Source organism: Streptomyces sp. NPDC057010 (genome assembly GCF_042673805.1).
Lineage (GTDB): Bacteria > Actinomycetota > Actinomycetes > Streptomycetales > Streptomycetaceae > Streptomyces.
Genome location: NZ_JBHUSC010000014.1, coordinates 46,654 through 102,969 on the forward strand (window position 1 = coordinate 46,654; position 56,316 = coordinate 102,969).

General features: G+C 71.0%; 50 protein-coding genes, 5 tRNA genes and 1 pseudogene (1 of these 56 only partly in view). 36 read left to right on the plus strand and 20 right to left on the minus strand.

Features of this window, described 5'->3' with window-relative positions; translation table 11 throughout:
• The first annotated feature begins 336 nt into the window (after window positions 1–336).
• Window positions 337–1,926 carry a phosphoglycerate dehydrogenase gene (gene serA, locus ACFTXQ_RS15635; RefSeq protein WP_382640854.1) on the plus strand — a complete coding sequence of 530 codons (1,590 nt, stop codon included), beginning with the start codon at window positions 337–339 and terminating at the stop codon, window positions 1,924–1,926.
• Window positions 1,927–2,009: 83 nt separating this feature from the next.
• Here serA and ACFTXQ_RS15640 read toward each other — a convergent pair whose 3' ends face one another.
• Window positions 2,010–3,566, minus strand: coding sequence for an MFS transporter (locus tag ACFTXQ_RS15640; RefSeq protein ID WP_382640857.1), 1,557 nt, complete (start codon window positions 3,564–3,566; stop codon window positions 2,010–2,012).
• 90 nt (window positions 3,567–3,656) lie between these two features.
• Here ACFTXQ_RS15640 and ACFTXQ_RS15645 point away from each other — a divergent pair, with 90 nt between their 5' ends.
• Window positions 3,657–4,244: a TetR/AcrR family transcriptional regulator gene (locus ACFTXQ_RS15645; RefSeq protein ID WP_382640860.1), complete on the plus strand. Its 588-nt coding sequence runs from the start codon at window positions 3,657–3,659 to the stop codon at window positions 4,242–4,244.
• 3 nt (window positions 4,245–4,247) lie between these two features.
• Here the strand turns inward: ACFTXQ_RS15645 and ACFTXQ_RS15650 are convergent, their stop codons facing one another.
• Window positions 4,248–5,735 (minus strand): PucR family transcriptional regulator, encoded by a 1,488-nt coding sequence (locus ACFTXQ_RS15650; RefSeq protein ID WP_382640863.1) that lies wholly within the window; start codon window positions 5,733–5,735, stop codon window positions 4,248–4,250.
• Between the two features lie 169 nt (window positions 5,736–5,904).
• Here ACFTXQ_RS15650 and ACFTXQ_RS15655 point away from each other — a divergent pair, with 169 nt between their 5' ends.
• The gene (locus ACFTXQ_RS15655; protein WP_382640866.1) at window positions 5,905–6,831 is read left to right on the plus strand and encodes a proline dehydrogenase family protein; all 927 of its coding nucleotides are present in this window, start codon (window positions 5,905–5,907) and stop codon (window positions 6,829–6,831) included.
• Between the two features lie 52 nt (window positions 6,832–6,883).
• Window positions 6,884–8,515, plus strand: coding sequence for an L-glutamate gamma-semialdehyde dehydrogenase (pruA, locus tag ACFTXQ_RS15660; protein ID WP_382640868.1), 1,632 nt, complete (start codon window positions 6,884–6,886; stop codon window positions 8,513–8,515).
• An 80-nt stretch (window positions 8,516–8,595) separates the two neighbouring features.
• Here the strand turns inward: pruA and ACFTXQ_RS15665 are convergent, their stop codons facing one another.
• Complete coding sequence (locus ACFTXQ_RS15665) at window positions 8,596–9,297, minus strand: nitroreductase family protein (protein ID WP_382640871.1); 702 nt, start codon at window positions 9,295–9,297, stop codon at window positions 8,596–8,598.
• A gap of 77 nt (window positions 9,298–9,374) precedes the next feature.
• Between ACFTXQ_RS15665 and ACFTXQ_RS15670 the strand changes: the two genes are divergently transcribed.
• Window positions 9,375–9,920 carry a GNAT family N-acetyltransferase gene (locus tag ACFTXQ_RS15670; protein ID WP_382640874.1) on the plus strand — a complete coding sequence of 182 codons (546 nt, stop codon included), beginning with the start codon at window positions 9,375–9,377 and terminating at the stop codon, window positions 9,918–9,920.
• Here the strand turns inward: ACFTXQ_RS15670 and ACFTXQ_RS15675 are convergent.
• Entirely contained in the window at window positions 9,917–11,947 is a 2,031-nt protein-coding gene (locus ACFTXQ_RS15675; RefSeq protein ID WP_382640877.1) for a phosphocholine-specific phospholipase C, read from the minus strand. The genes ACFTXQ_RS15670 and ACFTXQ_RS15675 overlap by 4 nt on opposite strands.
• A 119-nt stretch (window positions 11,948–12,066) precedes the next feature.
• Window positions 12,067–13,077, minus strand: a complete 1,011-nt coding sequence (locus ACFTXQ_RS15680; RefSeq protein ID WP_382640879.1) for an NADP-dependent oxidoreductase — start codon at window positions 13,075–13,077, stop codon at window positions 12,067–12,069.
• Window positions 13,078–13,177: 100 nt separating this feature from the next.
• Between ACFTXQ_RS15680 and ACFTXQ_RS15685 the strand changes: the two genes are divergently transcribed.
• The 5 genes from ACFTXQ_RS15685 (at window position 13,178) to ACFTXQ_RS15705 (ending at window position 17,354) form a co-directional block, all read left to right on the plus strand.
• Window positions 13,178–14,125 (plus strand): LysR family transcriptional regulator, encoded by a 948-nt coding sequence (locus tag ACFTXQ_RS15685; RefSeq protein WP_382640882.1) that lies wholly within the window; start codon window positions 13,178–13,180, stop codon window positions 14,123–14,125.
• Window positions 14,126–14,385: 260 nt separating this feature from the next.
• A complete protein-coding gene (locus tag ACFTXQ_RS15690) occupies window positions 14,386–14,523 on the plus strand; it encodes a hypothetical protein (RefSeq protein ID WP_382640884.1) in 138 nt (45 codons plus the stop codon).
• A 91-nt stretch (window positions 14,524–14,614) separates the two neighbouring features.
• Window positions 14,615–15,655: a 3-isopropylmalate dehydrogenase gene (locus tag ACFTXQ_RS15695; RefSeq protein ID WP_382640887.1), complete on the plus strand. Its 1,041-nt coding sequence runs from the start codon at window positions 14,615–14,617 to the stop codon at window positions 15,653–15,655.
• 233 nt (window positions 15,656–15,888) lie between these two features.
• Window positions 15,889–16,974: a branched-chain amino acid aminotransferase gene (locus ACFTXQ_RS15700; protein WP_382640890.1), complete on the plus strand. Its 1,086-nt coding sequence runs from the start codon at window positions 15,889–15,891 to the stop codon at window positions 16,972–16,974.
• Window positions 16,975–17,039: 65 nt separating this feature from the next.
• Window positions 17,040–17,354: an antibiotic biosynthesis monooxygenase family protein gene (locus tag ACFTXQ_RS15705; RefSeq protein WP_382640893.1), complete on the plus strand. Its 315-nt coding sequence runs from the start codon at window positions 17,040–17,042 to the stop codon at window positions 17,352–17,354.
• Window positions 17,355–17,426: 72 nt separating this feature from the next.
• Here ACFTXQ_RS15705 and ACFTXQ_RS15710 read toward each other — a convergent pair whose 3' ends face one another.
• Window positions 17,427–18,869, minus strand: coding sequence for a cytosine permease (locus tag ACFTXQ_RS15710; protein WP_382640896.1), 1,443 nt, complete (start codon window positions 18,867–18,869; stop codon window positions 17,427–17,429).
• 156 nt (window positions 18,870–19,025) lie between these two features.
• On the opposite strand from ACFTXQ_RS15710, the gene ureA reads away from it, so the two are divergent.
• The 6 genes from ureA (at window position 19,026) to ACFTXQ_RS15740 (ending at window position 26,726) form a co-directional block, all read left to right on the plus strand.
• Window positions 19,026–19,784 carry an urease subunit gamma gene (ureA, locus tag ACFTXQ_RS15715; RefSeq protein WP_382640899.1) on the plus strand — a complete coding sequence of 253 codons (759 nt, stop codon included), beginning with the start codon at window positions 19,026–19,028 and terminating at the stop codon, window positions 19,782–19,784.
• On the plus strand, window positions 19,781–21,514 hold the full coding sequence (locus tag ACFTXQ_RS15720; RefSeq protein WP_382640901.1) for an urease subunit alpha: 1,734 nt from the start codon (window positions 19,781–19,783) through the stop codon (window positions 21,512–21,514). The genes ureA and ACFTXQ_RS15720 overlap by 4 nt, the downstream gene beginning before the upstream one ends.
• A 19-nt stretch (window positions 21,515–21,533) precedes the next feature.
• On the plus strand, window positions 21,534–22,574 hold the full coding sequence (locus tag ACFTXQ_RS15725; protein ID WP_382640904.1) for an agmatine/peptidylarginine deiminase: 1,041 nt from the start codon (window positions 21,534–21,536) through the stop codon (window positions 22,572–22,574).
• 28 nt (window positions 22,575–22,602) lie between these two features.
• A complete protein-coding gene (locus ACFTXQ_RS15730; protein WP_382640906.1) occupies window positions 22,603–23,223 on the plus strand; it encodes a TetR/AcrR family transcriptional regulator in 621 nt (206 codons plus the stop codon).
• A gap of 397 nt (window positions 23,224–23,620) precedes the next feature.
• Window positions 23,621–25,240, plus strand: a complete 1,620-nt coding sequence (cimA, locus tag ACFTXQ_RS15735; RefSeq protein WP_382640909.1) for a citramalate synthase — start codon at window positions 23,621–23,623, stop codon at window positions 25,238–25,240.
• A gap of 121 nt (window positions 25,241–25,361) precedes the next feature.
• Window positions 25,362–26,726 (plus strand): hypothetical protein, encoded by a 1,365-nt coding sequence (locus ACFTXQ_RS15740; RefSeq protein ID WP_382640911.1) that lies wholly within the window; start codon window positions 25,362–25,364, stop codon window positions 26,724–26,726.
• A 34-nt stretch (window positions 26,727–26,760) separates the two neighbouring features.
• On the opposite strand, the gene ACFTXQ_RS15745 is transcribed toward ACFTXQ_RS15740, so the two are convergent.
• Complete coding sequence (locus ACFTXQ_RS15745) at window positions 26,761–27,399, minus strand: YceI family protein (protein ID WP_382640913.1); 639 nt, start codon at window positions 27,397–27,399, stop codon at window positions 26,761–26,763.
• 254 nt (window positions 27,400–27,653) lie between these two features.
• On the opposite strand from ACFTXQ_RS15745, the gene ACFTXQ_RS15750 reads away from it, so the two are divergent.
• Window positions 27,654–29,237 (plus strand): acyl-CoA carboxylase subunit beta, encoded by a 1,584-nt coding sequence (locus ACFTXQ_RS15750; protein ID WP_382640916.1) that lies wholly within the window; start codon window positions 27,654–27,656, stop codon window positions 29,235–29,237.
• 15 nt (window positions 29,238–29,252) lie between these two features.
• Window positions 29,253–29,444, plus strand: a complete 192-nt coding sequence (locus ACFTXQ_RS15755; protein ID WP_382636020.1) for an acyl-CoA carboxylase subunit epsilon — start codon at window positions 29,253–29,255, stop codon at window positions 29,442–29,444.
• 128 nt (window positions 29,445–29,572) lie between these two features.
• On the opposite strand, the gene ACFTXQ_RS15760 is transcribed toward ACFTXQ_RS15755, so the two are convergent.
• The 9 genes from ACFTXQ_RS15760 to ACFTXQ_RS15800 form a co-directional block, all read right to left on the minus strand.
• The gene (locus tag ACFTXQ_RS15760; protein WP_382640918.1) at window positions 29,573–29,857 is read right to left on the minus strand and encodes a hypothetical protein; all 285 of its coding nucleotides are present in this window, start codon (window positions 29,855–29,857) and stop codon (window positions 29,573–29,575) included.
• A gap of 1,038 nt (window positions 29,858–30,895) precedes the next feature.
• Window positions 30,896–31,477, minus strand: a complete 582-nt coding sequence (locus tag ACFTXQ_RS15765) for an ATP/GTP-binding protein (RefSeq protein ID WP_037792108.1) — start codon at window positions 31,475–31,477, stop codon at window positions 30,896–30,898.
• Entirely contained in the window at window positions 31,458–32,018 is a 561-nt protein-coding gene (locus ACFTXQ_RS15770; RefSeq protein ID WP_382640921.1) for a DUF742 domain-containing protein, read from the minus strand. Before ACFTXQ_RS15770 ends, ACFTXQ_RS15765 begins: the two co-directional genes overlap by 20 nt.
• 93 nt (window positions 32,019–32,111) lie before the next feature.
• Window positions 32,112–32,525 (minus strand): roadblock/LC7 domain-containing protein, encoded by a 414-nt coding sequence (locus tag ACFTXQ_RS15775; protein WP_030037347.1) that lies wholly within the window; start codon window positions 32,523–32,525, stop codon window positions 32,112–32,114.
• Between the two features lie 10 nt (window positions 32,526–32,535).
• Window positions 32,536–35,739 (minus strand): nitrate- and nitrite sensing domain-containing protein, encoded by a 3,204-nt coding sequence (locus ACFTXQ_RS15780; RefSeq protein ID WP_382640923.1) that lies wholly within the window; start codon window positions 35,737–35,739, stop codon window positions 32,536–32,538.
• Window positions 35,740–36,073: 334 nt separating this feature from the next.
• Window positions 36,074–36,655 (minus strand): ATP/GTP-binding protein, encoded by a 582-nt coding sequence (locus tag ACFTXQ_RS15785; RefSeq protein ID WP_382640926.1) that lies wholly within the window; start codon window positions 36,653–36,655, stop codon window positions 36,074–36,076.
• The gene (locus ACFTXQ_RS15790) at window positions 36,636–37,028 is read right to left on the minus strand and encodes a DUF742 domain-containing protein (RefSeq protein ID WP_007266775.1); all 393 of its coding nucleotides are present in this window, start codon (window positions 37,026–37,028) and stop codon (window positions 36,636–36,638) included. The genes ACFTXQ_RS15785 and ACFTXQ_RS15790 overlap by 20 nt, the downstream gene beginning before the upstream one ends.
• 150 nt (window positions 37,029–37,178) lie before the next feature.
• On the minus strand, window positions 37,179–37,592 hold the full coding sequence (locus ACFTXQ_RS15795; protein WP_008739864.1) for a roadblock/LC7 domain-containing protein: 414 nt from the start codon (window positions 37,590–37,592) through the stop codon (window positions 37,179–37,181).
• Window positions 37,593–37,601: 9 nt separating this feature from the next.
• Window positions 37,602–41,231, minus strand: coding sequence for a nitrate- and nitrite sensing domain-containing protein (locus ACFTXQ_RS15800; RefSeq protein ID WP_382640929.1), 3,630 nt, complete (start codon window positions 41,229–41,231; stop codon window positions 37,602–37,604).
• Window positions 41,232–41,798: 567 nt separating this feature from the next.
• Between ACFTXQ_RS15800 and ACFTXQ_RS15805 the strand changes: the two genes are divergently transcribed.
• From ACFTXQ_RS15805 to ACFTXQ_RS15845, 9 genes are all read left to right on the plus strand, one after another.
• On the plus strand, window positions 41,799–41,990 hold the full coding sequence (locus ACFTXQ_RS15805; RefSeq protein ID WP_382640932.1) for a hypothetical protein: 192 nt from the start codon (window positions 41,799–41,801) through the stop codon (window positions 41,988–41,990).
• Between the two features lie 96 nt (window positions 41,991–42,086).
• Entirely contained in the window at window positions 42,087–42,875 is a 789-nt protein-coding gene (locus tag ACFTXQ_RS15810) for a fumarylacetoacetate hydrolase family protein (protein WP_382640935.1), read from the plus strand.
• Window positions 42,868–44,343 carry a glutamate--tRNA ligase gene (gltX, locus tag ACFTXQ_RS15815; protein ID WP_382640938.1) on the plus strand — a complete coding sequence of 492 codons (1,476 nt, stop codon included), beginning with the start codon at window positions 42,868–42,870 and terminating at the stop codon, window positions 44,341–44,343. The genes ACFTXQ_RS15810 and gltX overlap by 8 nt, the downstream gene beginning before the upstream one ends.
• 128 nt (window positions 44,344–44,471) lie before the next feature.
• Complete coding sequence (locus ACFTXQ_RS15820) at window positions 44,472–45,200, plus strand: HAD family hydrolase (protein WP_382640941.1); 729 nt, start codon at window positions 44,472–44,474, stop codon at window positions 45,198–45,200.
• Between the two features lie 86 nt (window positions 45,201–45,286).
• Window positions 45,287–45,358 (plus strand) — tRNA-Gln (locus ACFTXQ_RS15825).
• Between the two features lie 27 nt (window positions 45,359–45,385).
• Window positions 45,386–45,458, plus strand: a tRNA-Glu gene (locus ACFTXQ_RS15830).
• A gap of 61 nt (window positions 45,459–45,519) precedes the next feature.
• A tRNA-Glu gene (locus tag ACFTXQ_RS15835) sits at window positions 45,520–45,592 on the plus strand.
• Between the two features lie 22 nt (window positions 45,593–45,614).
• Window positions 45,615–45,686 (plus strand) — tRNA-Gln (locus ACFTXQ_RS15840).
• 27 nt (window positions 45,687–45,713) lie between these two features.
• Window positions 45,714–45,786 (plus strand) — tRNA-Glu (locus ACFTXQ_RS15845).
• Between the two features lie 178 nt (window positions 45,787–45,964).
• Here ACFTXQ_RS15845 and ndgR read toward each other — a convergent pair.
• On the minus strand, window positions 45,965–46,681 hold the full coding sequence (gene ndgR, locus ACFTXQ_RS15850) for an IclR family transcriptional regulator NdgR (RefSeq protein WP_007266782.1): 717 nt from the start codon (window positions 46,679–46,681) through the stop codon (window positions 45,965–45,967).
• A gap of 119 nt (window positions 46,682–46,800) precedes the next feature.
• Between ndgR and leuC the strand changes: the two genes are divergently transcribed.
• The 4 genes from leuC (at window position 46,801) to ACFTXQ_RS15870 (ending at window position 50,009) form a co-directional block, all read left to right on the plus strand.
• Window positions 46,801–48,225, plus strand: coding sequence for a 3-isopropylmalate dehydratase large subunit (gene leuC, locus ACFTXQ_RS15855; RefSeq protein WP_382640943.1), 1,425 nt, complete (start codon window positions 46,801–46,803; stop codon window positions 48,223–48,225).
• Window positions 48,226–48,230: 5 nt separating this feature from the next.
• Entirely contained in the window at window positions 48,231–48,824 is a 594-nt protein-coding gene (gene leuD, locus ACFTXQ_RS15860) for a 3-isopropylmalate dehydratase small subunit (protein ID WP_382640946.1), read from the plus strand.
• A 137-nt stretch (window positions 48,825–48,961) separates the two neighbouring features.
• Window positions 48,962–49,189: a hypothetical protein gene (locus ACFTXQ_RS15865; protein WP_030009267.1), complete on the plus strand. Its 228-nt coding sequence runs from the start codon at window positions 48,962–48,964 to the stop codon at window positions 49,187–49,189.
• Between the two features lie 145 nt (window positions 49,190–49,334).
• Window positions 49,335–50,009 (plus strand): HU family DNA-binding protein, encoded by a 675-nt coding sequence (locus ACFTXQ_RS15870; RefSeq protein WP_382640949.1) that lies wholly within the window; start codon window positions 49,335–49,337, stop codon window positions 50,007–50,009.
• Window positions 50,010–50,327: 318 nt separating this feature from the next.
• On the opposite strand, the pseudogene cofC reads toward ACFTXQ_RS15870, so the two are convergent.
• Window positions 50,328–50,981, minus strand: a pseudogene (cofC, locus tag ACFTXQ_RS15875) (2-phospho-L-lactate guanylyltransferase); the annotation flags it as partial.
• Window positions 50,982–51,171: 190 nt separating this feature from the next.
• On the opposite strand from cofC, the gene ACFTXQ_RS15880 reads away from it, so the two are divergent.
• Genes ACFTXQ_RS15880 through ACFTXQ_RS15890 form a run of 3 tightly spaced genes read left to right on the plus strand, consistent with a single transcriptional unit; the run spans window position 51,172 to window position 54,128 of the window.
• Entirely contained in the window at window positions 51,172–51,924 is a 753-nt protein-coding gene (locus ACFTXQ_RS15880) for a lysophospholipid acyltransferase family protein (protein ID WP_382640952.1), read from the plus strand.
• On the plus strand, window positions 51,921–52,931 hold the full coding sequence (locus tag ACFTXQ_RS15885; protein ID WP_382640955.1) for an NAD(P)H-dependent glycerol-3-phosphate dehydrogenase: 1,011 nt from the start codon (window positions 51,921–51,923) through the stop codon (window positions 52,929–52,931). The genes ACFTXQ_RS15880 and ACFTXQ_RS15885 overlap by 4 nt, the downstream gene beginning before the upstream one ends.
• Before the next feature lie 39 nt (window positions 52,932–52,970).
• Window positions 52,971–54,128 (plus strand): D-alanine--D-alanine ligase family protein, encoded by a 1,158-nt coding sequence (locus tag ACFTXQ_RS15890; protein WP_382640957.1) that lies wholly within the window; start codon window positions 52,971–52,973, stop codon window positions 54,126–54,128.
• An 89-nt stretch (window positions 54,129–54,217) separates the two neighbouring features.
• Here ACFTXQ_RS15890 and ACFTXQ_RS15895 read toward each other — a convergent pair whose 3' ends face one another.
• Together ACFTXQ_RS15895 and ACFTXQ_RS15900 are read right to left on the minus strand one after the other, a co-directional pair.
• Window positions 54,218–54,718 carry a DUF3515 family protein gene (locus ACFTXQ_RS15895; RefSeq protein WP_382640959.1) on the minus strand — a complete coding sequence of 167 codons (501 nt, stop codon included), beginning with the start codon at window positions 54,716–54,718 and terminating at the stop codon, window positions 54,218–54,220.
• 23 nt (window positions 54,719–54,741) lie between these two features.
• A complete protein-coding gene (locus tag ACFTXQ_RS15900) occupies window positions 54,742–54,975 on the minus strand; it encodes an Lrp/AsnC family transcriptional regulator (RefSeq protein ID WP_030028650.1) in 234 nt (77 codons plus the stop codon).
• A 245-nt stretch (window positions 54,976–55,220) separates the two neighbouring features.
• Here ACFTXQ_RS15900 and ACFTXQ_RS15905 point away from each other — a divergent pair, with 245 nt between their 5' ends.
• Window positions 55,221–56,204, plus strand: coding sequence for a thiamine-phosphate kinase (locus tag ACFTXQ_RS15905; protein ID WP_382640962.1), 984 nt, complete (start codon window positions 55,221–55,223; stop codon window positions 56,202–56,204).
• A protein-coding gene (thiD, locus tag ACFTXQ_RS15910) for a bifunctional hydroxymethylpyrimidine kinase/phosphomethylpyrimidine kinase (RefSeq protein ID WP_382640965.1) crosses the window boundary here: on the plus strand, window positions 56,201–56,316 show its 5' portion. The gene runs 685 nt beyond the window's last position; the window shows 116 of its 801 coding nt (coding positions 1–116); the start codon lies at window positions 56,201–56,203; its stop codon lies off the right edge, out of view. The genes ACFTXQ_RS15905 and thiD overlap by 4 nt, the downstream gene beginning before the upstream one ends.

Genomic DNA, 56,316 nt, shown 5'->3' on the forward strand with positions numbered 1-56,316 from the left:
GCGGCACACCCCGGCCAAGAGGCGGCCCACGCACCTGCGGGGGGGCCACCCCCCCGATACCCCACCCCGCGGGGGGGGGGCGGGGCGGGTGCGTCCCGCCCCCGCCGCACAGCCAGGACGGGCCGAAAAGCGCTCCGCGCGCGCCCGGCTTGTCCAACCCGGCCAACCACGGAAGGGTGATCCTTCCGTACAGGCGGAAATCCGGTCCGTCAGCGCTTATACACTGCTCAACACAACGCGTCAGGCCCACAGTGTCGTGCGTCTTCCACGCGGCTACCCCCTCCACCGCCTGCGGCCGTCGGGACGGCCGTCCGCACTGGACTTGTGAGGACCCACGTGAGCTCGAAACCTGTCGTACTCATCGCCGAAGAGCTGTCGCCCGCCACCGTCGAGGCGCTCGGCCCGGACTTCGAGATCCGGCACTGCAACGGCGCCGACCGCGCCGAACTGCTGCCCGCCATCGCCGACGTCGACGCGATCCTCGTCCGCTCGGCCACCAAGGTCGACGCCGAGGCCATCGCCGCCGCCAGGAAGCTGCGGGTCGTCGCCCGCGCCGGCGTCGGTCTGGACAACGTGGACGTCTCCGCCGCCACCAAGGCCGGCGTGATGGTCGTCAACGCCCCGACCTCGAACATCGTGACCGCCGCCGAGCTCGCCTGCGGCCTGCTCGTCGCCACCGCCCGCAACATCCCGCAGGCCAACACCGCCCTCAAGAACGGTGAGTGGAAGCGGAACAAGTACACGGGTGTCGAGCTCAGCGAGAAGACCCTCGGCGTCGTCGGCCTCGGCCGCATCGGCGTCCTGGTCGCGCAGCGCATGTCGGCCTTCGGCATGAAGATCGTCGCCTACGACCCCTACGTACAGCCCGCGCGCGCCGCCCAGATGGGCGTCAAGATGCTGACGCTGGACGAGCTCCTCGAGGTCGCCGACTTCATCACCGTGCACCTGCCCAAGACCCCCGAGACCCTCGGTCTCATCGGGGACGAGGCCCTGCACAAGGTGAAGCCCTCCGTCCGCATCGTCAACGCCGCGCGCGGCGGGATCGTGGACGAGGCCGCGCTGTACTCGGCCATCAAGGAGGGCCGGGTCGCCGGCGCCGGCCTCGACGTGTACGCGAAGGAGCCCTGCACGGACTCCCCGCTCTTCGAGCTGGACCAGGTCGTCTGTACCCCGCACCTCGGCGCGTCCACGGACGAGGCCCAGGAGAAGGCCGGCATCGCCGTCGCCAAGTCGGTGCGCCTCGCGCTCGCCGGTGAGCTCGTACCGGACGCGGTCAACGTCCAGGGCGGCGTCATCGCCGAGGACGTCCGTCCCGGCCTGCCCCTCGCCGAGAAGCTCGGCCGCATCTTCACCGCCCTCGCGGGCGAGGTCGCGGTCCGCCTCGACGTCGAGGTCTGCGGCGAGATCACCCAGCACGACGTCAAGGTGCTCGAACTCTCCGCGCTCAAGGGCGTCTTCGAGGACGTCGTCGACGAGACGGTCTCCTACGTCAACGCGCCGCTGTTCGCGCAGGAGCGCGGCGTCGAAGTGCGCCTGACCACCAGCTCGGAGTCCCCGGACCACCGCAACGTGGTGACCGTGCGCGGCACCCTGTCGGACGGTCAGGAAGTCTCGGTCTCCGGCACCCTCGCGGGCCCGAAGCACCTTCAGAAGATCGTGGGCATCGGCGAGTACGACGTGGACCTGGCGCTGGCCGACTTCATGGTCGTGCTGCGCTACGCCGACCGCCCGGGCGTGGTCGGCGCGGTCGGCCGCATCCTCGGCGAGGCCGGCCTGAACATCGCGGGCATGCAGGTCGCCCGCGCCGAGGCGCACGGCGAGGCCCTCGCGGTCCTCACCGTCGACGCGGAGGTCCCGGCGAACGTCCTCGCGGAGATCTCGGCCGAGATCGGCGCCGTCTCGGCGCGCACGGTCAGCCTCGGCTGATCCGTACCCGTACGACACGGCGAAGGGCCCGGGGGAGACCCCGGGCCCTTTCGCGTTCCGCCTCACGGCCGCACCCGCACCGATCAGTTGTACGTCGGCACCTGCACGCCGGCTCCGGGAGCGTCGGCCTGCGCGGCCGCGGGCGGAGCCGCGGCTTCGACACCCCGCAGCAGCGTCGCGGCGAGCAGCGCCGCCCCGAGCAGCAGCGCCGTACCGCCCCAGGCCGCGTACTGCATTCCGTGGACGAAGGCCTCGCGGGCCATGCCCAGTACCTGCTCACCGGCGGTGCCGCCCAGCTGCCGGGCGGTGGCGACCGCGCCGCCCAGGGTCTCCCGGACGGCGGGCTCGGAGCCCGTCAGGTCGCTGCGGTAGACCGCGGTGCCCAGGCTGCCCAGGACCGCCATGCCGAGCGCGCCGCCGAACTCCTGGCCCGTCTCCAGCAGGGAGGCGGCGGAACCGGCCTTCTCGGCGGGGGCCGAGGCCAGCGCCATGTCCGAGACCAGGGACATCACGGTGACGATGCCCGAGGCCAGCACCCCGGCGCCGGTCAGCAGCAGCCACAGCGAGTCGGTGTCCACGAGGCTGACCAGGGCGAATCCGGCGGCGGCGAGGAGGAACCCGCCGGCGATGACGTAGGCCCGCTCCACCTTCTGGGCGAGGGCGGCGGACACGGGGGCCGCGGCGCCGATGACGACCGAGGGGGCCAGGCTCCACAGGGCGGCTTCCAGGGTGCCCATGCCGAGCACGGACTGGAGGTACTGGGTGGTGAAGTAGGCCGAGCCCATCATGGCGAAGGCGGCGATGGTGTTCAGCCCGATGCCCGCCCCGAATCCGCGCCGGCCGAAGAGGGCGCGGGGGACCATCGCGTCGTCACGGCCGCGCTGGCGGCGGACGAAGACGAAGCCGAAGACCAGGCCGAGGGCGAGCGAGCCGAGGTAGAGGGGCCCGAACCCCTCGGCGGCGATCTCCTTGAGCCCGTAGACGACCGGCAGCACGGCGGCCATGGACAGGGGGACGCTCAGCAGGTCGAAGCGGCCGGGGGCCGGGTCCTTGAACTCGGGGACCAGGACGGGGACGAGGACCAGCAGGAGCAGCATCGCGGGCACGTTGACGAGGAAGACCGAGCCCCACCAGAAGTGGTTCAGCATCAGACCGCTCATCACGGAGCCGAGGGCGATGCCGCCGGTCATGGCGCCCGACCAGATGGCGATGGCCTTGCCGCGCTGCTTGTCGTCCTGGAAGAGGTTCCGTACGAGGGCCAGCGTGGAGGGCATCAGGGTCGCGCCGCCGATGCCGAGCAGGACGCGGGTCGCGATGAGCATCTCGGCGCTGGTGGCGTAGCCGGCGCCGACCGAGGCGATGCCGAAGGCGGTCGCGCCGATCAGCAGCAGCTTGCGGCGGCCGATCCGGTCGCCGAGCGAGCCCATCGTGATCAGCAGGCCGGAGAGGGCGAAGGCGTAGCTGTCGAAGATCCAGAGCTGCTGGGTGGCGCTGGGGTCCAGCTCCCGGGTGATGGCCGGGATGGCGAAGTAGAGGACGGAGACGTCCATCGAGACCAGGAGCAGGGGCAGCACGAGAACGGTGAAAGCGATCCATTCGCGGCGGCCGGCGAGGCGCGCTGTGGCGGCGGGGTTCGTCATGAGAAGCAATGTACAGACGTCATAAACGCTTGTCTAGGACGGATGTGTAGAACTTCCGTCTAGGACAGTCGTCTTGCTACGGTGTGGGGCATGGGACATCGCGAAGATCTGCTCGAAGGCGCCAAGAAGTGCCTGGTCGAGAAGGGGTTCGTGCGCACCACCGCGCGCGACATCGTCAGCGCCTCGGGCACGAACCTGGCGTCCATCGGCTACCACTACGGCTCGAAGGACGCTCTGCTCACCCAGGCCTTCATCGCCCTGATGGAGGAGTGGGGGGAGGTCTTCCAGGACGGCCTGGAGGGTGAGGGCGGCTCGCTGGAACGCTTCCGCGCGCTGTGGGAAGGGGTGTTGGCGCAGCACGAGAAGGCGGGCCCGGTGTGGGCGGCCAGCATGGAGGTGGCCCTGAGCGGGGAGCAGCGGCCGGAGCTGCGGGCCATGCTCGCCGCCTCGCAGGGCGAGGGGCGCCGGGGGCTGATCTCGATGCTGACCGGCACCCCGGAGGACCGGCTCGACGAGCGGGACGTGCGTACGCTCGGCGCGTTTTACCAGGCGCTGCTGAACGGCCTGATGCTCCAGTGGCTGTTCGATCCGGAATCGGCGGCCACCGCCGAGGAGTTCACGGAGGGCATGCGGAGGGCCGCCGCGATGCTGAACCCGGCCGGCGGGGACCCGTCGTAGCCGTCAGCCGTGCAGGCGGGAGGCCTTGAGGGCCATGTGGAGCAGCAGGCGGTCCTCGCCCTCGTCCAGGTCAAGACCGGTCAGCTGCTCCACCCGGGCGAGCCGGTAGTACAGCGTCTGGCGGTGGATGCCCAGGGCCGCCGCCGCGCGGCCGGCCTGGCCGGCGCAGTCCAGGAACACCTCGGCCGTGCGGGCGAGTTCGCGGTGGGCCGGGCCCAGCAGGGCGCGGGCCGCCGGATCGTCCACCGGGTCCGCGGCGAGCGCGGCCAGCAGCCGGTAGGGGCCGATCGCCGACCACTGGGCGACCGGGCCGAGCCGCGGCTGCGCGGCGGCCGCCCGGGCCGCTGCCACGGCCTGCTCCCAGGCACCGGGCAACTCCGCGAGGCCCCGCACGGGATCGGCGACCCCGACGGTCATGGCGCGAACACCCCCCGCGACGCCTGCGCCTCCCGGGGCTCCCGCCGTACCCGCCGTACTCGCGGCGCCCCGGGCTCCTGCCGGCCCGCCAGCTCCCGCGGGACCCTCCGTACTCGCGGCGCCCCGGGCTCCTACCGCTCCCGCGGTGCCCCGGGCTCCTGCCGGCCCCCCGGCTCCCGCCGCTCCCGCGGTGCCCCGGGCTCCTGCCGGCCCCCCGGCTCCCGCCGCTCCCGCGGTGCCCCGGGCTCCCGCCGGCCCGCCGGCTCCCGTCGTACCCGCCGCTCCCGCGGGGTCCCGGGATCCCGGCGGGCCGCCGGTTTCGGCGGTGGACGCAGCGCCCGCCGCGGCGCGTGGGAGGAGGCGGGTCACCGCCGTCAGGGCCGGGGCCAGGGCGTCCGTCGAGCGCAGCCGGAGCAGCACCGCCAGGGCCGAGCCACCGCCCTTGCCGCCCGGCTCCCCGCAGGGGACCACGCACACCGCCGCCGCCCCCGGCACCGAAGCCGGCGGCTCCCCGGACCACGGCGCCACGCACACCGCCGCGTGCAGCCCGTCCCCGCCCGCGCCCAGAGCGACCCGCAGCGCCGCCACCGCCATGTCCTGCTGCCAGCCCCGCGCAGCGGTGAGCACCGCCAGGAACTCCCGCGACAGGTCCGCGCCGGCCTTCGCCTCCTCGGCGAGCAGGATCCCGATCCGTGTCGCCACCTCCATGGCCGCCGCCAGCTCCGCCGCGCCAGGGCCGGGCTCCTGGTCGAGGAGCCATACGTAGCCCTGCACGATGCCCCGGTACCGCACCGGCAGACAGATCCGCCCCCGGAAGACCCCGGCCTCGGGCGCCGCCGGGATGCGGACCGGGCCCGTCGCGCGGGCGATGCCGAAGCCCTCGAACCACGAGCGGACGGCCGCCGTCGACTGGCGGGTCAGGATCGAGCGGGTCCGTACCGGATCCATCGCGGCGTCGTCGTCGCTGTCGTGCGCGCCGAAGGCGATGAGGCGGAAGTCCCGGTTCTCCAGGGTCGCAGGGGCGCCGAGCAGCGCCGAGATCTCGTCCACCAGGTCCTGGTAATCGCCCTTCACCCGGACATTCTCCCACCCCGGGACAGGCTCTTCAGACAGATGTATGAGATCCGGGACACGGATGCGTGACAGCTGTCGATGGCAGAGGATCAAAGCGATCCTTAGGTTTCACGGTGGTTTTACTTGCGGTTTCTACCGCGCTTTCTTCTGCCACCCGTTGGAGGTGCCCGTGCTGGGTCCCGTGATCCTCGCCGCTTCGCGCAGCGACAGGATGCGCCGAATCGTCTCTGCCGCCCCGGTGACCAAGCCCGTGGTGAACCGCTTCATCCCCGGGGAGACGGTCGACCAGGTCATCCCGATCGTCGAGCGGCTCACGCGCTCCGGCCTGGAGGTCACCCTCGACGTCGTCGGCGAGGACATCACCGAGGTGGCGCAGTCGCACGCCGCCCGGGACGCCTACCTCCAGCTCATCGAGCGCCTCGCGGAGCTCGGCCTCGGCGAGACCGTCGAGATGTCCGTGAAGCTGTCGATGTTCGGCCAGGCACTGGAGGGCGGCCACGAGCTGGCCCTCGCCAACGTCCGCCCGGTCGTCGAGGCCGCCGCGGCCATCGGCACCACCGTGACCCTCGACGCCGAGGACCACACCACCCTCGACTCGATGTTCGCCATCCACGAGGAACTGCGCCGCGACTTCCCGCAGACCGGCTGCGTCATCCAGGCCTACCTCTTCCGCACCGAGGTCGACGCCCGCCGGCTGGCCGCCGCCGGCAGCCGCGTCCGCATCGTGAAGGGCGCCTACAAGGAGCCCGCCGAGGTCGCCTACCAGGACAAGTCCGAGATCGACCGGGCGTACGTCCGCATCATGAAGATCCTCATGGAGGGCGAGGGCTACCCGATGATCGGGTCCCACGACCCGCGCCTCATCGCGATCGCACAGGAGCTCGCCCGGACGGCCGGGCGCAAACTGGACGAGTACGAGTTCCAGATGCTGTACGGCATCCGCAGCGAGGAGCACCTGCGACTGGCGGCGGAAGGCCACCGGATGCGTGTGTACACGGCCTACGGGACGGACTGGTACGGCTACTTCATGCGCCGTCTCGCGGAGAAGCCGGCCAACCTGCTCTTCTTCGTCCGCTCGATGATCACCAAGAACTAGCCAAGAGCCAAGAGCCAAGAGCCAAGAACCAGGTCAAGGAGTTACCAGCCCCATGGATGCTGTGACCCAGGTCCCCGCGCCGGTCAACGAGCCGGTCCACTCGTACGCCCCCGGCACCCCGGAGCGCGCACGTCTCGAAACGCAGCTCAAGCAGCTGTCCGAGAACCCGATCGACCTCCCGATGACGATCAACGGCGTCAAGCGGATGGGTGGCGGCGAGCGCTTCGACGTCGTCCAGCCGCACGACCACAAGTCGGTGCTCGGCACCTACGCCAACGCCACCCAGGCCGACGCGCAGGAGGCCATCGACGCCGCCCTCGCCGCCGCCCCGGCCTGGCGCTCGATGTCCTTCGACGACCGCGCCGCGATCATCCTGCGCGCCGCCGAGCTGCTGTCCGGCCCGTGGCGCGAGAAGCTCGCCGCCTCCACCATGCTGGGCCAGTCGAAGACCGCGCAGCAGGCGGAGATCGACACCCCGTGCGAGCTCGTCGACTTCTGGCGCTTCAACGTCCACTTCGCCCGCCAGATCCTGGCCGAGCAGCCCGGCGCGAACTCCGCCGGCGTGTGGAACCGCAGCGACCACCGCCCGCTCGAGGGCTTCGTCTACGCGATCACCCCCTTCAACTTCACGGCCATCGCGGGCAACCTGCCGACCGCCCCCGCCCTGATGGGCAACGTGGTGCTGTGGAAGCCTTCCCCGACGCAGACCCACTCCGCGGTCCTCCTCATGGAGCTCCTGGAGGAGGCCGGCCTGCCCAAGGGCGTGATCAACCTCGTCACCGGCGACGGCATCGCGGTGTCGGAGGTGGCCCTGAACCACCCCGAGCTGGCGGGCATCCACTTCACCGGCTCGACCAAGACCTTCCAGTACCTGTGGAAGACGGTCGGCAACAACATCGAGAAGTACCGCTCCTACCCGCGCCTCGTCGGGGAGACCGGCGGCAAGGACTTCGTCGTCGCGCACCCGTCCGCGGACCGCGCCGTCCTGAAGACCGCGCTGACCCGCGGCTCCTTCGAGTTCCAGGGCCAGAAGTGCTCGGCGTCCTCGCGCGCCTACATCCCGGCCTCCATCTGGAACGACGGCTTCAAGGAGGCCTTCGCGGCCGAGGTCGACGGCATCTCCATGGGTGACGTCCGCGACCTGACCAACTTCATCGGCGCCGTCATCGACGAGCGTTCCTTCGCGAAGAACAAGGCCGCGATCGACCGCGCCAAGTCCGACCCGACCTGCGAGATCGTCGCGGGCGGCACGTACGACGACTCGGAGGGCTACTTCGTCCGCCCGACCGTCATCGTGTGCACCGACCCGGAGAACGAGGTCTTCACGACCGAGTACTTCGGCCCGATCCTGGCGGTCCACGTCTACGAGGACGAGGCCTACGACGCCATGCTGGCCCAGATGGAGTCCGTCTCGGCCTACGCCCTGACCGGCTCGATCATCGCCGGCGACCGCTACGCGGCGGCGGACGCGATGGAGAAGCTCCGCTTCGCGGCGGGCAACTTCTACATCAACGACAAGTCCACCGGCGCCGTGGTCGGCCAGCAGCCCTTCGGCGGCGGCCGCGCCTCGGGCACCAACGACAAGGCCGGCGCGGCGACGAACCTCCAGCGCTGGACCTCGACCCGCTCCATCAAGGAAACCCTGGTCGCCCCGACCGACTACGGCTACCCGCACATGGGCTGACCCCGGCCCGTCCCTGAACCCCGCCCCCGCTCCGGTACCCCCAATTCCGGAGCGGGGGCGGTTCCAGTTCCCGGGGCCGGTCAGACCTCGACGAGGACCTGGTCCAGGGACTTGCGGATCAGGTCGGGGACCTCGCAGTCGTCGGCGGGGTAGCCGATCGGGATCACCGCGAAGGCCTTCTCGTTCTCGGGGCGGTTCAGGGCGTGGGAGAGGAAGCGCATCGGGCTCGGGGTGTGGACCAGGGCCGCCAGACCGGACAGGTGGAGGGCGGACAGGAGCATGCCGACCGCGATGCCGACCGACTCGTCCACGTAGTAGTGCTTGCGCTTCGTGCCGTCCGGGCCGAGCCAGTAGCGCTGCTGGAAGACCACGACGAGGGCCGGCGCGTCCGTGAGGTGCGTCTTCACGGCATCCGTGCCGAGGGGACGCAGGGCCGCGAGCCACTCGTCGCCGAGCCGGCCGTCGTAGGAGAGCGCCTCCTCCCGCTCGGCGGCGGCGCGGATCCGCTGCCGGACCGCCGGGTCCTTGACCAGGACGAAGGTCCACGGCTGCTGGTGCGCCCCGGAGGGGGCGGTCGCGGCGCACGCGACGGCGTCCCGGACCACCTGCTCGGGGACCGGGTCGGAGGAGAAGTGGCGTACGGTCCTCCGCTCGTCCATCCGCGCCCGCAACTCGGCGGAGCGGGCGAGGGATTCCGCGCTCGGCATCCGCTCGGGCCGGTAGGCGGCGGGGCGGTACGGCTGGCCGTGGATCGGCGTCCACTGCTGGGTATCGGGCGACATGCCGTGAGTGTGCTGAGCCGGGCCCGCGGATCGCCAGGAACGTGCCGGTCGATTCGTGGCGGGGAGACACTGGTTCCATGACCGATACGCGGACACGCCTCGCGCACACCTCGCAGTTGGGCCCCGGAACGCTCCAGGAGGTCCGGTCGCTGCTCGATGCCGCGTTCGAGGGGGACTTCTCCGACGACGACTTCGAGCACGGGCTCGGCGGGATGCACGCCCTGGTGTACGGCGGCGGGGAGCTCCTCGCGCACGGGAGCGTGGTCCAGCGGCGGGTGGTCCACCGGGGGCGGGCCCTGCGGACCGGGTACGTCGAGGCCGTGGCGGTACGGGCGGACCGGCGCCGCCGCGGGCTCGGCGGGCTCGTCATGGCGGAGCTGGAGGGGGTCATCGCGCGGGCGTACGTGCTCGGGGCGCTCTCCTCCTCCGACGCCGGGGTCGCGCTCTACGCCGGCCGGGGCTGGTCCGTGTGGCCCGGCCGGATCGGGGCGCTGTCGCCGGACGGGCCCGTGCGTCTCCCCGAGGAGGAGGGGTCGACCTACGTCTGGGCGCCGCCCGGAGGGATCCGGCTGGACCCCGCCGGGCGGCTCGATTTCGACTGGCGCGACGGGGACGTGCTCTAGCTGCCGCTGATGCCGGCCGCGCCCGTCTCGATGTGGCCGGTGTAGCGGCGCGACCAGGTGCCGTCGGAGTCGGCCAGGATCGTGAAGTCGTACCAGCCGGCCGAGTACGCCACCGCGTTGAAGTAGTCCTCGCGCGAGGAGTTCGCCGGGACCGTGTACGTCCACGGGCCGTCCGTGCGGTAGGCGTTGGAGCGGATCGTGAAGGTGACCGGCGCGGCGGAGGTGTTCGTCATCCTGAAGTAGACCGCCGTCTTGCCGGTGCCCGGCTCGACCGCGAAGCGGGCCGCGACCTCGATCGCCTTGCCCGCCTTCGTCGCGTCCCCGATGAAGCGCCGCAGGAAGCGGTTCGGGCCGTACATCGAGATGTCGTACTTGCCGGAGCCGCTGCCCAGCCCGATGTTGAAGTAGTCCGTCGACGTGGCGCCCGGGTCCACCGTGTACTGCCAGGCCGCCGTGTCCCGGTACTGGTGCGGGTGGATCGAGAAGTGCGCCGCCCGCTTCGCCTCCGCGCCCTGGTTGGTCATCGAGAACCAGGCCAGGATCTTGCCGGACGCCCCGAACTCGAAGCGGTCCAGGTTGCCGTTCACCTGGTACGGAAGGGCCCGCGCCGGGCGGGTGCCCGGCTCCTGCGCCGGGAGGGCGTTGTCCTGCGGCACCGGGTTGGGCAGCGGGCCGCAGGTCGACTGCCCGATCACCTTGGCGGTGGGCGGGAGGCCGGCCGGAACCCCGTAGACCGGGTGCGCGAAGTCGAAGACCCCGGTCAGGTCGCCGACGACCTTGCGGCGCCACGCGCTGATGTTCGGGCAGGTGGCCGGGGTGCCCAGGGCGGCGGTCCAGGTTTCCATGAAGCGCAGCACCGAGGTGTGGTCGAAGACCTCGGAGCTCACCCAGCCGCCGCGCGTCCAGGGGGACATGACCAGCATCGGCACGCGGAAGCCGAGGCCGATCGGGGTGCCGTCGATGTACTCGCCGGGGGTGCCGGGCGGGGCGACCGGCGGCGGGACGTGGTCGAAGAAGCCGTCGTTCTCGTCGTAGTTGAGGAAGAGGACGGTCGAGTCGAAGACCTCCGGGTTCGCGGCGAGCGCGCGGTAGACCAGGTCCACGAAGTGCGCGCCGTCGCCCGGCGGGGCGTACGGGTGCTCGGAGAAGGCCTCGTTCGCGACGACCCAGGAGACCTGCGGGAGGGTGCCGGCGACCACGTCGGCGCGGATGGCGGCGGCGATGTCGTCCGGGGTGGAGCCGGTGACCTTCGGGACGGAGGCCATGCCGCGGTCCCACAGCGGGTTGCCGGGCGCCGCGTCCGTGAACTTCTTGAAGTAGGCGAGCCCGTTGTCCCCGTAGTTGTCCTGGGCGTTCTGGTACACCTTCCAGGTCATGCCGGCGCGCTGGAGGGCCTCCGCGTAGGTCTCCCAGGTGAGCCCGGACTCGTCGCCGCCGTCCTTGCTGGAGGCGTCGACCTTGCCGCTCCACAGGAAGGTGCGGTTCGGGCCGGTCGCGCTGAGCGTGGAGCAGAAGTAGGCGTCGCAGATCGTGTAGTTGTCGGCGAGCCCGTAGTGGAAGGGGATGTCGCCGCGGTCGAGGTAGCCGAGGGTGTGGGTCTTGCCGACGGCGGTGACCCAGTTGTCCATCCGGCCCTTGTTCCAGGCGCCGTGCTGGGAGCTCCAGCTGTGCGGGAGGTCGCCGGTGCACTGGGCGAGGGTCTCGCTGTCGGCCCCGCCGGCCGGCGGGGTGGAGGACAGCTTGAACGGGTACTGGCGGGCGCCCCAGTTGTACTGGTTGAAGGTGCCCCAGCCGCCCGGGATGTTGCCGGCGGCGCGGTCGCCGAAGCCGCGGACACCCTTCAGCCTGCCGAAGTAGTGGTCGAAGCTGCGGTTCTCCTGCATCAGGATCACCACGTGCTTCACGTCGGTGATCGTGCCCGTCGCGGCGGCCGCGGCCGCCGTCGTCGGCGCGATCGCGGGCAGGGCGGCGCCTGCCATCAGCCCGGCGCCGATTCCCACGAACCCTCTGCGGCTGATCGGTGTCACTGCCTGCTCGCCTCCAACTCCAGTGCCCCGCTGGCACATCGACGGCAAGAGTGACGGCAGTGGCCGCAAAGGTCTACATCCGTGCGGTAAGAACTCGGTGAACATCCGGCCCGCCGGATTCAGCTGTCGAGACGAACGAGCATCTTGCCCAGATTGTCTCCGCGGAGCATGCCCAGGAAGGCCTCCACCGTGTGATCGATTCCCTGGACAACGGTGGTGTCGGTGCCGATCCGGCCACTGCGCAGATGGGGGACGAGGAAATCCTCCAGCTCGTTCTGAAGATTGGTGTGATTGCGAACCAATACCCCTTCCAGTCGAAGCGACTTGTGCACGACCTCGAAGAGGTTGCGGGGCGCGGCGGGGGAGCGGTCGCCGTGGTACATCGAGATCCCGCCGACCCAGGCGATCCGCCCGTACTCGCGCAGCACGTCGATCGCGCCCTCCAGGTGGTCCCCGCCCACGTTGTCCACGTACACGTCGATGCCGTCGGGGGCGGCTTTCGCGAGCTGCTCGCCGACCGGGCCGTCGTGGTAGTCGAAGGCCGCGTCGAAGCCGAGCACTTCGGTGAGGTGACGGACCTTGGCGGCCGAGCCGGCGCTGCCGATGATCCGGCGGGCGCCGAGCAGCCGGGCGATGTGGCCGGTCGCCGTGCCCACCCCGCCCGCCGCGGCGGAGACGAAGAGGTCCTCGCCCTCGCGCAGGGCCGCGGTCCGGGTCAGGGCGGCGTACGCGGTCAGGCCGGTGCCGCCGAGGATGGAGAGGTACGCCTCCAGCGGGACGTCCAGGTGGTTCCGCAGCGTGCGCGTGCCGTCGACGCCGCGCGTGACCAGGGCGTGCGTACGCCACCCCTGCCGGTGGAAGACGAGGTCGCCCTCGCGCAGCCCCGGATCGCGGGAGGCGAGCACACGGCCCACCGACCGGCCCTCCAGCGGGGCGTGGAGCTCGAAACCGTCCTCGCCGCCGTCCATCATCCCGCGGTGGTACGGGTCCACCGAGAGCAGCAGGTTCTGCACGAGGGCGGTGCCCGGCTCCGGCTCCGGAACGGGGGACTGCGCGATGGTGAACCGGTCGGCGGTGGGGAAGCCGGTGGGGCGGGCGATCTGGTGCACGGCGTAAGCGGTGTTCGTCATGGGGCCGACGCTAGGAGGGAATCACCGGGCCGGGCAGGGGGTTTGGCTCATGGAAGCCGCCGTTGCATGAGCGGCGCTCATGGAACGAGGTGAGAGGCCCATGGCAGCCGGCATCGGCGGCACCGGAACCGGCACCGGAAGCGCCCGCGCGAGCGGCCCGGCCGAGCTCGGTCCGCACGAACTGCGCATCCTGGTCGCCGTATCCGAGACCGGCGGGTTCTCCGCCGCCGCGGTACGGCTGGGCCTGACCCAGTCGGCCGTCTCGCACTCCGTGCGGGGCAGCGAGGCGAAGCTCGGCGCGGTGCTCTTCGAGCGCGGCCGCGGCGGCGCCTCGCCCACCCCGGCGGGGGAGCGGGCCGTCGCCCTCGGCCGCCGGATCCTGCGGCTGTACGAGGTCCTTGGCGCGGAGGTGCGCGGCGCGGGCCGGGGCGGGGCGGCCGCGGGCGGGGACGCGGTGGAGGGCGTGCTCCGGATCGCCGCCTTCCGCAGCGCGGCCCTGCACCTGCTGCCGCCCGCCCTGGAACGGCTCACCGCCCGGCACCCCGGGATCCGCCCCGAGGTCAGGGTGGTGCGCGAACTCGGCGCCGGCACGGCCGGGGAGGTGGCGGCGGGCCGCGCCGACCTCGGCATCGCCACGCTGGGCGGGCAGGACGACGTACCGGCGGGCCTGCTGACCGGACTGCTCAGGGAGGAGGCGTACGCGCTGGTCCACCCGGCCGGACACCCCGACCCGAAGTCGCTGCCGCTGCTGGACTGGGACGAGAACTGCGGCTCCTACACCCGCGCGTGGTGGCAGGCCCAGGACTGGATCCCCCGCGCCACCGTCAAGGCCGAGGACGACGGCATGGTGCTGACCATGGTCGGACGCGGGCTCGGGATGGCGATCCTGCCCGAGCTGTCGCTGTGCGAGGCGACCGCGGCCGTCGACATCACCGATTTGGGCCATCAGAGGCCGGTGAGGCGGGTGGGATACGTCACCACGCCGGAATCAGCCGCAACCCTCGCCGTGAGGGCTCTGATCAGGGAACTTCGCTCCGGTAAGGGCTGAAAGCGGAACCGAGAGAGCAGGCCGTCCGGGGGGTTCGGCGTCTCAGATAGTAGGAAGTCCGAGTAATTGCGGAGACATACAGCGGGAGCTGCCCTAGCTTTGTAGAAGCCGAACGTCTCGCCGATCCGGCGAATGGCGGTCGAGAGCGCGCGCCCCGGCAGGCAACCCCTGCGGCGCACTGCTCCCCGCCTCTTCCGGCGCCTTGAAGGAACCCCTCATCCGTGGCTCCGCCACGCCGTGATCTCAAGGAGTCGATCACCATGCACACCACCTCCTCCGCCCCCGCCGGCCGCCGCGTCCGCCGCTCCTCCACGGCCGACGCCGACCGCAAGAACGCCGCAGCCGCCCTGCAGCGCGCCCTGGACCGCCGGGACAACGGCGGGTCGACCGGCCACTGACCTGCGCCGGCCCGCTCCATCCCGAGACATGTTGCGTCCAGATGATGGACGCAATGTGTCTGAGGGCTGGGACACGGAGTACGGTTCCGACATGTCGACCAGCATCAATCTCGCAGTGATCCCCGGTGATGGCATCGGCCAGGAAGTCGTGGCTCAGGGACTCAAGGTCCTTACCGCGGTCCTGCCCCAGGATGTGAAGCTGGAGACCAAGGAATACGACCTCGGCGCCCAGCGCTGGCACCGCACCGGTGAGACCCTCCCGGACGCGGAGCTCGAAGCGCTGAAGCACCACGACGCGATCCTGCTGGGCGCCATCGGCGACCCGTCGGTCCCGTCCGGCGTCCTGGAGCGCGGTCTGCTGCTGAAGCTCCGCTTCGCCTTCGACCACTACATCAACCTGCGCCCCTCGAAGCTCTTCCCCAACACGGCCACCCCGCTCGCCGGCCGCCCGGAGATCGACTTCGTCGTGGTGCGCGAGGGCACCGAGGGCCCGTACACCGGCAACGGCGGCTCGCTGCGCACCGGCACGCCGGCCGAGGTGGCCACCGAGGTCAGCCTCAACACCGCCTACGGTGTCGAGCGCGTGGTCCGTGACGCCTACGAGCGGGCCAACGCCCGCCCCCGCAAGAAGCTGACGCTCGTCCACAAGAACAACGTCCTCGTGTACGCGGGCCACATGTGGAAGAACATCTTCGACAAGGTCGGCCAGGAGTACCCCGAGGTCACCACCGACTACCTGCACGTCGACGCCGCGACGATCTTCTTCGTCACCCAGCCCGAGCGCTTCGACGTCATCGTCACGGACAACCTCTTCGGTGACATCCTCACCGACCTGGCCGCCGCCGTGACCGGCGGAATCGGCCTCGCCGCCTCCGGGAACATCAACCCGACCGGCGCGTTCCCGTCCATGTTCGAGCCCGTCCACGGCTCGGCCCCGGACATCGCGGGCACCGGCAAGGCCGACCCGACCGCGACGATCCTCTCCGTCGCCCTCCTGCTGCGCCACCTCGGCTACGAGGCCCAGGCCGTCCGCATCGAGGACGCCGTCTCCGCCGACCTGGCCGAGCGCGACGGCACCTTCCGCTCCACCGACGCGATCGGCGACGCCCTCGCCGCCCGCGTAGCCGGCTGACCCGGCAGCTCCACCTCAGGAAGCCGCCGGGTCGCATTCCAGGACCCGGCGGCTTCTCCTGTGCGGCCCCGGGTGCCACCATCTCCCCTGGGCCGCAACACCCCGTTTTTCCGAACCCCCCTCGCGCGCGATAATCGAACGCGAGGCCGCGGACTACGGGGAAGCTCGGACGTCCTAGTAACTAGTACGCATGAGCGCGGTCCGCCATACACAACGGTGAAGGACAAGCACTCATGACGACGCCCACGATCGAGCTCAAGCCCTCCTCGAACCCGCTGTCCGACGCGGAGCGCGAGGCGATCCTGGCCAGCCCCGGCTTCGGCCGCCACTTCACCGACCACATGGTGACGATCAAGTGGACCGAGGGCCGCGGCTGGCACGATGCCGAGCTGGTCCCGTACGCGCCCCTGGCGATCGACCCGGCGAACATGACGCTGCACTACGCGCAGACGATCTTCGAGGGCCTGAAGGCCTACCGCCAGCCCGACGGCACCGTCGCCACCTTCCGCCCCCAGGCCAACGCGGAGCGCTTCCAGGCCTCCGCCCGCCGCATGGCGATGCCGGAGCTGCCGGTCGAGCTGTTCATCGACGCCTGCGACGCGCTCATCAAGCAGGACCGCGCCTGGGTGCCGGACTCCGGTGAAGCCTCCCTGTACCTGCGGCCGTTCATGTTCGCCACCGAGGTCGGTCTCGGTGTCCGCCCGGCCAACGAGTTCCTCTTCATCGTGATCGCCTCGCCCGCCGGTGCCTACTTCCCCGGTGGCGTCAAGCCCGTCTCCGTCTGGCTCTCCGAGGAGTACGTCCGCGCGGCCAAGGGCGGCACCGGCGCGGCCAAGACCGGCGGCAACTACGCGGCCTCCCTCGTCGCCCAGGCCCAGGCCGCCTCGCACGGCTGCGACCAGGTGGTCTGGCTCGACGCCGTCGAGCACCGCTGGATCGAGGAGATGGGCGGCATGAACCTGTACTTCGTGTACGGCGACCGCATCGTCACCCCCGAGCTCACCGGCTCGCTCCTCCCGGGCATCACCCGCGACTCCCTCCTCACCATCGCCCGCGACCTCGGCTACACCGCCGAGGAGGGCCGCATCACCACCGAGGACTGGCAGCGCGACAACGAGAACGGCACCCTCACCGAGGTCTTCGCCTGCGGCACCGCCGCCGTCATCACCCCCGTCGGCTCGGTCAAGTCCGAGCGCGCCAACTGGATCCAGGGCGACGGCGAGCCCGGCCAGGTCACCATGCGCCTGCGCAAGGCCCTCCTGGAGCTCCAGACCGGCCACGCCGCCGACCACCACGGCTGGATGCACCCGCTGGGCTGAGCCCGGAGGCGACCGATCGGTACGGGCCTAGTCTGGAGTGGGGGCCCGTACCGAGGTGGTGTGCGATGTCCGAGGCAAGCAGCTACTGGGCTTCCGGGAACTGGAAGGTCTCCGAGGGCAAGGAAGAGGAGTTCGTTGACCGTTGGACGACCTTCCTGACCTGGACCAAGGAGGCGAACGAGGGCTTCCTCTTCGCCCGCCTGATCCGCGACCTGGGCAACCCGGGCCACTACGTGTCCTTCGCCTCCTGGCAGGACGTCGACGCGATGAAGGCCTGGCAGGACAAGCCCGAGTTCGCCGAGCACTTCGGCGGCTGCCGCGCACTGTGCGAGGACATGCAGGGCGGCGGTTTCTCGCTGGCGCGAGCGGTTGACGCCTGAGGCTCGCCCGTACGTACGAAGGCCCGCACCCCGGAACCCCGGGGTGCGGGCCTTCGTACGTGGAGGCGCGGCTCAGACGGCCACGGGCTCCTCGGCGGCAGCGCCGGAGCCGGCGTCGGCGGCGCCGGCCGCGGCGGGGGAGCGGCGGGCGGTCAGGGCGAGGTAGACCAGCCCGCCGGACAGGCCGGAGAGGATGAAGGAGCAGTCCACGCCGCCGGTCAGGGCGAGCAGCGGGCCCTCGTAGAACGGGGTGGTCACGGCCAGCACGCCGACTCCGGCGCCGACGGCCCAGGAGACGGTGGCGGCCGGGTTCCAGCCGCGGCGGTACCAGTAGATCCCGCCCACCGAGCGGCGGTTGAAGACCTGGAGGGCGTCGGCGTCGTACTGCCCGCGGCAGCGCACGTAGCCGATGAGGGTGATCACGGCCCAGGGAGTGCCGATCGCGGTCAGGAGCAGCACGAACGAGGTCATCGCGGACTGTACGTCCCACTCGAAGGAGCCGAAGAAGACGAACGCGGTGGCGACGGCCGCGGCGATCACGGTGGCCTTGGTGCGCGTGGCCTTGGGGACGATCGCGTCGAGGTCCAGGCCCATCGAGTAGAGCATCAGCCCGGCGTTGCCGACGGAGCCGGCCGCGGCGGCGGCGAGCAGCGGGACCAGGTACCAGAACGGCGCGGCCTCGACGAGGGGCCCGGCGTAGTCGGCGCCGGCCTTGGCGGCGAGGGCGGTGTAGGTGCCGAACAGCTGCGGTATCAGCAGGCCGATGAGCAGGCCCAGGCAGGTGGCCCAGAACACCTTGCGGGAGCTGTGCTTCCGGGGGGAGATGTAGCGGGTGTAGTCGCCGAGCAGGGTGATGAAGGCGACGGGGCCGCTGAGGCCGGCGGCGACGGCCGCGAGCAGCCAGGTCGGCCAGAAGGAGCCGAGGAGGAGGGTGGTCTCCGGCGGCGCGGCGGTGGTGAAGTCCGGGGCGTAGGCGAAGAAGCCGACGGCCAGCAGGACCACCATGCCGATGGAGAGCACCTTGCTCATGCGCAGCAGCAGTCGGTAGCCGAAGACGGCCCCGACGACGGTACACGCGGCCAGTACGCCGTACATCGCGGCGCGCGAGACGCCGGTGTCCGGGAGGCCCGTCAGCCGGGAGAGGGTGCCGACCATCACGTCGCCGCCGATCCACAGCGTGAGCGCGGTGTAGCCGAGCGCGAGCAGCAGGCCCACGATCGAACCGACCAGCCGTCCCCGGACGCCGAACTGGGCGCCGCTGGAGGTGGACAGGTTGGTGGCCGTCCTCAGGGAGACCAGCGCCAGCGGCGCGGTGAAGGCGATGCCGACGACGGTGCCCGTCACGATGGCGGTGACCGAGGGCCACAGGCCCAGCCCGAAGGACGGGGGCAGCCAGCCGAAGACGATCACGCCGAGGCAGAGATTGGAGCCGAGCAGGATCGAGATCAGGTCACGGGGACCGCTCGTTCGCTCCTCTTCCGGGATGGTGTCGACTCCGCGCTGTTCGATGGGCATGGGGGGACTCCCTTGGCAGGGCGGGGATGCGTGAGCAATTGTTTGAGCGACACTCAATGTGACTCATGCCCTGCTCGTAGGTCAATGATTCCCAGCTAGGAAATGAAGAGTTAGAGTGATGCTCTAACCCATCGAGTCAAAAGGTGGTGGATCGCCGTGCGGCTGACCCCTACGGAGCGCGACCGGCTGCTGCTCCGCAGCGCAGCGGAACTGGCCAGGGCCCGGCGGGCCCGGGGCCTCAAGCTCAACGTCCCGGAGGCCACCGCGCTGATCGCGGACACGGTCTGCGAGGCCGCGCGCGACGGCAAGCGGCTCGCGGAGGCCATCGAGGAAGCCCGCGGCGTGCTGGGCCCCGACGACGTCCTGCCGGGCGTGGCCGACGTGGTCACCGAGGTGCACGTGGAGGCCGTCTTCGACGACGGATCCCGTCTCGCGGTGGTCTCCTCGCCCATCCAGGGCGCGGCCTCCCTCGGCGACGACGCCCCCGGCGCGGTCGTCCCCGGCCCCGGCGCCCCCCAGCCGGAGCCGGTGCTCCACCTGCGCGTGCGCAACACCGCCGCCGTGCCGGTGAGCGTCACCTCGCACTTCCACTTCTTCGAGGCCAACCCCCGCCTCGACTTCGACCGGGCCGCGGCCTACGGAATGCGGTTGTGCGTGCCCGCCGGCTCGTCCGTACGGTTCGACCCCCACGGCGAGGGCGAGGTCGGGCTGGTCCCGATCGGCGGCGACCGCATCGCCGTCGGCTTCGCCGGGCTGGTGGACGGCCCGCTGGACGCCCCCGGAGCCAAGGAGCTGGCGCTGAGCCGCGCGGCCGCCTGCGGGTACCTGGGCGCGCCGGCGCAGCAGGAGCCCGGGGACAGCCCGGCCGGCCACGGTGCCGGCACCACCGACCACGCGGACGGAGAGCAGGCATGAGCCGCCAGACGCCCCACAGCGACCACTGTGCGCCGGGCAGCCGGCACATTGACCCGCACGAGTACGCCTCCGTCTTCGGCCCCCGCGCCGGGGACCGGGTCCGGCTCGGCGACTCCGGGCTGACCGTCCGGGTGGAGTCCGACGCGCAGAAGCCGGGCGACGAGTTCCTGGCGGGCTTCGGCAAGACCGCCCGTGACGGCCTGCACCTGAAGGCCGCGGCCGTCCGTGAGACCTGCGACGTCGTCATCAGCAACGTGCTGGTCATCGACGCCGTCCTCGGCATCCGCAAGGTGTCCATCGGCATCCGCGAGGGCCGTATCCACGCGATCGGCCGGGCCGGCAACCCCGACACCCTCGACGGGGTCGACGTGGTCGTCGGCACGGGCACCTCGATCGTCTCCGGCGAGGGGCTGATCGCCACCGCCGGAGCCGTGGACACCCACGTCCACCTGCTGTCCCCGCGCATCATGGAGGCCTCGCTCGCCGCGGGCGTCACCACGATCATCGGCCAGGAGTTCGGCCCGGTCTGGGGCGTCGGCGTCAACTCCCCGTGGGCCCTCAAGCACGCCTTCAACGCCTTCGACGCCTGGCCGGTCAACATCGGCTTCCTGGCCCGAGGCTCCTCCTCGGACCCGGCCCCGCTGGTCGAGGCGCTGGCCGAGGGCGGCGCCTCCGGCTTCAAGGTCCACGAGGACATGGGCGCCCACACCCGCGCCCTGGACACGGCGCTGCGCGTGGCCGAGGAGCACGACGTGCAGGTCGCCCTGCACTCCGACGGCCTGAACGAGTGCCTCTCCGTCGAGGACACCCTGCGCGTCCTGGACGGGCGGACCATCCACGCCTTCCACATCGAGGGCTGCGGCGGCGGGCACGTCCCCAACGTGCTGAAGATGGCGGGCGTGCCGAACGTCATCGGCTCCTCCACCAACCCCACCCTGCCCTTCGGCCGGGACGCGGTCGCCGAGCACTACGGCATGATCGTCTCCGTCCACGACCTCAAGCCGGACCTCCCGGGCGACGCCGCCATGGCCCGCGACCGGATCCGCGCGGGCACCATGGGTGCCGAGGACGTCCTGCACGACCTGGGCGCCATCGGCATCACCTCCTCCGACGCCCAGGGCATGGGCCGCGCGGGCGAGACCATCCGCCGCACCTTCGCCATGGCGGCGAAGATGAAGGGCGAGCTGGGCCCCCTCGCCGGCGACGGCGAGGGCGACGACAACGCCCGCGTCCTGCGCTACATGGCCAAGCTGACGATCAACCCGGCCATCGCCCACGGCCTGGCTCACGAGATCGGCTCGATCGAGGTCGGCAAGCTCGCCGACATCGTGCTCTGGCGCCCCCAGTTCTTCGGCGCCAAGCCGCAGCTCGTCCTCAAGTCCGGCTTCCCGGCCTACGGGGTCACCGGCGACCCCAACGCCGCCACCGACACCTGTGAACCGCTGGTCCTCGGCCCGCAGTTCGGCTCGTACGGTGCCACCGCCGCCGACATCTCCGTCGCCTTCGTCTCGGCCGCCGCGGCGGCCCTCGGCAGCGACGAGATGCCGACCCGCAGGCGCCGGGTGGCCGTCCGCGGCACCCGCGGCATCGGCCCCAAGGACCTGCTCCTCAACTCCCGGGTGGGCGCGGTCGATGTCGACGCGCGCAGCGGCCTCGTCTCCCTCGACGGGGAACCGCTGCGCTCCGAAGCGGCCGACTCGGTCTCCCTCAACCGTCTCTACTTCCTGTAAGCCCTTAAGGACCTCCCTCATGACCACGAACAAGCCCGTGAACGCCGGATTCCGGATGCCCGCCGAGTGGACCCCCCACGAGCGCACCTGGATGGCCTGGCCCAGCCCGAACCCGACCTTCACCAACGAGCAGGAGCTCGCCGAGGCCCGCCAGGCCTGGGGCGCCGTGGCCCGCGCCGTGCGCACGTACGAGCCCGTGACCCTCGTCGTCTCGCCCGGTGACGCCGAGAGCGCCCGCGCGATCGTCGGCGAGGACGTCGAGCTGGTGGAGCGCGAGCTCGACGACGCCTGGATGCGCGACATCGGCCCGACCTTCGTCACCAACGACGCCGGCGAGCTGGCGGCCGTCGACTGGACCTTCAACGGCTGGGGCGCCCAGGAGTGGGCCCGCTGGGACCACGACTCGAAGATCGCCCGGCACATCTCCGACGCGGTAGGCACCCGTACGTACAGCACCCCGCTGGTCAACGAGGGCGGCGCCATCCACGTCGACGGCGAGGGCACCGTGCTCCTGACCGACACCGTGCAGCTGGGCAAGGGCCGCAACCCCGACTGGACCCGCGAGCAGGTCGAGGCCGAGATCCACGCCCACCTGGGCACGACCAAGGCGATCTGGCTCCCCTACGGTCTGGCCGGCGACTACGGCACCTACGGCACCCAGGGCCACGTCGACATCGTCGCCGCCTTCGCCCGCCCGGGCGTGGTCATGGTCCACACGCAGCCCGACCCGGCCCACCCGGATCACGAGCGCTGCAAGACCATCGCGGCCATCCTGCGCGCGTCCACCGACGCACAGGGCCGGCAGCTGCAGGTCGTGGAGATCCCCGCGCCGACGGTGCTGGAGGAGGACGGCGAGTGGGTGGACTACTCGTACATCAATCACTACCTGTGCAACGGCGGCGTCGTGCTGTGCTCCTTCGACGACCCGCGCGACGAGGAGGCCGCCGAGATCTTCCGCGGACTGTTCCCCGAGCGGACCGTGACACTCGTTGACGCACGTACGATTTTCGCCGGGGGTGGCGGTATCCACTGCATCACCCAGCAGCAGCCGAAGGTCTGACCTTCCGGAACGGACGAGGAGTGGGCCCATGGCGGCGGGTGGAGTACCGGTACGGGCGGCGCGAAAGAACGCGCCCCCGCGCGAGGACGTACTCGCCGCCGCCATGGCCACGATCGCCGAGCGCGGCCTGGAAGGCCTGACCATGGCCGGTCTGGGCCGCGAGGTCGGCATGAGCAGCGGCCACCTCCTCTACTACTTCCGCAGCAAGGACGAGCTCCTGCTGCAGACCCTGGAGTGGAGCGAGGCGGCGCTGGGCGACCAGCGCCGGGCCCTGCTGTCCCGGCGCGCCCCGGCGGCCGAGCGGCTGCGGGCCTACGTCGACCTGTACGTGCCGGAGTACGCCCGGGACCCGCACTGGACCCTGTGGCTCGAGGTCTGGAACCGCTCCCAGAACGCCGGCCCGGAGGAACGCGACCGGCAGGCGGCGATCGAGGGCGCCTGGCACCGGGACCTGGTGGCCCTGCTCGCCGAGGGCATCTCCCGCGGCGAGTTCCGCCCGGTGGACGCCGACCGCTTCGCGGCCCGCACCAGGGCCCTGCTCGACGGCTTCAGCATCCAGCTGGCCGTGGGTCTGCCGACGCTGGACCGCGAGGAAATCCTGAACCACGTCCGCGAATACCTCACGGAAGCCCTCACTCCCCGGGGGTAGCCCCGGCGGCGTTGTCGGCTGACCGGCCGGGTGCGGCGCCGTTGCCGGGGCGCTGCCCCGGACCCCGCGCCTCAAACGCCGGCGAGGCTGAGATTGCGGCGGTGCCCGCATGCTGAGATCCCGGTCCATCCGCGGCAAGCGGTATGGCACACTGCGAGCGTGCCTGCTCAGCTCATGATTATCGCCAGCAGCGCGCCGGTCCTCAGTGACCGCTGAACCGTGGAAGACCTTCGCGGGAGGCGGCCACCGTGCCCCAGACCCGCGCGCAAACCTCTCGCACCCGCGAGGGGTTTTTTCGTTTCCCGGCCTCATCCAGCCGAGACGTGAACGCGCGCGATGATGGGGGCAGTGGATCCCGGGATTCCGGAACCACTCATCCGACAGGAGTCAGATCAGCATGACGACGACACCAGAGGCGGCAGCAGCGGTCCTCGACGACAGCTTCCACGTCTTCGACACGACCCTGCGCGACGGCGCCCAGCGCGAGGGCATCAACCTCACGGTCGCCGACAAGCTGACGATCGCCCGCCACCTGGACGACTTCGGGGTGGGCTTCATCGAGGGCGGCTGGCCCGGCGCCAACCCCCGCGACACCGAGTTCTTCGCCCGGGCCCGTGCCGAGATCGACTTCAAGCACGCCCAGCTGGTCGCCTTCGGCGCGACCCGGCGGGCAGGCGGTTCGGCCGCCGAGGACCCCCAGGTGCGGGCCCTGCTGGAGTCCGGCGCCCCCGTGATCACGCTCGTGGCCAAGTCCCACGACCGGCACGTCGAGCTCGCCCTGCGCACCACCCTCGACGAGAACCTGGAGATGGTCCGGGACACCGTCTCCTACCTGGTCGCCGAGGGGCGCCGCGTCTTCGTCGACTGCGAGCACTTCTTCGACGGCTACCGCGCCAACGCCGAGTACGCGAAGTCCGTCGTACGCACCGCGCACGAGGCCGGCGCCGACGTCGTCATCCTCTGCGACACGAACGGCGGCATGCTGCCCGCGCAGATCACGGCGACCGTCGCCACCGTCCTCGCCGACACCGGCGCCCGCCTGGGCATCCACGCCCAGGACGACACCGGCTGCGCCGTCGCCAACACCCTGGCCGCCGTCGACGCGGGCGCCACCCACGTCCAGTGCACCGCGAACGGCTACGGCGAGCGGGTCGGCAACGCCAACCTCTTCCCCGTCGTCGCCGCACTGGAGATCAAGTACGGCCGCAAGGTGCTCCCCGAGGGCGCCCTCGCCGAGATGACCCGGATCTCGCACGCCATCGCCGAGGTCGTCAACCTGACCCCCTCCACGCACCAGCCGTACGTGGGAGTCTCCGCCTTCGCGCACAAGGCCGGCCTGCACGCCTCCGCGATCAAGGTCGACCCGGACCTCTACCAGCACATCGACCCCGAGCGGGTCGGCAACACCATGCGCATGCTGGTCTCCGACATGGCCGGCCGCGCCTCCATCGAGCTCAAGGGCAAGGAGCTCGGCGTCGACCTCGGCGGGGACCGCGCGCTGATCTCCCGGGTCGTGGAGCGGGTCAAGGAGCGTGAGCTCCAGGGGTACACCTACGAGGCGGCCGACGCCTCCTTCGAGCTGCTCCTGCGCGGCGAGGCCGAGGGCCGGGCCCGCAAGTACTTCCGCATCGAGTCCTGGCGCGCGATCGTCGAGGACCGCCCGGACGGCACCCACGCCAACGAGGCCACGGTGAAGCTGTGGGCCAAGGGCGAGCGGATCGTCGCGACGGCGGAGGGCAACGGCCCGGTCAACGCCCTCGACCGGGCCCTGCGGGTCGCCCTCGAACGCTTCTACCCCCAGCTGGCCAAGTTCGAGCTGGTCGACTACAAGGTCCGCATCCTGGAGGGCAAGCACGGCACCGAGTCCACGACCCGTGTGCTGGTCGCCACGACGGACGGCGTCCGCGAGTGGTCCACGGTCGGCGTCGCCCCGAACGTCATCGCCGCGTCCTGGCAGGCCCTGGAGGACGCGTTCACGTACGGCCTCCTCCACGCGGGCGTCGAACCGGCCGAGTAGCGGCCCTGCGCCGCACCGGACCTCGCCGGGCCTCCCGGCCCCGGGGAGGTCCGGCGCAGGGCGGAGACGGCCTTATGTCCTGCTCACACAGGAAAATGCCGGTTCGGGTAGCGTCGTGACTATGAGGACCAGGCTTATATCCGTACGTTTTGGATCAGTGCTGGCCGGTCTGCTGCTGGCCCTGTCGACGACCGCCCTGGTGGCCGCCCCGCAGGCCTCGGCCGCGACCGGCGTCGCCGCCGTGGGGGAGGCCCTCAAGAAGGGCCCGGTGTACGTCGACCCCCGCGCCGAGGCGCAGCTGCCCAAGGCGGAGGCGGACGCTCTCGCGCAGAAGATCAAGGACGCCGGGAAGCCGGTCTTCGTGGCCGTGCTGCCGGCGACGGCCGAGTTCCCCCAGGACAAGGTGCTCGGCGCCGTCCGGGCCGAGACCGGCATCACCGGGCTCTACGCGATCCGGCTCGGCGACGGCTTCAACGCCGGCGCCGACAAGGCCGTCATGCCGCAGAACGCCGTACGCAACCTCACCGAGGCCGTCAAGACCGGCACCCCGGTGGACGCGAGCACCCAGCTCAACAACTTCGTGGACCAGGCCCTGACCCAGGCAAAGGGCAGCGCCCCGGCCTCCTGGGGCAGCGCGGGCGCCGACGGCGGCGTCCCGGTGGGCGGTCTGATCACCCTCGGTGCGGTGGCCGCGATCGGCGGCGGTGGCGCCTACGCGCTGGTCCGCCGCAGCCGGAAGAAGAAGGAAGAGGCCCGGCGCGAGGCCATCGAACGCCTCAGCGTGGTCGTCGACGAGGACATCACGGCCTTCGGCGAGGAACTGGACCGGCTGGACTTCCACCCCGGCGAGCCCGGCGCCGACGACGCGATGCGCAAGGACTACGAGCAGGGCCTCGACTCGTACGAGAAGGCCAAGCAGATCATGGCCTCGGTGCAGCGCCCCGAAGAGGTCCAGGGCGTCACCCAGGCACTGGAGGACGGCCGCTACGCCCTGGCCTGCCTCGACGCGCGCCGGCAGGGCCGCCCTGTGCCCGAGCGCCGGCTGCCCTGCTTCTTCGACCCGCGCCACGGACCGAGCACCGAGGACACGGCCTGGGCCCCGGCGGGCGGCGCGCCCCGCACCGTTCCCGTCTGCGCGGCGGACGCCGTACGGCTGCGCGACGGTCAGGACCCGGCGGTCCGCACGGTCGACACCGAGCACGGACCGCGCCCCTACTACGACGCCGGCCCGGCGTACGGCCCCTGGGCCGGCGGCTACTTCGGCGGCGGCATCCTGCCGGGCCTGCTGATGGGCACGATGCTCGGCTCGATGATGTCGAGCCCGGCCTACGCCTCGGACTTCGGTGGCGGGGACTTCGGCGGCGGCTTCGAGGGGGGCGACGTCTCCGGAGCCGACTTCAACCCGTCCGACTTCGGCGGCGGGGACTGGGGCGGCGGTGGCGGCTTCGACGGAGGCGGCGGCTTCGACGGCGGGGGCGGCTGGTAGCCGCCCCCCGGTCACCCGAGCCGTGCGCGCTCCGTCAGGCCTGCTTGACGGCGGAGATGTCGAAGGTCAGCTTCACCTTGTCGCTGACCATCACACCGCCGGCCTCCAGGGCCGCGTTCCAGGTGAGGCCCCAGTCGGAGCGCAGGATCTCGGCGGAGCCCTCGAAGCCCACGCGCTCGCTGCCGTAGACGTCGGTGGCGGAGCCGTTGAACTCCAGGTCGATGGAGAGCGGGCGCGTGATGTCCTTGATCGTCAGGTCGCCGGTGATGCGGTAGGTGTCCGCGCCCACCCGGCTCGCCTCCGTGGAGCGGAAGGTCATCAGCGGGAAGGCCTCGGCGTCGAAGAAGTCCGCGCTGCGCAGGTGACCGTCCCGGTCGGCGATGCCGGTGTCGACGGAGGCGATCTTCACGTCGATGGAGGCGGTGGAACGGGAGGGGTCGCCGCCGTCCAGGTGGAGGGTGCCCTCGTGCTCGGCGAAGCTGCCGCGGACGTTGGTGACCATGGCGTGGCGGACAGTGAAGCCGATGCTGCTGTGGGCGGCGTCGATGGCGTAGTCGCCCGTGAGGGCGGCCAGGGCCGGGTCCACATCGAGCGTGGCGACGGCGCCGGCGTTGGCGGTGGCGGCGGCCTCGGGAAGGCGTACGGTCTGGCTGCGGCGGGTGAAGAGACCCATGGTTTGCTCCTCGGTAGCGGTTCTGTTGAATCTTCAACGACTTCAACGAGAGCGACGCTAGACCTATTCCGTTCAAATTTCAACATCTGGGCGGGTGTGGCCCCGTTTTGTGGAAGCACCACAAAGGACGAAGGTCCCGTATGGCGGAGTCCGCGCAACCCCCGGCCGTACTGTGCGGGCCGGACAGCTGATGACACCGGAGACTGTGCGGAATGAACGGAGGTTTTTCATCGCTCGCTTCGTAAGGTCGGTACATGACCGTTGTGGACCAGACCCCGAGCGAGCCCACGGACGCCCGCGGGCGCGTGGCCGAGCTGCACGCGCTGCGTGAGCAGGCGCGGCGTGGCCCCAGTGACCGCGCGACCGAGACCCAGCACGCCAAGGGCAAGCTGACTGCCCGTGAGCGCATCGCGCTGCTCCTGGACGAGGGTTCGTTCAAGGAGGTCGAGCAGCTGCGCCGGCACCGGGCGTCGGGGTTCGGCCTGGAGGCGAAGAAGCCCTACACCGATGGTGTGATCACCGGGTGGGGGACGGTCGAGGGCCGTACGGTCTTCGTGTACGCGCACGACTTCCGGATCTTCGGCGGCGCTCTGGGTGAGGCCCACGCCACGAAGATCCACAAGATCATGGACATGGCGATCGCGGCCGGCGCGCCGCTGGTCTCCCTGAACGACGGTGCGGGCGCCCGTATCCAGGAGGGCGTCTCCGCCCTCGCCGGCTACGGCGGGATCTTCCAGCGCAACACGAAGGCCTCGGGTGTGATCCCGCAGATCAGCGTGATGCTGGGCCCGTGCGCGGGCGGCGCCGCCTACTCCCCGGCGCTGACGGACTTCGTGTTCATGGTCCGCGACACCTCGCAGATGTTCATCACCGGCCCGGACGTGGTCCGTGCGGTGACGGGTGAGGAGATCACCCAGAACGGGCTCGGCGGCGCGGACGTGCACGCGGAGACCTCGGGGGTGGCGCACTTCGCGTATGACGACGAGGAGACGTGCATCTCCGAGGTCCGCTACCTGATCTCGATGCTGCCCTCCAACAACCGGGAGAACCCGCCCGTCCACGAGTCCTCCGACCCGGCCGACCGCCGCAGCGAGGTGCTGCTGGACCTGGTGCCCGCGGACGGCAACCGCCCCTACGACATGCTCAAGGTCATCGAGGAACTCGTCGACGACGGCGACGTCCTGGAGATCCACGAGCGCTGGGCCCGCAACATCATCTGCGCGCTGGCCCGCCTGGACGGGCAGGTCGTGGGCATCGTCGCCAACCAGCCCGGCCACCTCGCCGGCGTCCTGGACATCGAGGCCTCCGAGAAGGCCGCCCGCTTCGTCCAGATGTGCGACGCCTTCAACATCCCGATCATCACCCTGCTGGACGTGCCCGGCTTCCTGCCGGGCGTCGACCAGGAACACGGCGGGATCATCCGCCACGGCGCCAAGCTCCTGTACGCGTACTGCAACGCGACCGTGCCGCGGATCTCGCTGATCCTGCGCAAGGCCTACGGCGGCGCCTACATCGTCATGGACTCCCAGTCCATCGGCGCCGACATCACCTACGCCTGGCCCACCAACGAGATCGCCGTGATGGGCGCCGAGGGCGCCGCCAACGTCATCTTCCGCAAGCAGATCGCGGACGCCGAGGACCCCGAGGCCATGCGCACCCGCATGGTCAAGGAGTACAAGGCCGAGCTGATGCACCCCTACTACGCGGCCGAACGCGGTCTCGTCGACGACGTCATCGACCCCGCCGAGACCCGCGAGACCCTCGTCGCCGCCCTCTCGATGCTCCGCAACAAGCACGCCGACCTGCCCTCCCGCAAGCACGGCAACCCGCCGCAGTAAGGAGACCCGCCACCCATGAGCACCGACACCCTGCTGCGCGTCGAAAAGGGCAACGCCGCCCCCGAGGAACTCGCCGCGATCACCGCGATCCTCCTCGCCCGCGCCGCCACCACCCCCGACATCCCCGCACCCACCCGCTCCCAGGCCGGCTGGCGCCGCCTGGAACGCACCCCCGGCTTCCGCGCCCCCCACAGCTGGCAGGGCTAGGCGCCCACCGCTCCGTTCGACGGCCGCCGCCGCCCCGACCCCGATGCCATCCGGCACGGGGCCGGGTGCGGTGGGCGGCCGTTCGCGTTCTCCGACGGGCCCCGGCACTCCGGGCGGTCAGGCCGGGATCACTCCGCCTTGTTGGGCGCGGATCCGTACGGGAGACCGCCCTGGAAGAGAACGCTCCTGCCCCGCAGCAGGGGGCCGACGGTCTTCAGTTGCCATCCCATCACGGTGTCGGGGCTGAAGTTCGACCCGGTGATGTCGATGTGCAGCTGGTAGACGCGGCCGGTGGTGGTCAGCACCTTGACGTAGGCGTCACCGCCCTGGGCCTCGAGCGAGACGCCGCACGCGACGCCCGCTGCACCGCCGTTGGGATAGCCGAGGATGCCCGAAAGGTCCTGCCAGACCACCGGGTCTCCGGTGTCCGGTGCACGACCGGCGTAGGTGACGCCGTTGCGGACGGCGGCGCTGAACGACTCGTTGTTGCCGGGGGAGTAGCTGTCGATGTCGATACACGGCCCGGGGGGCCCGGTGGGCCCGGTCGGTCCAGTCGGTCCTGTGGGTCCGGTCGGCCCGGTGGGTCCGGTCGGTCCGGTCGGTCCTGTGGGTCCGGTCGGCCCGGTGGGTCCTGTGGGCCCTGTCGGTCCTGTGGGTCCGGTTAGCCCGGTGGGCCCTGTCGGTCCGGTGGGCCCTGTGGGTCCGGTGGGCCCTGTGGGTCCGGTGGGCCCTGTCGGTCCGGTCAGCCCAGTGGGCCCGGTGGGCCCTGTCGGTCCGGCGGGCCCGGTCGGTCCGGTCGGTCCGGTCAGCCCAGTGGGCCCGGTCGGCCCGGTCGGCCCGGTCGGCCCAGTGGGTCCGCTGGGTCCGCTGGGCCCGGTGGGTCCGGTAGGTCCGGTGGGTCCGGTAGGTCCGGTGGGTCCGGCCGGTCCCGTCGGTCCCGTCGGTCCCGCGGGGCCGGGCGGGCCCGGTGGGCCGGGCTTGCCCTTCGGGCCCTTGGGGCCGCGGCAGTCGTCGTCGTGACCGCCGGACGGTGCGGCCTTCGGCCGTGGCCTCGCCGTCTTGCAGTGGTCCCCGCCGTCCGGTGGGCCCGGCCGGGACGCCGACGCGACGGCGGGCAGAGCGACCCCCGCCAGTACCAGGGCGATGCAGCCCAATGCCCCGCCGAGCCAGCCCGCCCGCCTCGGCAGCGGGCCCGGCCCGGATTTGGGTCCGACCTCAGAACGCATTATTCCGCTCCTTGGATTACATGATCGGATGATCACCGGAACAGCCCGGTGTCCACAGACATCCTCGGAACGGCCCTCGGCCGGATGGCGGCCGCCGCGCCCGCAGATCAGCACCTCGGCCCAGTCGGCGCACCCACCTGGGTCAGGCGCGCGGCCACCGGGCCGGAACGACGAACGCCGGGACCCCGTATCGGGATCCCGGCGTTCCGCGCGTGGCGGGTACGGCTACCGCAGGCGGGCCATCAGGGCGTGCTCGACCAGGGTGATGAGCGCGCTCTTGGCGTCCGCGCGGTGGCGGGCGTCGGTGGTGATGATGGGGGCGTCCGGGCCGATCTGCAGGGCCTCGCGGACTTCCTCCGGGGTGTAGGGCTGGTGCCCGTCGAAGCCGTTGAGGGCGATGACGAACGGCAGGCCGCTGTTCTCGAAGTAGTCGACGGCGGGGAAGCAGTCGGCCAGGCGGCGCGTGTCCACGAGCACCACGGCGCCGATGGCGCCGCGCACCAGGTCGTCCCACATGAACCAGAAGCGGTCCTGACCCGGCGTACCGAACAGGTACAGGATCAGGTCCTGGTCCAGCGTGATGCGGCCGAAGTCCATCGCGACCGTAGTGGTCGTCTTGTCCCCGGTGTGGGTCAGATCGTCGATACCGGCCGACGCGGACGTCATGACGGCTTCGGTGCGCAGCGGGTTGATCTCGGAGACCGCGCCGACGAACGTGGTCTTGCCCACGCCGAAGCCGCCCGCCACCACGATCTTCGCGGAGGTGGTGGAGCGAGCCGCTCCGCCGTTAGAGCTTGCGAAGTCCACTGAGCACCCTTTCGAGCAGTGTCACATCTGGCTGGCCGCCGGCAGACTCGTCGCCGCCGGGCTGGTGAATGGCGACAAGGCCCGCCTCCGCCAGGTCGGCGACGAGGATGCGGGCGACACCAAGAGGAATGGAGAGAAGTGCCGAGATCTCCGCTACGGATTTGATCTCCTGGCACAGACGGCAGATGCGCTGATGCTCGGGCAACTGCCCTTGCAGCCGGGCGGGATCGGCCGTGGTACTGACCAGCGCCTCGATGGCGAGCTGGTAGCGCGGCCGGGTCCGGCCGCCGGTCATCGCGTACGGGCGCACCAGCGGGTTGTGGGCCTTCGGAGCCGGCTGCCGCGCGGCGACGCGCGGAGGCTGCTGCTGAGGCATCTGCTGCTGCGGAGGCGGCTGGGGCTGGCCGTACGGCTGCTGCTGGTACGGGTTGTGCTCCGGCACGGGCCGGCTGGGAGCGGAGGGGAAGTTGAAGCGGTTCTGGTCGTGCCCACCCTGCGGCTGCTGCGAGCCGCCATAAGGATGTCCTCCGGGTGTTGTCACGTTTCCTCCTCCGACTCCAAGAACGCAGTACTCCCTGTGGAACCGCGCCACCGCACCCTATGGTGCGATGACGCGAAACGCACTGCCTGTCTGCTAGTTGAGAAGACTGCCCTGCAGCTCGGCGCGCAGGTCCGGGGTGAGGACACTGCCCGCGCGATCCACCAGAAGAGCCATCTCGTAGCCCACGAGGCCGATGTCGCACTCGGGGTGCGCGAGCACCGCGAGCGAGGATCCGTCCGAGACGGACATGAGGAAAAGGAACCCCCGGTCCATCTCGACCACGGTCTGGTTGACGGCGCCGCCCTCGAAGATGCGGGAGGCTCCGGCGGTCAGCGAGGTCAGACCGGAGGCCACGGCCGCCAGCTGATCGGCGCGGTCACGCGGGAATCCGTCGGACATCGCCAGAAGAAGGCCGTCGGCGGAGACCACCACCGTGTGGGACACCCCGGGGGTGTTGTCCACGAAGTTGGTGATCAACCAGTTCAGGTTCTGTGCCGCCTGGCTCATCGGGCTCACACTAACGCTCCTGGTCATAGCTGTTACTTGACTGCTCGGAACCCGCGCTGCGTCCCTGCTGGACACCGCGCCGCAGGTTGCTCAACCTGCCGCGGACGTCCTCCGGGGCGCGGGAGACCTGGGGGCCGCCCTGCGGGGTCGTCTCCGCAGCACCCTCGACCAGGTTGGCCTTGGGCACCCGCCGAGGGAGACCGGACGGGGTGACCCCGCCCGCCTTCGGCTCACGGAGTTTGGCCGCCTGCTGCCAGCGCTCGTCGTTGCCCGAACGCCAGCCGGTGTCGGCTTCCTTCTCCTCCGGGGCCCGCTCCGGGGCGGCGGGCTGCTGCTGACGCGGCGGCCGCTGCTCGAAGAGGGATCCGGGGGACTCCGCTTCCTGCTGTGCCGGCTGCCACTGCTGCTGGCTGCCGCGGCGCGGCAGGCCCGCTCCGGTCACCTCGTGACCGGTGTCGGCAGCGGCGCCCGGACGGTCGAAGCCTACGCGGTCCTGGGCCCGTTCGGGACCGGCAGGGGGTTCCGATTCGGTCCCGTAATCCTGCTGGTAGGCCGCCGGGTAGGTGTTCTGCTGGGGCCAGTCTGCCTGCTCCGGCTGGGCTTCGTAGCCACCGTCGTAGGACTGGGCGTTCTGCTGCTGATCCTCGTACCCGGCTTCCGGATAGGAGTAACCCTGCTGCGGGTAGGCGTCGTAGCCCTGCTGGGCCTGCTGGGGCTCGTACGAGGTGTCGTAGCCCTGCTCGGACTGCTGCTCGTAGCCCTGGTACGGCTGGTACCCGTGCTCAGGCTGAGGTTCCGCATACTGCTGGTCGGCCTGGGGCTCGTGGTCCGCGTACTGCTGCTGGTCCTGCGCGTAGCCGACCTGGGCCTCCAGCGCGGCACGCCGCTCCTCGCGTACGAGGGACCTGCCGACCGGGTCGAGATCGCGCGGGTCGCCGCCCGGCTGGTCGTATCGGGAGTCGTCGAAACCGAGCTCGGCGGCCGTGCGCAGTGGCGCGGCCAGCTGGGCCTTCTGCTCCGGGATGATCTGGGAGACGGTGAAGTCGTCGTCCGGGATGCCCTCGCCACCGCCACCGTGGGTGATGGCGTCCGGGAGCATGACCAGCGAGGTCGTGCCGGCCGCCTCGCCCGAGGGGCGCAGCTGGACGCGGATGCTGTGGCGGTCCGCCAGCCGGCCGACCACGAACAGACCCATGCGCTGCGAGATCGCGGCGTCCACGGTCGGCGGGTTGGCGAGCTTGTGGTTGATGTCCGCGAAGTCCTCGGCGGTGAGGCCGATGCCCTTGTCGTGGATCTCGACCATCACGCGGCCGTCGGGCAGACGCGTGGCGTTGACGCGGACCTTGGTTTGCGGGGAGGAGAACGTGGTGGCGTTCTCCAGGAGCTCGGCGAGCAGGTGCACGAGGTCGGTCACGGCCTGGCCGTGGATCTCGGCGTCGGAGACGCCCGAGAGCTCGATGCGCTCGTACTGCTCCACCTCGGAGGAGGCGGCGCGCAGCACGTCGACGAGGGGCACCGGCTGGTCCCAGCGGCGGCCCGGGTTCTCACCCGCGAGGATGAGGAGGTTCTCGCCGTTGCGGCGCATACGGGTGGCCAGGTGGTCCAGGCGGAAGAGGTTCTCCAGCTGGTCCGGGTCCGCCTCGTTGTTCTCCAGGTCGGTGATGAGGGTCAGCTGGCCCTCGATCAGCGACTGGTTGCGCATCGAGAGGTTCGTGAAGATCGCGTTGACGTTCCCTCGCAGGAGCGCCTGCTCGGCGGCGAGCCGGACCGCTTCCCGGTGGACCTGGTCGAAGGCGCGGGCGACCTCGCCGATCTCGTCCTGGGAGTCGATCGGGATCGGCTGGACGCGGGTGTCCACCTTGCCCGGGTCGGTGCGCGAGAGCTGGTCGACGAGCATCGGCAGGCGCTGCTCGGCGATGTCGAAGGCGGCACCGCGCAGGCGGCGCATCGCACGGCCCATCTGGCGGGCCATCAGACCCGCGAGGATGAAGGCGGCGAGCAGGGAGACGACCACGATGGCGCCGTTGGTGATGGCGTCGGTGCGGGCGTCGTCGGAGACCGCCACGGCGTCCTTGACGGCCTTGTCGAGGAGGTCCTTCTCGATCTCGTCGTAGGCGTCGAACTTCGCGGTGGCCGCGGCCTGCCAGGCCATGGGCGTGGTGCCCGCGGCGGCCAGCTTGGTCTTGTTCTCGCCGCTGGCTATCGCCTCGGTCATGTTGGTCAGGACCGACTTGTTGGGCCCTGCCGGCGGCGGCACGAAGCGCACGCCCGCCTGCTCGGCCTTCTGCTTGGCCTCGGCGAGCTTGGCCGCGCCCTCGTCGGACTTGCGCTGCATCACCTGCTTGAGGTGGGTCACGTCGTCCTCGGTGCCCGCCGCGACGTACTCGCCGATGGCGATTTCCTCGAGGTAGGCGTACGAGGAGAAGGCGACGAGCTGCGCCTTGCGGATGTTCTCGTCCGGGTTCGGGCGGACCAGCAGGTGGGTGCCGACGGAGCGCTGCAGCGAGTTGGCCGCCTTGGCCAGCTGGACCGCGTAGACCATGCGGCCGTAGGAGGTCACGTTGCCGGTGCCGAGGCCCAGCTCGTTCGCGAACTGCATGAGGTAGTGCTGGACCAGCACGTACCCCTCTTCGGTCGGGATGGGGCCGGGCGCGGTGGGGAGGCTCTTCTTCGGGGTCTCGGCCGCCGCCAGGTAGGCGGTCTTGCGGACTTCCTGGAGCTTGGGCTCCTCGGCGCGGAAGAGCTCCAGGCGCCGTTCCATGCCCTGGTTCTTCGGGAGGTCCTTCACGGCCTGGTCGAACTTCACCTTGGCCGCGTCGGTGTTCCCGCGGACCTTGGTGACGACCTCGCTGGAGGGCTGGCCGCTCAGCAGCGGTTCGGCGCTGAGGTCGCGCTCGTTGAGCAGCGCCTGGCCGTATTCGGAGGCCGCCTGGACGACCCTGGCTATCTTCTCGGCGTCCTTGGCCTCGTTCCAGGTGTCGACGGAGCCCTTCACCTGGAAGCCGCCCATGACCAGCCCGACGAGGGCCGGCACGAGCAGGATGGCGTTCAGACGCGTCGGCACGCGCCAGTTGCGGGGGGAGAACCTGCTGGTGCTCCCGCTGCTCGCAGGCGGTTCCACGGGCACGTCGACGGGCGACGCGGCCGCTCGCGGCGGCGGGGTGAAGTTGCCGCGCGCGGGTTCATCCGCGGGGCTTGCGTTGCTTCGCCTCACTCGACCAACAACCTTCCGGCGGTGCTACTAGCTAGTTCGTTGAATTCCAGCACGGTTAACGGCCGTGTTCCAAACAGTTGAAATCAGCCCTTCCCCGAGCCTTATGCCCCGCGTAAAACGGACATAAAGAGCGTCCTGCGGCAAAAATAGGGGGAGTTGTGAGCGCAGCGGCATCAACCGAACGCGCCCTGTGGCGAACTGGCCGCAATTGTCTGTCGAAACGTTATGAACGAAGAGGACGGGCCGTGTCCTATGACACAGCCCGTCCTCTCACGTTGTGAAGAACCAGTGGTACTTGAGTGGTGCCGCTTGAGCCGGGCGGGCGGTGTGGGTGTTACTTGAGCCGTGCCATGAGAGCGTGCTCGACGAGCGTGATGAGCGCACTCTTGGCGTCCGCCCGGTGGCGGGCGTCGGTGGTGATGATCGGAGCGTCCGGGCCGATCTGCAGGGCCTCGCGGACTTCCTCCGGGGTGTAAGGCTGGTGTCCCTCGAAGCCATTGAGGGCGACGACGAACGGCAGCCCGCTGTTCTCGAAGTAGTCGACAGCCGGGAAGCAGTCGGCGAGCCGGCGGGTGTCGACGAGCACGATCGCACCGATGGCACCGCGGACGAGGTCGTCCCACATGAACCAGAACCGGTCCTGACCGGGGGTACCGAAGAGGTACAGGATGAGGTCCTGGTCCAGGGTGATGCGGCCGAAGTCCATGGCGACGGTCGTCGTCGTCTTGTCCCCGGTGTGGGTCAGGTCGTCGATGCCGGCGGACGCGGACGTCATGACCGCTTCGGTGCGCAGCGGGTTGATCTCGGAGACCGCGCCGACGAACGTGGTCTTGCCCACGCCGAAGCCGCCCGCCACCACGATCTTCGCGGACGTGGTGGAGCGCGTCGCCCCGGCGTTAGAGCTTGCGAAGTCCACTGAGCACCCTTTCGAGCAGCGTGACGTCCGGCGTGCCGCCGGCCTCTCCATTGCCCGGCTGGTGGATGGCCACCATTCCGGCCTCCGCCAGGTCGGCGACGAGGATCCGGGCGACACCGAGCGGCATCGACAGCAGTGCGGAGACCTCCGCGACCGACTTGACCTCACGGCAGAGGGTGCAGATGCGCTGATGCTCCGGGAGCAGCCCGGACAGGTGCATCGGATCGGCAGTGGTGCTGACCAGGGCCTCGATGGCGAGCTGGTAGCGCGGTCGGGTCCGGCCGCCGGTCATCGCGTACGGACGCACCAGCGGCTGGTCGCCTTCCGAGTACGAATCTCCGTACGCATCGGGGTAGGCGGGGGGCGGGGTCATTGATCCTCCGGGCTGGACAGCAGTGGTCAGCGTGCCGTCTGACAGGGCGGCCGGTGGGGGGACGGTATGACGGCCTGTCGGTGGTACTGGGTTCCGGGGCGGGCCCCGGATCTCCCGGCCGGCAGTACCGTCCGGCCGGGAGAGGGAAAGTCAGATGAGCAGGCTTCCCTGGAGTTCCGCGCGCAGGTCCGGGGTGAGGACACTGCCGGCACGGTCCACGAGGAGGGCCATCTCGTAGCCCACGAGGCCGATGTCGCACTCGGGGTGCGCCAGTACGGCCAGCGAGGACCCGTCGGAGACGGACATGAGGAAGAGGAATCCCCGGTCCATCTCGACCACGGTCTGGTTGACGGCGCCGCCCTCGAAGATGCGGGAGGCTCCTGCGGTCAGCGAGGTCAGACCGGAGGCCACGGCCGCCAGCTGGTCCGCGCGGTCACGGGGGAAACCTTCCGACATCGCCAGAAGGAGTCCGTCGGCGGAGACCACCACCGTGTGGGACACCCCGGGGGTGTTGTCCACGAAGTTGGTGATCAACCAGTTCAGGTTCTGTGCCGCCTGGCTCATCGAACTCAACTATCGCTCCTGCTGGTAAGTGGGGTCGATGTGGTAACTGCCGGTCGCCGGGCCACTGTTCCCGGCCTGACGGCCCTGCTGGATACCGCGTCGGAGGTTGGTCAGACGGCCGCGGACGTCGTCCGGGGCTCGCGAGACCTGCGGGCCGGGCTGCGCGTCCGCCTGCTGCTGGGCGGTGCCGGCGACGAGGTTGGCCCGCGGGACCCGGCGGGGCAGGCCCGAGGTCGTGATGCCGCCGGCGGCGGGCTGGCGCACGCGCTCGGCCTGTCGCATCAGCTCGTCGTTCGGCGAGGACCGCCAGCTGACGGTCGGCATGGCGCCGGTCGCCGCGGTGGCGGGCTCGGCCGCGTGCTCCTGGCCGCGCTGCGGCAGCTGCTGCTGCGGAGCGGGGGCCGCCGGAGCGGACTGCTGCGGCGGCTGCGGGACGGACGGCGCCTGCGCGGGGGCCTGCTGCTGGCCCTCCTCGCGGAACCAGTTCGACTCCAGCGTGTCGAAGATCGGGCTGCGGGCGTCCGCCGCGGCGGGGGCCGGGGGCAGCGCCTCGGGCCGGTGGGCCTGCGGCAGCCCCGGGGCCTCCGGACGCTGCGGCGCCACCGGGGCGTAGCCGCCCGGCTGCTGGGCCTGCGGCTGCTGCTGCACCGGCTGCTGCGGGGCCTGGTGCTGGCGGGCGTAGCCGCCGACACCGGGACCGCCGGGCCGCTGGGGCTGACCGGTCGGCAGGTGGCCGGGGCGCTCGAACTGTCCGGTGGCGGACGGGTCCACGGGACCCCGTACGTCCGGGCGCTCGAACTGTCCGGTCGTGCTGCCCACGCCGTTCGCCTGGGGCATCGGGGCGTTGAAGTCCGGGCGGGCGAACTCGGCCGTCGAGCCGGGGCCCGAGAGCTCGTCGTGGCCGCGGGCCTGGTCGGCGCCCCAGCTGGTGGTCTGCGGGCCCGGAAGCTCCGGACGCGGAGCGCCACCGCGCGGCGGCAGCTGCGGCCGGGGGCCGCGCGGGGCCGGAGCCCCGGGAGCGGCCGGCTGCTGCGGCGGAGCCTGCTGGCCCTGCTGCGCCTGCTGGGGACGCTCGAAGCCGTTGCCCTGCGGGAAGCCGCCCTGACCGGAAGCGGTCGGAGCGGGCACCGGGCGCGCCTGCGGACCGCGGCCCGCGGACGGCGCACCTGCGCCGAAGGCACCCTGGCCCTGACCCGTGGTCGTCGGACCGGGCTGCGGGCGGCCGCCGGGAGCACCCGGACCGCCCTGCGGGCCCTGCGGACGCTGCCCGGGACCGGAACCGGCACCGTCGCGTCCCGGCAGGGCGGCACGCTGGCCACCGCCGGCGACCTGGCCGCGCTGCGGGCCGGCGCCCACGGGCGGACGTGCGCCCGCACCGGGAACCGCGGACTGCTTGCCGGGACCGCCCGCGTTGCCCGGAGCGGCACCGGGGCCGCCCTGCGGACCGCCGGCGGCACCCGGCATCGGGGCCGGCTTCTTGCCGCCCTGGGCGACGTCCACCGGGAGCATGACGAGGGCCGTCGTACCGCCCGAGTCGGAGGGGCGCAGCTGGATGCGGATGCCGTGTCGCAGGGACAGGCGGCCGACCACGAACAGGCCCATGCGTCGGGAGACGGAGACGTCCACGGTCGGCGGCGACGCGAGCCGCTCGTTGATCGCGGCGAGGTCCTCGGGGGAGAGGCCGATGCCGGTGTCGTGGATCTCGACGAGCACGCGGCCGTCGGGCAGCGCGTGACCGGTGACCTTGACCTTGGTCTGCGGGGAGGAGAACGAGGTGGCGTTCTCCAGCAGCTCGGCGAGCAGGTGCACGAGGTCGTTGACGACGCGGCCGGCGACGTCGGTGCCGGGCACCGACGCGAGTTCGATGCGCTCGTACTGCTCCACCTCGGACGCGGCGGCGCGGAGCACGTCGACGAGCGGGACGGGGCGGGTCCACCGGCGGCCCGGCTCCTCGCCCGCGAGGACGAGGAGGTTTTCGCCGTTACGGCGCATACGGGTCGCGAGGTGGTCGAGCTTGAAGAGCGAGGAGAGCTGGTCCGGGTCGGCCTCGCGCGACTCCAGCTCGGAGATGAGCGAGAGCTGGCGCTGGATCAGACCCTGCGAGCGGCGCGAGAGGTTGGTGAACATCGCGTTGACGTTGCCCCGCAGGAGGGCCTGCTCGGCAGCGAGGCGGACGGCCTCGCGGTGCACGTCGTCGAAGGCCGCGGCCACCTGGCCGATCTCGTCGCGGGTGTGCAGGCCGACGGACTCCACGGACGTGTCCACGTCCTGCGGGTCGGACTCGGACAGCTGCTTGACGAGCTCGGGCAGCCGGTCCTGGGCCACGCGCGTCGCGGTGTCCTGCAGGCGGCGCAGCGAGCGGATCATGGAGCGGGCCATGACGAAGGCGCCGACGAGGGAGACACCGAGGACGAGGAGGATCAGGGCACCGTTGATGATGGCGTCCTGCTGCGACTCGTTCTTGAGCTCGCGGGCCTTCTGCTCCATGTCCTCGAGCAGCGTCAGCTCGATCTGCTTCATGGCCTGGAGCTTGGTGTCGTCGGCGTCGTACCAGTCCATCCAGGACCGGTTCTTCTCCTTGGCGAACTGCCCCTCGGTGGCCAGTACGCGGCGTGCGTAGTGGTCGGCGGTGCCGATCTCCGTGTTGCCGTCGCCGAGCGAGGACAGGAGCTCCTCGGAGTGGCCCTGGTAGACGAGTTCGAAGGTCTTCTTCGACTGCTGCTCGCCCTTGAGCGCGGAGAGACCGTAGAGCCGGTCGTTCTCCTTGAGCGTGCCCTGCTTCTCGGTGCTCTCGGGGAGCGAGGCGGCGATGATCGCGCGCTGGACGGAGGCGTACTCCTTGGAGGCGGAGAAGGCCGCCAGGGCGCGCGTGCGCTTGATCATCTCCGGGTTGGAGGTGGCCTGGGCCATGTCCGCGGAGAGCGAGAGCAGCGAGACGATCAGCGAGTTGTACTCGGTGACGGTCTGCTGGGCGCCGTTCGCGTACGCCTTCTTGCGGATTTCCTCGAGGTTGGTGAGCTGGCGGCCGATCTGCAGGATGTTGTTGCGGATCGACTTGAGCGTCTCGTCCTTGTCCTCCGTGTTGTCGACCTTGTCGGTCGCGGCGGCGAAGGACTTGGCGGCGGAGTCGGTCGTCTCGCGGACGCCGTCGACGATGCTGTTCTGCTTGCCCGGCGAGACGGACAGCGGACCGGCGGACTTGTCGCGCTCCTCCTGGAGCGCGGCGGCCAGGTTGGTGGCCTGCCGGGTCATCGTCGTCAGCAGCTGCATGTGCTCCAGCTGGGCGATGTCGTTGAGCGAGTCGTTGATGCGGAAACCACCGAGCGTGGTGGCGGCGACGACGGGCAGGGTCAGCAGCGACACCAGGCGCGTGCTGATGCGCCAGTTCTGCATGGCGAGACGGGAACCGGGCCCACTGGGGGCCTTGGGTATCGCGGCGTCCTGCTCGACCGAACCGGCCTTGGCCGGCTTCGCGGACCTGCCTCGGCCCTTCGCCTTCACCGTGGCGGAGGAGTCGGGGCCTGCGCCTTCGACAGCCGGCCCGCGGTTCTGGGCGTGCTGGGGCGAGGAGCCACGGTCGGTCCCGCCGCGGGGCTCCTGCTCCGCCGCAGCGCTGTCCCTCTTGAATCGTCCCTGCACTAGCGTCGCAACCTCTGGACCAGGCGTCCCGCCGGTGACCGGTGGGACGGTGTCGAGTCGTGGGGCACTAACGGCCCCATGGTGGTCGTCGGTGACCGGCGCGTCTCCCTCTCCTTGCCGCCGCTCTCGGCGCTGTCTCGCGCCACCTGCGCGCCGGCTGATTCCCGCGGCGGTCCCGCGAATTCCAGCACAGTGCAGGATCTCCAACAAGGTGCGAGCGTCGGCCCGGAGAGTCGGTGACGGCTTGTGACAGACGCGCTACGCCATGTGGGAGCGATTCCCCGACAAAGCGGACTTACACCAACCAAACGCGAAGGCTGGCAAGGTGTCCCAGTCGAGATGATCAGCAGCGGAATGACGCATTCAGTGGCGCAATGTCCGTTTTGCTGGGCCGAATTGACTGTCCATTATGCCGGTAATGCCTGGTCGCTGGTGAGCAAACTCACATAGCCGTGGCCATTACTTCCTGGTTCGGCGGGGGATTCAGATGTTTAGCCTTGCCTCTTCAAGGGTTGGCGCATGCACCGACCGACACATTCACTCCGAGCCGAGGGCCCGAAAACTCCGATGAAGACGACGTCGCCGATGTTCCGCAACATAGCCAACCCCCGCCGCACCACCCTCGCGCACCTGAAGGACGCCGAGGAGCTGCAGGCGGCCCCGGCCGTCCCGGAGCACGCCGTCGAGCTGCCGACCCAGACCGCGAACCCGCGCCGCACCGTCCTCATGGACGCCCCGGTCGCCGCCGCCGCGCAGTAGTCGCCCCCCAACGGAACGCGAAGCGCCGCTGCCCGCCGCGTTAGCCTGGAGGCGCAGACTCCAGCCAGCGGAACACAAGAGGGGCAGACGCAACACGTGCGCATCGCCAGGTTCTCGATCGACGGCAATGTCGCCTTCGGCGCGGTCGAGGGCGACGCCGCCCCCGGCGCCGAGGGGGAGCTCGTCCTCGACATCATCAAGGGCATCCCGTTCGCGGACTTCGAGCTCTCCGGTACGAAGGTCCCGCTGAGCAAGGTCCGGCTGCTGCCGCCCGTGCTCCCCAACAAGGTCGTGGCCATCGGCCGCAACTACGCGGAGCACGCGGCGGAGCTCGGCAACGAGGTCCCGGACGCGCCGATCACCTTCTTCAAGCCCTCCACCTCGGTGGTCGGCCCGGGCGACCCGATCACGTACCCCTCCTTCTCCCAGGACCTCCACCACGAGGCGGAGCTCGCCGTGGTCATCGGCCGCTTGTGCCGCGAGGTCCCCAGGGAGCGCGTCAAGGACGTCATCCTCGGCTACACCTGCGCCAACGACGTCACCGCGCGCGACGTCCAGCAGCGCGAGAAGCAGTGGGCCCGGGCCAAGGGCTTCGACAGCTCCTGCCCGCTCGGCCCCTGGATCGAGACCGACCTCGACCCGGGCGACCTGACCATCCAGTGCACCGTCAACGGCGAACAGCGCCAGCTCGGCCGCACCAGCGACATGGTCCGCTCCATCGAGGACCTCGTCGTCCACATCACCGAGGCCATGACGCTGCTCCCGGGCGACGTCATCCTCACGGGGACCCCGGCCGGAGTCGGCCCCCTCAACGTCGGCGACGAGGTCGCCGTCACCATCGAAGGCATCGGCACTCTCACCAACAAGGTGATCAAGCGTGGCTAACGCGAACGTCCGCGTACGTTTCTGTCCCTCCCCGACCGGCAACCCCCACGTGGGCCTGGTCCGGACCGCCCTCTTCAACTGGGCGTTCGCCCGCCACCACGGCGGTACGTTCGTCTTCCGCATCGAGGACACCGACGCGGCCCGCGACTCCGAGGAGTCGTACGACCAGCTGCTCGACTCGCTGCGCTGGCTCGGCTTCACCTGGGACGAGGGTCCCGAGGTGGGCGGCCCGCACGCCCCGTACCGCCAGTCCGAGCGCATGGACATCTACGCGGACGTCGCCCAGCGCCTGCGCGACGGCGGCTACGCGTACGACTGCTACTGCACGACCGAGGAGCTGGACGCCCGCCGCGCCGCCGCCCGCGCCGCCGGCAAGCCGTCCGGCTACGACGGCCACTGCCGCGAGCTGAGCGCCGCGCAGCTGGAGGCGTACCAGGGCGAGCACCGCACCTCGATCGTCCGCTTCCGGATGCCCGACGAGCCCATCACCTTCACGGACCTCGTCCGCGGCGAGCTCACCTTCACCCCGGACAACGTGCCGGACTTCGGCATCCTGCGGGCCAACGGCGCCCCGCTGTACACGCTGGTCAACCCGGTCGACGACGCGCTGATGGAGATCACCCACGTCCTGCGCGGCGAGGACCTGCTCTCCTCGACCCCCCGCCAGATCGCCCTGTACAAGGCGCTGATGGAGCTCGGCATCGCCACCGGCGTCCCGCAGTTCGGCCACCTGCCGTACGTGATGGGCGAGGGCAACAAGAAGCTCTCCAAGCGCGACCCGGAGTCCTCGCTCAACCTGTACCGCGAGCGCGGCTTCCTCCCCGAGGGCCTGCTGAACTACCTCTCGCTGCTCGGCTGGTCCTTCTCCAAGGACCAGGACGTCTTCTCCATCGAGGAGATGGTGTCGAAGTTCGACATCGACGGCGTGAACGCGAACCCGGCGCGCTTCGACCTCAAGAAGGCGGAGGCGATCAACGCCGACCACATCCGCCTCCTCGACCCGAAGGCCTTCGCGGACGCCTGCACCCCGTGGCTGCGGGCCCCGCACGCCAACTGGGCGCCCGAGGACTTCGACGCCGAGGCCTGGGCGCGCATCGCGCCGTACGCCCAGACCCGTGTGACGGTCCTGTCGGACATCACGGCCAACGTCGACTTCCTGTTCCTGAAGGAGCCGGTCGAGGACCAGGCCTCGTGGGACAAGGCCATGAAGGGCGAGCCGGCGGCCCTCCTGACCACGGCGCGCGAGAACCTGGCCGCCGCCGACTGGTCGGACCCGGAGTCCCTCAAGCAGGCCGTCCTGACCGCCGGCGAGGCCCACGGCCTCAAGCTCGGCAAGGCCCAGGCCCCGGTCCGCGTGGCCGTCACCGGCCGCACGGTCGGCCTCCCGCTCTTCGAGTCCCTGGAGATCCTGGGCAAGGAGCGCTCGCTGTCCCGCATCGACGCGGCCCTGGCCAGGCTCGCCGCGTAACGCGCACCCGCACCCGTACGCACCCTCAGGGGGCGGCAGCCGGTCCCCCGGCCGCCGCCCCCTGAGGCGTTCCCCCGAAGATCCGGAAACGCCTCCGTGCACGTCGGGCCCGGCGTAGGCTCGGCCGTATGCCGATCCGCGCCGTGCTGTGGGACATCGACGACACCCTGTTCGACTACACCGGGGCCGATGCCGCCGGGCTCGCCCGGCACCTGGAGGCCGAGCGGCTGGCGGAGCGGTACGGGACCGCCGAGCAGGCGCTGGCGCTGTGGCGGGAGATCACCGACCGGCACTGGGCGCGCTTCGCGGCCGGCGAGGGGACCTTCCAGGGGCAGCGCCGGGACCGGGTGCGGGAGTTCCTCGGGAAGCCCGGGATGACCGCGGAAGAGGCCGACGCCTGGCTCGACCGGTACATCGAGCACTACACGGCCGAGTGGACGCTCTTCCCCGACGTGGTGCCCGCCCTCGACGCCCTCGCGGAGGGCTACCGGCACGGGGTGCTCTCCAACTCCTCCACCGTCAACCAGGACCCCAAGCTGCGCCGGCTCGGCCTGCGCGACCGGTTCGAGGTGCTGGTCTGCGCCGTCGAGCTCGGCGTCAGCAAGCCGGCGGCCGGCGCCTTCCTCGCCGCGTGCGACGCGATGGGGCTGCCGCCGGGCGACGTCGCGTACGTGGGGGACCAGCCGGAGATCGACGCACGAGGGGCCCGTGACGCCGGGCTGGTGGCCGTCTGGCTCGACCGCGACGGCCGGCGCGGGGCCGGGCCCGAAGGCGTGCACCGGATCGCCGGCCTCGAACGGCTCCCGGAGCTCCTGGCAGGGGATACCCGTTTTGGAGCACGGTCAGGCATCCGGTAATGTTCTTTCTGCGCCGCCGGAGCGGGCCGAAAGGCCGGACGGAGGCGCCACTCGAAAGAAAATCCCGACAAGGGCTTGACTTTCGGTGGGGTATAGTGTAATTGGCAACACGAGGGTTTCTGGTTCCCTTATTCTAGGTTCGAGTCCTGGTACCCCAGCGCAGTGCAGCAGTAACGCAGTGCTTTGCCCCCGTTGTGTAGCGGCCTAGCACGCCGCCCTCTCAAGGCGGTAGCGCCGGTTCGAATCCGGTCGGGGGTACAGATCCTTCCCGTGAGGTGTCCTGGGTAGCTCCCGTACGTCTTGATGCAGGATCGCTAGGGCCCCCGTTGTGTAGCGGCCTAGCACGCCGCCCTCTCAAGGCGGTAGCGCCGGTTCGAATCCGGTCGGGGGTACTGGGTCTGGTATAGACCACTTTGGGCTATGGTGTAATTGGCAACACGAAGGTTTCTGGTTCCTTTGTTCTAGGTTCGAGTCCTGGTAGCCCAGCGCAGTGCAGTGAAAGCTGCAAGGCACGCCCCCGTTGTGTAGCGGCCTAGCACGCCGCCCTCTCAAGGCGGTAGCGCCGGTTCGAATCCGGTCGGGGGTACGCATCGAAGAGGCCCTCCGCGTTCATCGCGGAGGGCCTCCTTCGTCGTTCCCGCCCTCGGGGCGACTCGGCGACTCGGGGTCGCGCAGGGACAAGTCCGGGCCCGGAGGCGCGTGTTCGGACGTGTGCGGCGTCGTACGCGCCCCCGGGCCCGGGGGAGTGACAGGGGGAGTGGAGGTCAGCCGGAGCGGCGCAGGGCCTCCGTGAGCCGGGCGGCCGCGTCTATGACGGCCTGCGCGTGCATCCGGCCCGGGTGGCGGGTCAGCCGCTCGATCGGCCCGGAGACCGACACGGAGGCCACCACGCGGTTCGACGGCCCGCGCACGGGCGCCGAGACGGAGGCCACGCCGGGCTCCCGCTCGCCGATCGACTGCGCCCAGCCGCGGCGCCGTACGCCCGAGAGCGCCGTCGCCGTGAAGCGCGCGCCCTGGAGGCCGCGGTGGAGCCGCTCGGGCTCCTCCCAGGCCATCAGGATCTGCGCGGCCGAGCCCGCCTTCATGGGGAGCGTGGAGCCCACCGGGACGGTGTCGCGCAGGCCCGAGAGCCGTTCCGCGGCCGCCACGCAGATGCGCATGTCTCCCTGACGGCGGTAGAGCTGCGCGCTCTCCCCCGTCACGTCCCGGAGGTGGGTGAGTACAGGTCCAGCCGTGGCCAGCAGACGGTCCTCGCCGGCCGCGGCGGCGAGCTCCGCCAGCCGCGGACCGAGGATGAACCGGCCCTGCATGTCCCTCGCCACCATCCGGTGGTGTTCCAGTGCCACGGCAAGGCGATGTGCCGTGGGTCGTGCGAGCCCTGTCGCCGCGACCAGCCCGGCGAGGGTGGCCGGACCGGACTCCAGTGCGCTCAGTACCAGAGCTGCCTTGTCGAGAACGCCGACGCCGCTAGAGTTGTCCATGAAACGATATTCACGTCTCACACTGTGAAACGCAAGTTCAATTTTTCCAAGAAGCAGCGAGTCTGTATGTACGGGTCCACGAACCACTGGGCCCGGGACGGTGAGCCGGAGGGAAAGCGATGGGTAGGACACTCGCGGAGAAGGTCTGGGACGACCATGTCGTCCGGCGCGCCGAAGGCGAGCCCGACCTCCTCTTCATTGATCTGCACCTGCTGCACGAGGTGACCAGCCCGCAGGCCTTCGAGGGTCTGCGCCAGGCCGGCCGCAAGGTCCGACGCCTCGACCTCACCATCGCGACCGAGGACCACAACACCCCCACTCTCGACATCGACAAGCCGATCGCGGACCCGGTCTCCCGGGCCCAGCTGGAGACGCTGCGCAAGAACTGCGCCGAGTTCGGTGTTCGCCTGCACTCGCTGGGTGACGTCGAGCAGGGCGTCGTCCACGTCGTGGGACCGCAGCTGGGTCTGACCCAGCCCGGCACCACGGTGGTCTGCGGCGACTCCCACACCTCCACGCACGGCGCCTTCGGCGCGCTGGCCTTCGGCATCGGCACCAGCCAGGTCGAGCACGTGCTGGCCACCCAGACCCTGCCGCTGGCCCGCCCCAAGACCATGGCGATCACGGTCACGGGCGAGCTGGCCGAGGGCGTCACCGCCAAGGACCTGATCCTGGCGATCATCGCCAAGATCGGCACCGGCGGCGGCCAGGGCTACATCCTGGAGTACCGCGGCGAGGCCATCGAGAAGCTGTCGATGGAAGCCCGCATGACCATCTGCAACATGTCGATCGAGGCCGGCGCCCGCGCTGGCATGATCGCCCCCGACCAGACCACCTTCGACTACCTGGAGGGCCGCGACCACGCCCCGCAGGGCGAGGACTGGGACGCGGCGGTCGCGTACTGGAAGACCCTGCGCACCGACGAGGACGCGGTCTTCGACGCCGAGGTCGTCATCGACGGCGCCTCGCTGTCCCCGTTCGTCACCTGGGGCACCAACCCGGGCCAGGGCGCGCCGCTGTCGGCCAACGTCCCCGACCCGGCTTCGTACGAGGACGCTTCGGAGCGCCTGGCCGCCGAAAAGGCCCTGGAATACATGGGGTTGACCGCCGGACAGCCGCTGCGCGAGATCAAGGTCGACACCGTCTTCGTAGGTTCCTGCACCAACGGCCGCATCGAGGACCTGCGCGCCGTCGCCGGGATCATCGGTGGCCGCAAAGTCGCCGACGGCGTACGGATGCTGGTCGTCCCCGGCTCGGTCCGGGTCGCCCTCCAGGCCGTGGAAGAGGGCCTGGACAAGGTCTTCAAGGAGGCCGGCGCCGAGTGGCGGCACGCGGGCTGTTCGATGTGCCTGGGCATGAACCCCGACCAACTGGCCCCCGGTGAGCGCTCCGCGTCCACCTCCAACCGCAACTTCGAGGGCCGGCAGGGCAAGGGCGGGCGCACCCACCTGGTCTCCCCGCAGGTGGCCGCGGCCACCGCGGTGCTGGGCCATCTGGCCTCGCCCGCCGACCTGTCCGACGCCAACGCGACCGCCGGAGTCTGAGAAACATGGAAGCCTTCACCACCCACACCGGCCGGGCCGTACCGCTGCGTCGCAGCAACGTCGACACCGACCAGATCATCCCGGCCCACTGGCTGAAGAAGATCACCCGCGACGGATTCGAGGACGGGCTCTTCGAGGCCTGGCGCAAGGACCCGGAGTTCGTCACCAACCGTCCGGAGCGCGCCGGGGCGACCGTGCTGGTCGCCGGTCCCGACTTCGGCACCGGTTCCTCGCGCGAGCACGCCGTCTGGGCCCTGCAGAACTTCGGCTTCAAGACGGTCATCTCCTCCCGCTTCGCCGACATCTTCCGCGGGAACTCGCTGAAGAACGGCCTGCTGACCGTCGTCCTGCCGCAGGAGACCGTCGACCGGCTGTGGGAGCTGACCGAGGCCGACCCGACCGCCGAGATCACGGTCGACCTGGTCGCCCGCCAGGTGCGAGCGGAAGGCGTCGAGGCGGAGTTCGAGCTCGACGACAACGCCCGCTGGCGTCTGCTGGAGGGTCTGGACGACATCTCGCTCACCCTTCAGAACGAAGCGGACATCGCCACGTACGAAAGCGCCCGGCCGGCCTTCAAGCCGCGCACGATTCAGGCCTGATTCCGGCCTGATCAGGGCTTATTCGCCCTTGGGTGATCACCGCGACAACACTGTGCCCCCCGCCTTCCGGCGGGGGGCACAGGCGTTTGTTGAGGCCCCGTGAGGCGACAACTCGCCCCAGATGGCACAATCTGTGCATGGAACGCGACAGTCAACTCGAGCTCTACGAACTCGTCGCGGACCGGTTGAAAGAAGCACACACACGGGTGCGCTCACTGCAAGTCCCGGAGGGCGTAAGGATGGCGCTGTCCCGGAAGCTGTTGGTCGTCACGGCCGCGGCGAAGCACGATCTCGCCGATGCGGCAAGGCGCCTGGACAGGTTGATGAAGGACCTCGACGAGGGTCGATTCCCTGAAGGCGACTGATGCGAAGGAACTCCGTAACGGCCTCCGGCGTTGCGGCACTAGGGTGATTAGCCCGTTTCGTGTTTGATTTGCGGTATATATCCGCCTAACGTGCGAAATAAGCTTGAACACATTCGTTCTGGCGAAGTCTCCGAAGGGGAAGACGTTGAACAAGGCGCAGCTCGTAGAAGCGATTGCCGACAAGCTGGGCGGCCGCCAGCAGGCCGCGGACGCTGTCGACGCGGTACTGGACGCGATCGTCCGCGCTACCGTCGCGGGCGACCGGGTCTCGGTCACGGGCTTCGGCTCGTTCGAGAAGGTCGACCGGCCGGCCCGTTACGCCCGCAACCCGCAGACCGGAGAGCGCGTCCGGGTCAAGAAGACCTCGGTGCCCCGCTTCCGTGCGGGCCAGGGGTTCAAGGACCTGGTCAGCGGCACCAAGAAGCTCCCCAAGGGCGGCGAGGTCTCGGTGAAGAAGGCCCCCAAGGGCAGCCTCACCGGCGGCGCCACCGCGACGGTCAAGAAGGCCGCCGCGAAGAAGGCCACCACCGCCAAGAAGGCGGCGGCAAAGACCACGGTCGCAAAGAAGGCCGCGGTCAAGAAGACCGCGGTCGCGAAGAAGGCGGCGGTCAAGAGCACGGCCGCCACGAAGAAGACCACGGCCGCGGCGAAGAAGGCGACCACCGCCAAGAAGGCCACGGCGACGGCCAAGAAGACCACCGCCACCGCGAAGAAGACCGCTCCGGCGGCCAAGAAGGCCACCGCAGCGACGAAGGCGCCCGCCAAGAAGACGGCGACGCGCAAGGCCACCGCGAAGAAGACCACCGCCCGCAAGAAGTAGGGGCACGAGTCACACACGCCGGGCCGGTTTCCCCTCCGTGGGGGAAGCCGGCCCGCGGTGCGTTTTCGCAGGTGTGTGCAGATGTGCGGGTGCGCAGGTGTGCGCCCGCGGCGGTCAGAAGGTCTGCAGCGTGACCAGGGTGATCCGCAGGTCCGGGCCCGAGCCGTCCGTCTCGATGCGGACCCGCTGCCCGGGCCGCAGCAGTCGCAGACCCCCCGCGTCGAAGGCCGGGGCCTCGAAGGGCACCGGGGTGCCGTCGTCCAGCAGCACACTGCCGCTGCGGGTCTGGGAGTCGTACGTGTACGCGGTCGCCTGCATACCGGCACTGTATCGGGCCGTGTGGCGCCCCACACCGAGGGCGAGGGCCGTCCGCAGGTCCTCGGCCGTGTCCACGTCCCGGCGCACGCTGTCGACGTCCGCCAGGGCGATTTCCACCGCGCCCGACGCGGAATGCCGGGCGCGAGAGGGGCCGCCGAACGCGGGTGCCAATTCCACCTCCGGAGCCGCGGAAAGCAAGGTCGTCCCGATTCCGGCGGCATCCGCCAGAAATGCCCGCGGAAATGCGGATGCGGTTTCGAGCACGCGTAGCAATTCGGGCGGCCGCAGCGCCGGCAGATCCGCGTTCATCGCCGCCACGCCCGCCCCCGGCCGCCCCGCCCGCACCGCCCGCGCCCCGTGGGCCAGCGCCGCGTTGAGCCCCGACCCCGGGGCGTCCGGCACGATCCGCGCGCCCAGCCGGGCCAGTTCCGCACCGGCCCGCGGGTCGTCCGTGACGACCACCACATCCGCGACCGCCGCGCAGGCCAGCGCCCCCGCCACGGTGTCCTGGGCGAACGCGAGGGCGAGCCCCGGGCGGGAGGCGCCCACGGCCGCCGCCAGACGGCTCTTGGCCTTCGCCAGAGGCTTCAGCGGGACCACCAGACTCCAGACGGCGTTCGTGACGGACCCCTTCCCTCCGGTGCGCTCCGGCACATTCACGGACCATGGCCGGGTCATGACCGGGTCATGTGTCGGCCCATTGTCACCTCCGCCCGGGCAACCCGGGGGTCCGGTGCCCTGAGCGGGGCGTACGGTGTTCTCGACAGAGACCGGGCCTGGGGCGACACTTGTCCGGCCGACGAGGTGCCACAGCCGCGCACCGGTCCTAGAGGAAGGTGTCCGAGTGTCCCGCCGCAGAATCGGCTTCTGGTACCGCCTGGCGGCGGTCATCGCAAAACCGCCGCTGGTAGTGCTCTTCAAGCGGGACTGGCGGGGAATGGAGCACATTCCGGCCGAGGGCGGCTTTATCACCGCCGTCAACCACAACTCGTATCTGGACCCGCTGTCCTACGCGCACTTCCAGTACAACACCGGCCGGGTGCCCCGACTGCTCGCGAAGGCCGCCCTCTTCAAGGTGCCCGTCGTCGGCGCGATCCTGCGCGGTTCCGGGCAGATCCCGGTCTACCGGGAGAGCACGAACGCCCTCGACGCGTTCCGGGCCGCGGTCGACGCGATCGAACGCGGCGAATGCGTGGCGTTCTACCCGGAGGGCACCCTCACCCGTGACCCCGACATGTGGCCGATGGCCGGCAAGACCGGCGCCGCCCGCGTCGCGCTGATCACCAAGGCCCCCGTCATTCCCGTGGCGCAGTGGGGCGCGAACCTCGCGATGCCCCCCTACGCCAAGCAGGACAAGGTCAAGCTCTTCCCGCGCAAGACCCTCCAGGTGCTCGCGGGACCGCCCGTCGACCTCTCCGCGTACTACGACCGGGAACCCACCCCGGACGTGCTCAAGGAGGTCACCGAGGTCATCATGGCGGCCATCACCAGGCTGCTGGAGGAAGTACGGGGGGAGAGCGCGCCCGAGCAGCCGTACGACCATCGCAGGGCCAGGGCGGAACAGCGGCGCAAGGCCGCGGGGGAGGGCAAGAAGTGACACGTCCCGTGAAGGCGACCGTCTTCGGAACCGGCTCGTGGGGCACGGCCTTCGCCATCGTCCTCGCCGACGCCGGCTGCGAGGTGACCCTGTGGGGCCGCCGCCGGGAAGTGGTCGACGCCATCAACACCGGCCGGACCAACCCCGACTACTTCCCCGACGTCGAACTGCCGGCGACCCTGCGCGCCACCACCGACCCGGCCGAGGCCGCCGCGGGCGCCGACTTCACCGTCCTCGCCGTCCCCTCCCAGACCCTGCGCGGCAACCTCGCCGCCTGGGCGCCGCTGCTCGCCCCCGACACCGTGCTCGTCTCCCTCATGAAGGGCATCGAACTCGGCACCGCCAAGCGGATGAGCGAGGTCATCGAGGAGGTCGCCAAGGTCCCCGCCGAGCGCATCGCCGTCGTCACCGGACCCAACCTGGCCGCCGAGATCGCCGCCCGGCAGCCCGCCGCCTCCGTCGTCGCCTGCGTGGACGAGGCCGTGGCCCAGCGCCTCCAGGCCGCCTGCCACACCCCGTACTTCCGCCCGTACACGAGCACCGACGTCATCGGCTGCGAGCTCGGCGGCGCCGTCAAGAACGTCATCGGCCTCGCCGTCGGCATCGCGGACGGCATGGGACTCGGCGACAACACCAAGGGCTCGCTCATCACCCGCGGACTGGCCGAAGCGACCCGCCTGGGCGTGGCGATGGGCGCCGACCCGCTCACCTTCTCCGGCCTCGCGGGCCTCGGCGACCTGGTCGCCACCTGCTCCTCGCCGCTCTCCCGGAACCACACCTTCGGCACCAACCTCGGCCGCGGGATGACCCTGGAGGAGACCATCGCGGTCACCAGGCAGACCGCCGAAGGCGTCAAGTCCTGCCAGTCCGTGGCCGATCTGGCACGCCGCCACGGGGTGGACATGCCGATCACCGACACGGTCGTGGACATCGTCCACCACGGCAAGCCGACCCTGGTCGCGCTCAAGGAACTGATGGGCCGCAGCGCCAAACCGGAACGTCGCTGACACCTTTCCGGACGCATGAGCGGGTACCCTCGTGGCGATATGAGCAGCGAGAACCTCCCCCAGACCCCTGAGCAGCAGGGCCGCAAGCCCCGCGTGGCCGTCGTGTTCGGCGGCCGCAGCTCGGAACACGCCATCTCGGTCGTCACGGCGGGCGCGGTCCTGCGCTCCATCGACCGCTCCAAGTACGAGGTGCTGCCCATCGGCATCACCACGGACGGCCGGTGGGCGCTGACGGCCGACGAGCCGTCGCGGATGGCCATCGCCGACCGCAGGCTCCCGAACGTCGAGGAGCTCGCCGAGTCCGAGGACGGCGCCGTCGTGCTCTCGGTCGACCCCGCCCGCCGCGAGGTCGTCTACACCGAGCCGGGTGCCGTCCCCAAGGCCCTGGGCGAGGTCGACGTCGTCTTCCCCGTGCTGCACGGCCCGTACGGCGAGGACGGCACCCTCCAGGGCCTCCTGGAGCTCTCCGGCATCCCGTACGTCGGCTCCGGCGTCCTCGCCTCCGCTGTCGGCCAGGACAAGGACTACATGAAGCGGGTGTTCACCTCCTTCGGGCTGCGCGTCGGCCCGTACGTGACCATCCGCCCCCGCGAGTGGGAAGCCGACCGGGACGCCGCCGAGGCGAAGATCCTGGACTTCGCCGCCGAGCACGGCTGGCCGCTGTTCATCAAGCCCGCCCGGGCCGGCTCCTCCATCGGCATCACCAAGGTCGACGACGCCTCCGGCCTGGACGCGGCGATCCGCGAGGCCCGCCGCCACGACCCGAAGATCATCGTGGAGGCGCTGCTGCGCGGCCGCGAGATCGAATGCGGCGTCCTGGAGTTCGAGGACGGCCCGCGCGCCAGCGTGCCCGCCGAGATCCCGCCGGTCTCCAGCCACGACTTCTACGACTTCGAGGCGAAGTACATCGACTCCGCCTCCGGGATCGTGCCCGCCCCGCTCACCCCGGAGCAGACCGCCGAGGTCCAGCGGCTCGCGATCGAGGCCTTCGAGGCCGCGTCCTGCGAGGGCCTGGTGCGCGCCGACTTCTTCCTCACCGAGGACGGCACCTTCGTCATCAACGAGATCAACACGATGCCGGGCTTCACGCCGATCTCCATGTACCCGCGGATGTGGCAGGAGTCGGGCATCGAGTACCAGGAGCTGGTGGACCGCCTGATCCAGGCCGCCCTGCGCCGCTCCACCGGGCTGCGCTAGCGGCCCGGGGCCTCCCCGTACAGCCGACCGCCCGCCGGCCCGCCCTGAAAGGCATGGCCGACGGGCGGCGGTGCGTCCGCCGGAACTGCTCAGTAGGAGGAGATGCCCTCGGGCACGGTCGCGGCGACGGCCGTGGACAGGCCGACCAGCATCCCCGCATCCGTGGCATGCTCCTTGTCGACCAGGACCTCCGTGTACGCCAGCCGCATCCCGGTGGTGAACCGGAACCCGCCGCCCGCGCTGTCGGGGAGCTCCTCCAGCAGCCAGGCCACCCCGTTGACGTGGACGCCCTCCTGCTTCGGATCGGCCATCGCGGGGGGTTTGCGGATACCGCACCGCAGTACGATCGCCGAGCCGCCCCACGCGGCCGTCAGATCGGACTCCGGTGCGGTCCCGGTCCGCGCCAGGCCGGCCACCTTCGCCGGGAGTTCCCTGTGCAGCGCGGCACAGAACCCCGCGACGTCGGCGGGCGGCGTGGGCGGCGGGTCGACCCGGGCCCCGGATTCGCCCGGGGCGCAGCCCGCCAGGGCCAGCAGGGCCGAGACGGCGGGCAGGGCCAGGAAACGGACGGGCCGGCGGTGGAGGGACATCACCGGCCAAGAGTAGACGGGGGCTACAGATGGACCACCGGGCAGGTCAGGGTGCGGGTGATCCCCTCCACCTGCTGGACCTTGGCCACGACCATGCGGCCGAGCTCGTCCACGGTGTCGGCCTGGGCGCGCACGATCACGTCGTACGGGCCCGTCACGTCCTCGGCCTGGATCACCCCCGGGATCTGGCCGATGGACTCGGCGACGAACGACGCCTTGCCCACTTCGGTCTGGATAAGGATGTACGCCTGTACCACGGAACCTCCAGGGCGGCCACGAGGATCATTTCCCCTAACCTTCGGGTGGGCCCCACACGATCACAAGGGCCGGGGGAAGAAGGGACGCCACGGTACCGCGTCGCCGTGCGCCGCGGGGAGACCCGCGAGCCCGGCGCCACGCACAGCGGGGCGTACGGAGAGCAGAAGTTGACGTATCTGTTGACGGTACCCAGAGCTGTGACGGCTCGCGACCGCAAGCGGACTGGGCAAGAAGGGGCACAGCGATGAAGGGCACTGTGGGCGAGCTGGGGGAGTTCGGGCTCATTCGGGAGCTCACCTCACGGCTCACCACCACGCCGGCGGTCCGGCTCGGACCCGGCGACGACGCCGCGGTGGTGTCCGCCCCCGACCGCAGGGTCGTGGCGAGCACGGACATCCTGCTGGAGGGCCGGCACTTCAGGCGCGACTGGTCCACGGCCTACGACGTCGGCCGCAAGGCCGCCGCGCAGAACCTCGCGGACATCGCCGCCATGGGCGCGGTGCCGACCGCACTGCTGCTCGGCCTGGTCGTCCCGGCGGAACTGCCGGTCACCTGGCCCACCGAACTGATGGACGGCATCCGCGACGAGTGCCAGGTCGCCGGCGCGGCCGTCGTCGGCGGGGACGTCGTCCGCGGCGACACCATCACCGTGGCCATCACCGCCCTCGGCGACCTGCGCAACCACGAGCCCGTGCTGCGCTCCGGCGCCCAGCCCGGCGACGTCGTGGCCGTCACCGGCTGGCTCGGCTGGTCGGCCGCAGGATTCGCCGTGCTCTCGCGCGGCTTCCGCTCCCCGCGGGCGTTCGTGGAGGCGCACCGGCGCCCCGAGCCGCCGTACCACGCGGGCCCCGCCGCCGCGGGGCTCGGCGCCACCGCCATGACCGACGTCAGCGACGGCCTGATCGCCGACCTCGGGCACATCGCCGAGGCCAGCAAGGTACGGATCGACCTGCGCTCGGCGTCCGTCGACATCCCGACCCAGATGCACGACATCGGGCAGGCCGTGGGCGTCGACCCGCTCCAGTGGGTGCTCACCGGGGGAGAGGACCACGCCATCGTCGCCACCTTCCCGCCCGACGTGAAGCTCCCCGCCCGCTGGAAGGTCATCGGCGAGGTCCTCAACCGCTCCGCCCTGCCCCAGGTGACCGTGGACGGTGCACCCTGGACCAGCACCGGCGGATGGGACCACTTCGGGGCCGACCCGGCCGCCGAGGACGGCGCACCGTGACCGGCGCCCCGCCGCTCTGCCTGACCGTCGCCGGATCCGACTCCGGCGGCGGCGCGGGCATCCAGGCCGACCTCAAGACCATGCTCGCGCTCGGCGTGCACGGGATGAGCGT

Coding starts and splice junctions, on each gene's coding strand:
- ACFTXQ_RS15640 (WP_382640857.1), bottom strand. CDS start 3,566: ATGACGAACCCCGCCGCCACAGCGCGCCTCGCCGGCCGCCGCGAATGG.
- ACFTXQ_RS15690 (WP_382640884.1), top strand. CDS start 14,386: ATGCACACCACCTCCTCCGCCCCCGCCGGCCGCCGCGTCCGCCGCTCC.
- leuC (WP_382640943.1), top strand. CDS start 46,801: ATGGGTAGGACACTCGCGGAGAAGGTCTGGGACGACCATGTCGTCCGG.
- ndgR (WP_007266782.1), bottom strand. CDS start 46,681: ATGGACAACTCTAGCGGCGTCGGCGTTCTCGACAAGGCAGCTCTGGTA.
- ACFTXQ_RS15705 (WP_382640893.1), top strand. CDS start 17,040: ATGTCCGAGGCAAGCAGCTACTGGGCTTCCGGGAACTGGAAGGTCTCC.
- ACFTXQ_RS15665 (WP_382640871.1), bottom strand. CDS start 9,297: ATGTCGCCCGATACCCAGCAGTGGACGCCGATCCACGGCCAGCCGTAC.
- ACFTXQ_RS15890 (WP_382640957.1), top strand. CDS start 52,971: ATGAGCAGCGAGAACCTCCCCCAGACCCCTGAGCAGCAGGGCCGCAAG.
- ACFTXQ_RS15905 (WP_382640962.1), top strand. CDS start 55,221: ATGAAGGGCACTGTGGGCGAGCTGGGGGAGTTCGGGCTCATTCGGGAG.
- ACFTXQ_RS15695 (WP_382640887.1), top strand. CDS start 14,615: ATGTCGACCAGCATCAATCTCGCAGTGATCCCCGGTGATGGCATCGGC.
- ACFTXQ_RS15895 (WP_382640959.1), bottom strand. CDS start 54,718: ATGTCCCTCCACCGCCGGCCCGTCCGTTTCCTGGCCCTGCCCGCCGTC.
- ACFTXQ_RS15725 (WP_382640904.1), top strand. CDS start 21,534: ATGACCACGAACAAGCCCGTGAACGCCGGATTCCGGATGCCCGCCGAG.
- ACFTXQ_RS15820 (WP_382640941.1), top strand. CDS start 44,472: ATGCCGATCCGCGCCGTGCTGTGGGACATCGACGACACCCTGTTCGAC.
- ACFTXQ_RS15750 (WP_382640916.1), top strand. CDS start 27,654: ATGACCGTTGTGGACCAGACCCCGAGCGAGCCCACGGACGCCCGCGGG.
- ACFTXQ_RS15645 (WP_382640860.1), top strand. CDS start 3,657: ATGGGACATCGCGAAGATCTGCTCGAAGGCGCCAAGAAGTGCCTGGTC.
- ACFTXQ_RS15790 (WP_007266775.1), bottom strand. CDS start 37,028: ATGACCCCGCCCCCCGCCTACCCCGATGCGTACGGAGATTCGTACTCG.
- ACFTXQ_RS15670 (WP_382640874.1), top strand. CDS start 9,375: ATGACCGATACGCGGACACGCCTCGCGCACACCTCGCAGTTGGGCCCC.
- ACFTXQ_RS15865 (WP_030009267.1), top strand. CDS start 48,962: ATGGAACGCGACAGTCAACTCGAGCTCTACGAACTCGTCGCGGACCGG.
- ACFTXQ_RS15775 (WP_030037347.1), bottom strand. CDS start 32,525: ATGAGCCAGGCGGCACAGAACCTGAACTGGTTGATCACCAACTTCGTG.
- ACFTXQ_RS15755 (WP_382636020.1), top strand. CDS start 29,253: ATGAGCACCGACACCCTGCTGCGCGTCGAAAAGGGCAACGCCGCCCCC.
- cimA (WP_382640909.1), top strand. CDS start 23,621: ATGACGACGACACCAGAGGCGGCAGCAGCGGTCCTCGACGACAGCTTC.
- ACFTXQ_RS15730 (WP_382640906.1), top strand. CDS start 22,603: ATGGCGGCGGGTGGAGTACCGGTACGGGCGGCGCGAAAGAACGCGCCC.
- ACFTXQ_RS15740 (WP_382640911.1), top strand. CDS start 25,362: ATGAGGACCAGGCTTATATCCGTACGTTTTGGATCAGTGCTGGCCGGT.
- ACFTXQ_RS15745 (WP_382640913.1), bottom strand. CDS start 27,399: ATGGGTCTCTTCACCCGCCGCAGCCAGACCGTACGCCTTCCCGAGGCC.
- ACFTXQ_RS15720 (WP_382640901.1), top strand. CDS start 19,781: ATGAGCCGCCAGACGCCCCACAGCGACCACTGTGCGCCGGGCAGCCGG.
- ACFTXQ_RS15805 (WP_382640932.1), top strand. CDS start 41,799: ATGAAGACGACGTCGCCGATGTTCCGCAACATAGCCAACCCCCGCCGC.
- ACFTXQ_RS15795 (WP_008739864.1), bottom strand. CDS start 37,592: ATGAGCCAGGCGGCACAGAACCTGAACTGGTTGATCACCAACTTCGTG.
- ACFTXQ_RS15680 (WP_382640879.1), bottom strand. CDS start 13,077: ATGACGAACACCGCTTACGCCGTGCACCAGATCGCCCGCCCCACCGGC.
- ACFTXQ_RS15710 (WP_382640896.1), bottom strand. CDS start 18,869: ATGCCCATCGAACAGCGCGGAGTCGACACCATCCCGGAAGAGGAGCGA.
- ACFTXQ_RS15685 (WP_382640882.1), top strand. CDS start 13,178: ATGGCAGCCGGCATCGGCGGCACCGGAACCGGCACCGGAAGCGCCCGC.
- ACFTXQ_RS15700 (WP_382640890.1), top strand. CDS start 15,889: ATGACGACGCCCACGATCGAGCTCAAGCCCTCCTCGAACCCGCTGTCC.
- pruA (WP_382640868.1), top strand. CDS start 6,884: ATGGATGCTGTGACCCAGGTCCCCGCGCCGGTCAACGAGCCGGTCCAC.
- leuD (WP_382640946.1), top strand. CDS start 48,231: ATGGAAGCCTTCACCACCCACACCGGCCGGGCCGTACCGCTGCGTCGC.